We start from the raw sequence: 56,256 nt of genomic DNA on the forward strand, positions 1-56,256 counted from the left end.
CCCCACAATCGCATCCACGATGTGCTGCGGCGTCGCTCGCCCATGCACCCGCGCCGCGTGCGAGCGATCCGTAAGCCCTCCAGGCCCTTCCAGCTGATAACGATCCAACCATTTGTAACCGGTCTTGCGACTAATCTCGTAGCGTTCGCAAAGCTCCGTCATCGTCCACATTCCGCTTCGCTGATCCGCGATGAAGCTAACCCGTTGGTCCATTGCGCAGCTCTCTCGCCAAGGCATCGGCTGATCCTCCCAGCCGACAGAGAACTGTCACCCATCCATCCGGTCTACTTTGTTACCTATCTATCCGGTCTGGACAATTCTTCTTCCTTCTCCCCTTGCGGGAGAAGGTGGCGCGAAGCGCCGGATGAGGGGTCTCTATCCGCGCATTCAATGGTGAGAGGTTTGCTTCGCGGATAGAACCCCTTACCCGTCTCGCCGCTGCGCGGCGAGCCACCCTCTCCCACAAGGGGCGAGGGTGCACCGCTCGTGTCGCGCGAATCTACTACCTCCCCAGCTCGGTCGCCTTTGCCACGCGATCGAACCGCTCCAGCGTCATAATCGCGTCCGCGAATTTCTCCGCGCGCGCGTTCAGCACCGGGCGTGCCAGGGTCAAAAACTTCTGCTGCATCGCCTGCGCGTCGGGGAAGGAGGTCGGCTCTCCCGACGGATCGGCGTAGAGCCGCTCATGCACGCCGTCGTCCGTCGTGATACTCACGCGCGCGCCAAAGGGGTGGGTGCGGCCGATTTCGAGCCGGTCGTCCTGCACCACGTCGAACTTGTCGGCGAGCGCGTCGATGGCGGCGTCCCCAAGGCGGGTGTAGTCGTCCCAGCCAAACGAGCCCTGGTCGAGCGCGAGCGCGCCGGTGAAGAACATCGAGAACTGGCCGCCGACGATCGAGCTGGGATGGCGCTTGGTCGCGGCGTCGCCGGTCAGCGTGATGCCGTTGCGGTGCAGGCCGATCTCCACGCGCTTGACCTGATCGGGCGTCAGATTGTGCTCGCGCCGCATCGCGATCAGCGCGTCGATCGCAGCATGGGTGTAGCGGCAGCTCGGGTAAGGTTTTACGCCGATCTTCATCGTCTCATAGGTCTTGCCGAGCTCGGCGACCGCCTTGTCGGGATGCGCATCGTCGGTGTAGCCGGCGAGCAGGCCATGCTTGCCCTCGACCGATTCCGTCGCGCCGACGAAATCGTTGCGCGCCAGCGTTGCTGCGATCACGCCGTTCATCGCGGCGGCGCCGACCTGATAGCGCTTGTTCCAGGCGCCATTGACCAGAAATTGCAGCGAGCCCGCGGCCTGGCTGCCGGCGACGCCGAAAGCGGCGATGAGCTGTTGCTCGGAGAGGCCGAACAGCTTGCCGGCGGCCGCCGCTGCGCCATAGGTGCCGGCGGTGGCGGTGGGGTGAAAGCCGCGCGCATAATGCGAGGTCGGGTCGAGCGCGTTGCCGAGCCGGCAGCAGACTTCATAGCCCGCAACGATCGCGGTCAGCACGTCGCGCCCGGAGGCGCCGACCATCTCGCCGATGGCGAAGGCGGCCGGAACCACCGGCGCGCTCGGATGCAGCGAGGAATCGGCGTGGGTGTCGTCGAAGTCGAGGGAATGGCCGAGTGCGCCGTTGAGCAGCGCCGCGACCGCCGGCGTCCAGGTCTTGCTGTCGCCGAACACGGTGGAGCCGCCGTTGGTGTCGAGCGCGAGCGCCTCCAGCATCTTCAGGATCGAGGGGGTCGATTCCGCTTCGCTGCGGGCCCGGATCGCGCTGCCGAGGAAGTCCAGTATCAGCACTTTTGCCCGATCCAGCACTTCCGCCGGAATATCCCCGTATTTCAGGCTGGCGACATAGGCGGCGAGCGTTGCGGTTTCGTGGGCCATCGTGTTTCCTCGTTTTGGCGCGCAAGTTAAGCGGGCTGATTTGGCCTTTCAAGCGGCCTCGGGACCGCGGGCATCAGCTATGCTTTTGGCTGGCTTTATGAGAGTTGGACCGGGATACTCGACGATGGCATTCGCAGGAGAGCTGTTCGACCGGGTCTGGTCGCGAAAGACCCAATTGGGGCTGGCGGTCCGGGTCACGGTGGCGGCCACCGGCGCCTACGCGCTCGCCACCGCGCTGCATCTTTTGTTGCCGCTCTGGGCCGTCCTCACTTCCATCATCGTGACCCAGATGAGCGTCGGGCGCTCGCTGAAGGCGACACGCGACTACATGCTCGGCACCATCGGCGGCGCGATCTATGGCGGCGCCATCGCGATCCTGATCCCCTATTCCGGCGAACTGGGCCTGCTGGGTCTTCTGGTGCTGGCCGTGGCGCCGCTTGCCTTTGTCGCATCGATCTATCCGAATCTAAGCTCTGCAACGGTGACCGCCGTGATCGTGCTCGTGCTTCCGTCGATGCATCATGCCGATCCCATGGCCTCGGCGATTGATCGCGTCAGCGAAGTTTCGGTCGGTGCGGTGACGGGGCTGCTCGTCTCATTCCTGGTGCTGCCATCGCGCGCGGTGCGGCAAATCCGCGCTAGCGCGGCGAAGCTGCTCGAATTGATCGCAGAAGCCTTCAGCGAATTGCTCGCAGGCCTGACGCGCGGCCGGGACAATGACGCGCTGCATCGGATTCAAGACGGTATCGGCGCCGCAATGGTCGGCATGAATACCATTGGCGCCGAAGCTGAGCGCGAGCGCTCTGCGCGATTGTCGAGCGGGCCGGACACCGGCCCGTTGTTGCGCACGATCTTGCGGCTGCGCCATGACGTCGTGATGATCGGCCGCTCGACCGTGGTGCCGTTGCCGGTCGAGGTGCAGACACGGCTTGCCGCGCCGCTGACGGAAGTCTCGACCGTGATCGCACGCTTCCTGCGTTCGGCCGCCGCGGCCTTGCGCGAAGGCGCCGGCGCCCCGCCGATCCATCCCGTCCACGTCGCGCTTCAGCATTATGCCGAAGCGGTCGCCGCTGTGCGCCGGGACGGCCTGATCCGGGGCCAGCCGAGCGACACCGCGGAGCGCTTCTTCGCGCTGGGCTTTTCGCTGGAGCAGATGCACCAGAATCTCTGCGATCTCGATCGCGTCGTCGGCGAATGGTCGGAGGCGGCGGCCGACAAGCCCGCGCGTGCGGCGGAGTGAGCTACCGCCGCGTCAGGCCCTCGCCCTGCATGCACCAGAGCAGGAGGTCGATGCGAGTTTGACCGCGAGATCAAATTCCGCGACGAGCTTCAGCGTCGTCGGTAGCGCCAGATAGCTGAACGGACTGCGGAAAGAGTAGAAGAGATCGACGGACAGGGTCATCGCGCCGGCTCGGCGATGCGTCCCATCATGCTGCGGGCCACAAGCTTGTGGAACGGCGTGATCAGGGTGAGATAGGCACGGCCGAGCAGATTGTTGGTCCGCACCAGCGTGGTCAATGTCACCCCCTGGCCCGCGGCATCGCCGGCCACGTCGACGACGATGCGGAAGTCGAGATGAGAGTCGTCAAAACCCGCGACGAGCCGATCCGGGGTTTCGCTGAGGACCGGAAACAGGCCGATCAGGCCGCCTGGCGCCGGCGCGCCTTCGCCTGATGTCTTGAGTCCGAACGGAGCCACCAGGACGTTGCGCAGGCGCACGAGGGCATCGATCCAGCGCGGTCCGTGCAGCACCATCCTGGTGCAGGCCTCGCGGGCGTCGAGCTGTTGTTTGCCGGTCGCGACGCGAAAGGCGTCGATGAACTGCGCGCCGGCCAGCAGCCGGCCGGCATCGACATTGGGGGTGACTTCGCGGACAGTCCCGATCATTCCGCCAATTTGCGCGTCAACATCCGAAAGCGCAAGATCAGAAGCCCGGCATAGACGAACGATCCGATCGACAGTCCGATCCAGACACCGACGGCGCCGAAATCGGCGTGGAAGGCGAGCCACCAGGCGATCGGAAAGCCGACGCACCAATATCCGATCGCGGCGAATACCAGCGTCATCCTGGTGTCATTGATGCCGCGCAGCGCGCCGCCCATGATGGTCTGGATTGCATCGGCGATGAAGAAGGTCGCGCCGACCAGGAGCAGCGTCGCGGTCAGCTCGACGGTCGCCATGCTCGCCTCGCCGCTCCCGAAGAACAGCCGTGCGAGCTGATAGCGGCCGAGGATGATCGCGACGGTCAGGGCCGAGACGAACGCGATCCCGATCACCGCTGCGACGACTCCTGCGCGCTTCACCGCGAGCGGCTCACCGCGGCCGAAGGCGTGGCCCACCCTCACCGTGGCCGCCATGCCGATGCCGAGCGGGACCATGAACAGCACGGCGGTGACCTGGAGCGCGATCTGATGCGCCGCGAGCGCGGTCGTCGAGATCAATCCCATCAGCAGGGCCGCCGACGAAAACAGGCCATATTCCAGCAGCAGCGAGAACGAGATCGGGGCGCCGATCGCGATGAGCCGGCGCATCAGGGGCCAGTCGATCCGCCAGAGATGAGCGAGCAGACGATAGTCCGCGAACGGCTTGCGCAGCCCCGCAATGGCGAGCGTAGCGACGAAAGTGCCGAGATTGACCAGGGTGGTCGCAAGCCCCGCGCCGAACAGGCCGAGCTCCGGCAGGCCGAACAGGCCATGGATCAGGCAATAGACCAGCCCGGCATTGATGGGGATGGCCGCGAGCGTGATCCATAGCGGCGCCTGCGGCCGGTTCACCGCGCTCATCATGCTGCGCAGCGCGATGAAGCCCAGCGCCGGCGCGATGCCCCAGGCCAGCCCGTTCAGATAGCGCTGCGCGAGCGCGGCCGAGTGCGGCGCCTGTCCGAGCGCGATCAGGATGTGCTCGCCATAGAGCGGCGAGGCCATCATCGGCAGCGAGATCAGGAGCGCGACCCACAGGCCGACGCGCAGGGAGCGGCGGATGCGCCTGACATCGCCGGCGCCGAAGGCCTGCGCGACCAGCGGCGAAACCGCTGCCATCAAACCGAGCCCGAAGGTGAAGCTGACGAAATAGACCGTATGAGCCAGCGCCGCCGCGGCGACCGCGGCCTCGCCGAGCCGCCCGATCAGCGCGAGATCGGTGGTGATCATCGCGATCTGCCCGAGCTGTGTCAGCATCATCGGCACGGCCAGTCGCAGCGTCTCGACGAACTCGTCGGCGAGAGGATCTGGCGGCACGCCGGCTTGCGGCTGCGAACGGGGCTGGACGGTGTCGAGCATGGCTATCCAATAGCATCGCAGGGCGACGAAAACATGGCCTCACTCTCGTGTCCCGGACGCGCGGAGCGCGAGCCGGGACCCAGAATCACGAGCGCTGTCTTTGCGGTATGGGCCCCGGCTCAGCAGCGCATCACTCGCGTGCTGCGCTGCGTCCGGGGCACGAGACCATCTCAATCCAGAAGTGGAAGCCGCCTCAGTCCTTCCGCTCGGGCACGCGCTTGATCTTCGCGCCGAGCGCATTCAGCCGTTCGTCGATGCGCTCGTAGCCGCGCTCGATCTGGTCGGCGTTGTCGATCGTGGAGGTGCCCTCGGCGCAGACCGCCGCCAGCAGCATGGCCATGCCGGCGCGGATGTCGGGTGAGGTCATCGTCGCGCCGTGCAGCCGGCTGGGTCCTGCGATGATGGCGCGGTGCGGGTCGCACAATACGATGCGCGCGCCCATCGCGATCAGCTTGTCGACGAAGAACATCCGCGATTCGAACATCTTCTCGAACATCAGGATCACGCCCTCGCATTGCGTGGCGGTGACGATCGCGATTGACATCAGATCGGCCGGGAAAGCCGGCCAGGGCTGGTCCTCCAGCTTCGGCACGTGGCCGCCAAAATCGTCCTGGATCTTCAGCGTCTGGTTCGAGGGTACGATGAGATCGTCGCCTTCAATGCGGCAGACGATGCCGAGCCGTTCGAAGCCCATGCGGATCGAGCGCAGATGCTCGACGCCGGCGCGCACGATGCGAAGCGGTGAGCGCGTCACGGCGGCAAGCCCGATCAGCGAGCCGACCTCGATATGGTCCGGCTGGATCCGGTAGGTCGCACCGCCCAGCGTCGCCGGACCGTGCACGATCATGGTGTTGGTGCCGATGCCTTCGATCTTCGCGCCGAGCGCGACCAGGAAGTTGGCGAGGTCCTGCACATGCGGCTCGGACGCGGCGTTGCGCAAATAGGTGACGCCGTTGGCGGCGACCGCCGCGACCAGCGCATTCTCGGTCGCGGTGACGCTGGGCTCGTCCAAAAACACGTCCGCGCCGGCCAGCCTTGCCGCGCGGAATTCGAGCCGGTCGGTTGCGGTGACTTTGGCCCCCAACTGCTCCAGCGCCAGCACATGTGTGTCGAGCCGGCGGCGGCCGATGACGTCGCCGCCGGGCGGCGGCAGCATGACTTCGCCGCAGCGGGCGAGCAGCGGGCCCGCGAGCAGGATCGAGGCGCGGATGCGGACGCACAATTCGGGATCGAGATCGGCGGCGCGGATGCTCTTGGCGTGAATATGAAGCGTATTGCGGGCCGTCCATTCCGCGGCAGCGCCGACCGAGCGGATCAGCTCGACCAGCGTCTCGGTGTCGCGAATCCGCGGCACGTTTTCCAGCGTCACCGGATGCTCGGTGAGCAGGGCGGCCGCGATGATCGGCAGGGCCGCATTCTTGTTGCCGGACGGCTCGATCGAGCCCGAGAGCCGCTGACCGCCCTCGACGATGTACTGGATGGGCGCCACTGAGGTCTCACTGTTCTGTTGGGTGGGGCGAGTGGGTTTCGAGGCAGAAACTACAGAGAATTGAGCGGGGGAGCAATTCGGGCTCGATGGCTATCACGAACGAGGTGCGCTCCCTCTCCCGCTTGCGGGGGAGGGCTGGGGAGGGGGTGTCTCCGCGGTGGGATTGTCGAAATCTACGGAGAATATCCCTGCGAGGAGAAAGCCCTCACCCGCCGCGCTCGGGACGATGCTTCGCATCGCCCGTCGCGCGCCGACCTCTCCCGCAAGCGGGAGAGGTGCAGCGAGGTCGGGGCTAGATATCGATCGTCGCGCTCAGCGAATGTTCCTGGATGAAGTCGCGGCGCGGCTCGACCACGTCGCCCATCAGCTTGGTGAAGATGTCGTCGGCCTCGTCGACCTCCTTGACCTTCACCTGGAGCAGCGAGCGTGCATCGATGTTGAGCGTCGTCTCCCAGAGCTGCTCCGGGTTCATCTCGCCCAGACCTTTGTAGCGCTGCAGCGTGACGCCCTTGCGGCCGGCGTCGGTGACGGCTTCGAACAGATCGACCGGGCCGTAGACCATATGCTCCACGTCCTTGCGCCGCAGCTTGCCGGGGCGGACATAAACGTCCTCGAGCTTCACCGTGTACTCGTCCAGCTTTCGCGCTTCGACCGAGCCGAGGAAGGCGTCGTCGATGACGGCGGCTTCCTTGACGCCGCGCACCGTACGCTCGAATTGGAAACCATGGCCTTCCACGTATTGACCGACCCAGCCGCGTTCGACCTCGTCGGCGAGAGTGTCGAGGCGGGCGGCGATGTATTGCGCGGCCGCGGCGGCTTTCTCCGGATCGCCGTAGATCGCCTTGTTGAGCACGCCGGTGATGGCGGCCTGCTCGATCACCTTGCGATTGTAGCGGGTGTGCAGGCTGCGCAGGATGCCGCGGACGGCGCGGGCGTCGTCGACCAGCGAACGCAGGTCGCGGCCGGTACGATCGCCGCCGGTACCGGGAATATAGACGCAATCGTCCAGCCCGGTATCGATCAGATAATCTTCCAGCGCGCGCTCATCCTTCAGATACTGCTCGGACTTGCCGCGGTTGACCTTATAGAGCGGCGGCTGGGCGATATAGAGATAGCCGCCGTCGATGATGTCGCGCATCTGACGGTAGAAGAAAGTGAGCAGCAGCGTGCGGATGTGGGCGCCGTCGACGTCGGCGTCCGTCATCACGATGATCTTGTGATAGCGCAGCTTCTCGATCGAGAATTCGTCGCTGATGCCGGTGCCGAGCGCGGTGATGAGCGTGCCGATCTGCTCGCTGCCTAGCATCTTGTCGGGACGCACGCGTTCGACGTTGAGGATCTTGCCGCGCAGCGGCAGCACCGCCTGGAATTCGCGGTTGCGGCCCTGCTTGGCGCTGCCGCCGGCCGAGTCGCCCTCGACGATGAAGAGCTCGGACTTGGCCGGGTCCTTTTCCTGGCAGTCGGCGAGCTTGCCGGGCAGCGAGGAGACCGAGAGCGGGCTCTTGCGCGTCAGCTCGCGCGCCTTTCGCGCGGCTTCGCGGGCCGCGGCCGCCTGGATCACCTTGCCGACGATCATCTTGGCTTCGGAAGGGTGCTCCTCGAACCAGGCCTGGAGCGCCTCGTTGAGCACGTTCTCGACCACGGGGCGCACTTCCGAGGACACCAGCTTGTCCTTGGTCTGCGACGAAAATTTCGGGTCCGGCACCTTCACGGAGAGAACGGCGGTGAGGCCTTCGCGGCAGTCGTCGCCGGTGAGCGCGATCTTTTCCTTTTTCGCGTTGGCATCGGCATAGCCGTTGACCTGGCGCGTCAGCGCGCCGCGGAAGCCGGCGAGATGGGTGCCGCCGTCGCGCTGCGGGATGTTGTTGGTGAAGCACAGCACGTTCTCGTGGTAGCTGTCGTTCCACCACAACGCGGCCTCGACGCCGATGCCGTTGGCTTCCGCGCGCACCATGATCGGCGCCGGCACGATCGCCTTCTTGTTGCGGTCGAGATATTTGACGAATTCCTCGACGCCGCCGGAATAGTGCATCTCCTCGCGCTTCTCGACCGCGTGACGCATGTCGGAGAGTGCGATGTTGACGCCGGAATTGAGGAAGGCGAGCTCGCGCAGCCGGTGCTCCAGCGTGGCGAAATCATATTCGATGTTCTTGAAGGTTTCGGTCGAGGCCTGGAACGTCACCTCGGTGCCGCGCCTGCCGGGCGCGTCGCCGACGGCCTTGAGCGGTGCAACGGCGTCGCCATGGGCGAACTCGATGTAGTGCTCCTTGTTGTCGCGCCAGATGCGCAAGCCGAGCTTGCTCGACAGCGCGTTGACGACGGAAACGCCGACGCCGTGCAGGCCGCCGGAAACCTTGTAGGAGTTCTGGTCGAACTTTCCGCCGGCATGCAGCTGGGTCATGATGACCTCGGCCGCCGAGATGCCTTCGCCCTTGTGGATGTCGACGGGAATACCGCGACCGTCGTCGCGCACGGTGACGGAATTGTCGGCATTGAGCACGACATCGACGCGCGTGGCGTGGCCCGCGAGCGCCTCGTCGATCGCATTGTCGACGACCTCGTAGACCATGTGATGTAGGCCCGAGCCGTCATCGGTATCGCCGATATACATGCCCGGACGCTTGCGGACGGCATCGAGACCCTTGAGCACGCGGATCGATTCCGCCCCGTAATCGCTCGGATTTGAGGGTTCGTTTTCGGCAGGCGTCTGCCGAGCAGGTTCTGTCATGAGAGGCCTTCGAGATGTCGTCCGAATCAGCGGCGCAAAAGGCGCTGATATGCGGGCTATTTGTGCCACGAAAGACGGATTGCGCCTAGCGCAAAGTATCTCCCGGCAAGTCCTTGATCAGATAGGATTTTTTGGCCGGTTTTCAAGGCTTTCGAAGGCCGATTCCAGGCGCTGGAAAAAGCGCGATTCGAGAAGCAGTTTCGGGCCGTGGAAGACGTGGATTTTGCGGGGACGAGGGGCGTTCCGAGGCGCTTGGAACGCCCCGGAACGGCCTTGCAGGCTCAATACATCTGAAGCGGCAGCACGTCTCCGCTTGGCCCCACCAGGAGGCCCCAGGCATCGCCGGCGGCCACGGTGAGGGTCTCGGTCCGGGCAGGGCGTCCCGCCAGACGCAGCGCGTACTGGTACTTGCCGGGCGGCAGATCGAGCATCGGGCCTTTCGGCGACTGCGGGCCGCCGGCGCCGGCCGCGATCTTCACGGTTTGATTGTTGATCGTCAGCGATGCCTCCGTCGGCCCCATATTGCCGAGCATCAGCCTGGCCTGTCCGGCTTTCGGCATGATGTCGGCCTTGGCCGCGGCCTGTGGATTCCGCTGCACCAGGCTGACAATTGTCTCGTCCCTGGCGCGGCCAAGCTTCAGCACGGCCGGCCCCTCCGGCGAGGTGAACGCGAGCTCCGCCCGCTCGGCGGTCACGGTCGCACCGTCGGCCTTTTCCTGCCAGCCGCGCTTGGCCAGCTCCGTGCGATAGAACGCGAGGACGTCGCCAAGCGCGGCGGGGATGCTGGCTTCGAGCTCGGTCCGGAACGACTGATCGCTGCCGGAGAATTTCGTGGAGCTAACGCCGGTGGAGCTGTGCTGCGTGGGTACCGGCAGGGCGGAATCGGGATCGAGCGTGAGCGGCTCGGTCGGCTTGGCTTGCACCGACGCGACCTGTCCCGGCTTGGCCTGGGCGGGCTTCGCTGCAGCCATCACCAGGCCCGATCCGTTGGCGCTGACATTCACCTTCGGCCCCATCTGCATCACGGTCATCGAGATCGATTTGCCACCCTTTGCGAACTCCAATACCGCCATGTTCGGCTGGTTGATGACGGACGGCTGCTCCTTCCAGCCTGCTGATTTCAGCAGCGCCCGGTAAAACGTGGCGAGCGCCTTCACGCTCGACGTGGAAGAGAATTCGAGCCGGCCGGCGTCGCCTTCGAACGTCACGCCCTCGGCGGTTTCAGGCAGCGGCACCGGCGTCTTGCTGTCAGCCAGTGCATTCAGCGGCGCGTCTGACAGCGCGGCCGCCTGCAACTTGCGTCTTGCGTCGTCGGCGGTGATGAGCTGCTTGGCCGCACCTAACGCATCCCCAAGGAACTTCTCGTCGGCCTTCTTCTTCGCCTGGGCACGGGCGGCAAGTGCGGATTCCTTCACCTGCGCGGTCAGGCTGACCATGGTGAAATCGTATTTGCGGCCAAGCCGCAGCAGGCCGGTTTCCTCAGCCGAAGAGATCCTGATCGCGACCTCGTCGCCGGGCGCGCGCGGCGCGCTGCCGTCCTCCTGCCAGCCGCGCGCGGCGAGTTCGCGATGATAGAAAGCGAGCACGGCGGGCAGCTCGGCCATCGCGGCGGCTGACATTTCGCGCTTGTCGGAGCTTGCGCTGCCGAGGCCCTTGGCCGTCTTGGTCGGGCTCGGTCGCGGCAGGCCGGCCAGATCGCTATCCGCTTTGAGCTCGCTGGGTAGCGCAAAGGGCGCGAGCCGGATATCGACATTGGTGCGGCCATCGTCGCGGCGCGTCAGCGTCAGCATCACGGGCTTCTGCTGATAAAAGCCGGTCTCCTTGCTATCGGCGTGCGCGTAGAACGCGCGCAGGCCGTTGGGAGCGGTTTCATCCAGGCTGGTCGTCCAGCGCGCAGCGGTTTCCGGCGTGAGCTTCCACCAACCGATCGCAGCCATCTGGCTGCTGTAGAAGTCCGACGTTGCATCGAGCGGCGTCGGCGCGATGCAGTCGAGATAGGGCCGCGTCCCGTCAAACACGATGTCGCTTGCGCCTTCCGGAAATGGCACGTTCCCGTAGATCCGGTCGGTCGTGTAGTAAACCACGGACTGGTCGGGCCGGCCGAGCGCCTGCGTGAAATGAACGAAAAGGCCCTGCCGACCCTTCTTGAACTTCAGCAGGCTGCTTTTCTCCTCCAGCGGCATCACATAGGGCACCCAGCCGTTGGCGCTCAGGAGTTTTTGGACCGCGGGCAGCGTCGCCGCCTGCGGCGTCGGCATGCGATACTCGACGCGATAGGGATCGGGGCGCGAGGTGTCTTCCACCGCGCCCTCGAGCTGCGGCAGCGCGTGGACGTCGATGATGCCCTCGTCGGCGCCGGCCGCGATCGAGCAACTCGCCATCAGGAAGAGACCGCATGCAAGCAGCTGCCATCGTGCCGGGACTTGCGTCCCGCGCGGGATCATCGACATGGTTACGTCTCCAGGATGCCGCGCGGCGCTTTGGCGCGTGCGATTGCAACGGCTGCGCCACCGTCGGCGCGGTCTCAGACCAGAAGTCGCGTCGGGAAGCGGGCAGGTTCAAAGATCTCGGAGGTCTCAATAGAGCTGGAGCGGCGACCATGCCTCGCCGTCGCGCCCGACGGTGAGCTCCCAGGCGTCGCCGGCCGCGACGGTCGGTGCGGGCAGCTTGGCACCGGGATCCGGCGTGAGGTCGGCCGAGAACAGCGGCGACAGATGCGGCATCCAGGCGCCGGCGCTTGCCGCGAGCATGCACGTCGCGAGCAAGACGAGGCCGCACGCAAACGCCCGCCATCGTGCCGGGGCTTGCACCCCGGACCTTACCGTCCGCATCTCATTCTCCAGGAATGCCGCGCGCATCAGTGTCATCGCGCGATGGCAGCGCTGCGACACTATCGGCGCGGCCTCAGACAGCTAGTCGTTGACGGGACCACGCGGGTTCAATGCGGCGGCTCACCGGCGCGCGCTGACTTGTCCGCTCTCGACGTCAAAGATCTCGCCCCCGGTGCCGATCTCGGCGAAGGCGGCCGGATCTGCGCCGGTCAGCCACACCTGCGCGCCGAGCTTGCGCAGCTCGTCGAACAGCGCCGCGCGCCTGCTGGGATCGAGATGCGCGACGACCTCGTCGAGCAGCAGCAGCGGCACGATGCCGGTCATCTCGGCGACTAGGCTCGCATGCGCCAGCACCAATCCGATCAGCAACGCCTTCTGCTCGCCGGTCGAGGCATCGCGCGCCGGCATGCTTTTCGGCGCGTAGATCACCTGGAGATCGGTGAGATGCGGACCGTCCGTGGTGCGGCCGGCGATGGCGTCACGCGGACGGTTGTCGCGCAGGATCTGGCGGTAGCGGTCCTCGACCGACGTCGCCGTCTCGTTCAGCAGCGCGTTCTCCATCCAGCCGTCGAGCCCGATTTGCGCCGAGGGGAAGGCGGAGGTCTGCGCGCGTGCATTCAGCATGCCGGTGAGACGTGCCGCAGTCTGGCCGCGGGTTGCGGCGACGGCGACCGCAAGCTCCGCGGTCTCGCGCTCGATCGCGTCACACCAATGGTCGTCGTAATTGCGCGTCTCGAGCAGGCGGTTGCGCGAGCGCAGCGAGCGGTCCAGCGCCGAGATGCGGCTGGAATGGTCGCTGTCGATGGCAAGCACGAGGCGGTCGAAGAAGCGCCGGCGCTCGGACGCCGCACCCATGAACAGCCCGTCCATCGCCGGCGTCAGCCACACCATACGGATATGGTCGCCGAAGGACGCCGCCGAATTGACCGGTTCGCGGTCGATGCGGCAGCGCCGGCTGACCGGGCTGTCGGCGCGCGGCGGATCGATGCCGGTGCCGAGCGTGGCGAGGCCCAGCGCGCCCTCGACCTGTGCAGATACCGCCCAGGAACCGTCGCCCTGGTTGTCGGCAACGTCGTCCAGGGTCGCACGCCGCAAGCCGCGTCCCGGCGACAGGAACGAGATCGCCTCGATGCAATTGGTCTTGCCCGCCCCGTTCGGCCCGACCAGCGCCACCATGTCAGCCGTCGCCTCGAGCCCCGCCGCCCGGTAATTGCGAAAATGCGTCAGCGTCAGGCGATGAATGCGGGAGGGGGTCATGATTTGCGGGCACACTCTGATCCCTCCCCCCTTGTGGGGGAGGGTGGCGCCTCACGAAGTGAGGCGACGGGTGAGGGCCGCCCGGCGAGCTTTGCAAGGATATCCTCCTGCACCGCCACAGGTCGCTGCAACACATCGTTGTTCCAGTAGCGCGCCGTCTGAAATCCTTCGGCCGCAAGCATGGCCTCACGGGCAGCGTCGCCTTGTGATTCTACGTGCTGGCTGCCGTCGATCTCGATCACAAGGCATTTCTCGAAGCAGACAAAGTCGAGAATGTAGTTTTTGAACGGGACTTGCCGACGAAACTTGAAGGCGGACAGCCGGCGTTCTCTGAGCAGCCGCCACATCGCAGCTTCCGCATCAGTCGGCTCATGCCGCATGTTCTTCGCAAAATGGCGGAGATGTTTGGGGACTGGCCGATGGGACGGCTCTTGCGGCACTAACCCCTCACCCTATCGAGCTTGCGTCGACCAGCGGAGTAGCCCTCTCCCACAAGGGGAGAGGGCGCAGCAATGCGCATCGCGCTTGCTTCCAAAAGCAGGGTGCGCGTGGCGTAGAGCCACGTCCCTCACACCCGCATCGGCATCAGCACATACAGCGCGCTCTTGTCGTCGCGGTCCTGCACCAGCGTCGGCGAGCCGGGGTCCGCGAGCCGGAGCGTTGCGACGTCGCCTTCGATCTGGGCTGCGATGTCGAGCAGATAGCGGGAGTTGAAGCCGATATCGAGAGCGTCGGAGGCGTATTCGACTTCGAGCTCTTCGGTCGCGCTGCCGGAATCCGGGTTGGTCACCGACAGCACCAGCTTGCCCGGCGACAGCGACAGTTTCACGGCCCGCCCGCGCTCGCTGGAGATGGTGGAAACGCGGTCGACCGCGTTCTCAAAATCCTTCTTGTCGACGACGAGTTCCTTGTCGTTACCCTGCGGGATGACGCGGCTGTAGTCGGGGAAGGTGCCGTCGATCAGCTTCGAGGTCAGCACCACATTGCCGATGGTAAAGCGGATCTTTGCCTGCGACAGCTCGATCGTGACCTCGGCCTCGTTGTCCTCGATCAGGCGCTGCACCTCGCTGACCGTCTTGCGCGGAACGATCACGCCGGGCATGCCGTCGGCGCCCTTGGGCTGGACCAGGTCGAGCTGGGCGAGGCGGTGGCCGTCGGTGGCGACGCCGCGCAGGGTCGCGGCATTGGCGGAGCCTGCGGCATGCAGATAGATGCCGTTGAGGTAGTAGCGCGTCTCCTCGGTGGAGATCGCGAACTGGGTACGGTCGATCAGCCGCTTGACGTCCTTGGCGGCGAGCGAGAACGAATGCGACATGTCGCCGGCGGCCAGATCCGGAAAATCATTCTCCGGCAGCGTCTGCAGCGTGAAACGGGAGCGGCCGGCGCGGATCGCCAGCACGGCGCGGTCGCCGTCGGCTTCGAGCACGATCTGCGAACCATCGGGCAGCTTGCGCACGATGTCGTAGAACATGTGCGCTGGCACGGTGGTGGACCCTGCGGTCGCGGTTTCCGCCGCGAGCGTTTCCGTCACCTCGAGGTCGAGGTCGGTCGCCTTCAGCGACAATTTCGCGTTCTCGGCCCGGACCAGCACGTTGCCGAGGATTGGAATCGTGTTGCGGCGCTCGACCACGCGGTGGACATGGCCCAGCGACTTCAGGAGTTGCGCGCGTTCGACCGTAACCTTCATTGCACTACTCGCCCGATCCCCAAGGAAACACAAATTTGGAAAAGCCGGGCGGCGGGACGCGCGCCACGGTACCGAAGACCCCCAAAGCCGGATCATCCAGTCGATATGACCAAAGCCTTCAGGGTCGCGCAAGGTGGCGCGTAAAGTCATCCGTTTCAAGGGATCGCGGGATGGTTCCCCACGATTTACCGGCAAAAACACACCCGCCGCCCAGGCATGGCCGGGGCGGCGGGGGAAAGGGGAAAAACCTGGGCGTTTATTCCTGAAGCTGACGCTTCAGCGATTCGACCTCGTCCGACAGCGCCGTGTCCTTGGAAACCAGGGCTTCGATCTTGCGAACGGCGTGCAGCACCGTGGTGTGGTCGCGCCCACCGAAGCGGCGGCCGATTTCCGGCAGCGAGCGCAGGGTCAGCGTCTTGGCGAGGTACATCGCCACCTGGCGCGGACGGACCACGTTGGCGGTCCGGCGCGAGGACAGCAGGTCGGAGCGGCTGACATTATACTGCCGCGCCACCACACGCTGGATGTCCTCGATCTTGATGCGCTTCGGCTCCTGCGGCCGGATCAGGTCGCGTACCTCGTGCTCGGCCATTTCCAGCGTCACCGGCCGGTTGTTGAGCTTCGAGTGCGCGAGCAGGCGGTTGATCGCGCCTTCGAGATCCCTGCCGTTATGGGTGATGGCGCGGGCCAGATAGGTCAGAACCTCCTCCGGCACCTCGAACGTCGCGTGATGGGCGCGGGCCGCCGCGACGCGCGACTTGAGAATGCCATGCCGCAGCTCCTCGCCGAGCGAGGCCATCTCGACCACGAGGCCGCCGGCTAGCCGCGAGCGCACGCGATCGTCGAGGCTTTCGAGATCGGACGGCGGACGGTCGGCCGCGATCACGACCTGGCGGCCGGCATCGATCAGCGCGTTCAGGGTGTGACAGAACTCGGCCTGGGTCGACTTGCCCTGCAGGAACTGGAGATCGTCGATCACGAGCACGTCGATGCCGCGCAGCGCTTCCTTGAAGGCGAGTGCCGTCTGCGTCTTCAGCGCGGCGACGAAGCCGTACATGAATTTTTCCGCGGTCAGGTAAAGCACCTTGCGCTCGTTGCCGGAATTTCCGGCCCAGGTCACCGCCTGCAAGAGATGCGTCTTGCCGAGTCCAACACCCGCATGGATGTAGAGCGGATTGAACATGACGGGATCGCCGCGGCGACCCTCCGCGACTTGACGCGCAGCGGCATGCGCCAGCGTGTTGGAGCGGCCGACGACGAAGCTTGCGAAGGTCAGGCGCGGATCGAGCGGCGAGCCGCCGAGCGCATCGTGATTGGCCGAGACCGGCGCGGTCGCGGTCGAGCGCAGCTCCGGCGCAGGCGAGCGGCGCGCTTCGACGGGCGCGGGCACTTCCTTCTGCTGAACGACCGGACGCACGGCCGAACGCACGGTGAGATCGATACGATGCACTTCCGGCATCTCGGCCTGCCAACACGACAGCACGCGCTCGGCGTAATGCGCCTGAATCCAGCTCTTCAGGAAGCGCGTGGGGACCGAGAGCCGCACGCTCTCCTCCTGCACACCTTCCAGATCCATGCGAGCAAACCAGCTCGTATAGACGTCTTCGCCTACGTTCGTGCGCAGCCGGCTCTTCACGCGTGACCAGCGATCCTGTTCCGATGGGTTCATCGTTAAAAAACTTCTCTTGAGAGATAAGGTTGCGTTGTGAACGCCAAGCGGGGTTCCCCGTCATGGCGCGACCTCAAGCGATTCCATCGTCGGGCACAGCTCGACCGTTCGGCGCGAACGCCGCGAGGTCAGATCAGCGATGTCGGAGATGGAGAGTTCGCGAGGTCAGCGCGTACTCGGCGCGCCCTCACACGAGGGGGGCTGAACGCAGGACGGATCGGAGACGGCATCGTCGAGCGATGGAATCTGTGTCAACACCGCGTTGAATCCGTAGGACATGATACCTCCCCGTCCTGCCGCGATCGCTCACGGCAAGGTCCTGCCTGAAAAACAACCGCATCTGAATTGCTCCAGCCGCGGATGCGCCCGTCTGTACTCGTCGTCCGCTCGGCTTCGCCATCCTGCGTGTCGGAGTAGCCTCGAGATGTCTCTCATTTTGCGCTGGGCGCGAGCGGGAAGATCCCGCTTGGAGACATTCAGACAAAGAACTACCTTTCCCATATTGCTATGGGTTTCGAACCGACAATCGCTGGGTTAAGCGTCGCTTACGTGCACATCGCCGCCGATTTGCACGCTCGCCCCGTTTCCGATACCGCGCTGGTCTCAAGATCGTGGGCGCCGCTGACGCCTTAAGGAATACACTATGCCGAAGGACTCGCAACGAAATTGATTCACACTTGAGGCGCCAAAAAACTTGATCTGCGTTAACGCCGCGCGCGACTTGTGCACAGGCTTCAGACCAAGGTTTTGGATTCGTGCACAGAATCGAAAGAGCCGCGCCTTGTGTGACAATTCTCCGCCACTGCCAAAAATTCTTTACAAAAGCGTCACGCGGCGAGACGCGCGGGCGATTTTTCCAAATGCTTGGCGTCACTATGTCGATAAGTGATTAGCGAGACACCGTTTTTTGAGTCTCGTTTCACAGGGTAACTCCATCGCCTGGCGCGATCCGGTGAAACTACGGTGTGAAGAACGCGCAGGCGCAGGAATTCAACTTGAGCCCGCCTCGCAAGGGCTTTTTGCACCGCGGTGAAAAGTTTCCCCTGTTGCAAAATCACCCGCAGGTAGAACTAATGGTGTGGACGCCGCGATCCTTCGATCGAAGGTCGGTCGCGCCCGACTGCTTGCGTGACTATGGCTGGCAACAAAAAAGCCCGGCGTGATGCCGGGCTGTTTGACGCGTGCGATGTGCGACCGGATCGTCCGATCGAACGAAGGCTTGCTAGGTCACTCGCCAGATTACTCGCCGGCTTACTTGGCGAGCTTGGCGATCTGCGCGGTGAGCCGCGAGACTTTGCGGCTGGCGTTGTTCTTGTGAATGATGTTGCGCTGGGCGGCGCGCATCAAAGCGGGCTCGGCATTCGCCAGCGCCGTCACGGCGGCGGCGCGGTCGCCGGTCTTGATGGCTTCTTCGACGTTACGCACGGCACCGCGCATCTGGGTGCGGCGCGACTTGTTGACGGCGGTGCGGCGGGCGATCTTGCGCGTCGCTTTCTTGGCGGAAGTGGTATTGGCCATGTTCTCAATGTCCTTTGCGGGTACCGGTCGCGTCTTGGTCGGTAGCGCCGGCTTGCTTGACCGCGTAATCGACGCTCGGAATTAGGGTGTTCGGTTGCTAGGCTGTTCCCGGAACATGAGCGACAGCCTTGCGGCTGTCTCTGAGGCCCAAAGAGCCTCTAAGCCCAAAGAGCCTGCAACTGCTCAAAGAACAGCGGCGGCAGGATTGCGCCCGCCGCCAGTTGGCGCCCTTATAGAGAGGGTCTTTGGCACCGTCAACGCTTTCCCGGGCTGGAAAACCAGCCCCTAGGGCCTGGATGAGTGCCGTAACGCCCTGAAGAGGTTGAATTTCTGCCGTCTCCCTTGTATTGGCTGGCAGCGTTACGAGGATCGTCCGATCGGACGACCATATAAGGTGAAGCATGATCCGCGGCTTTTTCCGACTGATTGGGCTGTTGCTGCTCGCCGGCGGATTCATCTTCATGGTCTATGACGGCGCCCGCTGGGTGGCTGACCAGACCCTGCGGTTCACCCGCTTCGGCCAGTTCTGGAACGACATCAATCAGGGCAGCCAGACGGCGTTCCGGACCTGGGTCGAGGCCAAGGCGCCATGGCTCTGGACCTCGGTGATCCGCCTGGTGCTGGATCAACCGGTTTTCGCCGTCCTCGGCATTCTGGGGATCCTCCTGATGATCCTGTTTCGCCCGCGCAAGCCGCTGATCGGTTATTCCCGGGATTGAGCTTTCAATTCCGCGACTGAGCCGGGGCGCGCGCGGCGTAACAGGGCTGCCCCTTGCGGCGTAGATCCCTATATTCCCACCTGATCGCGAGCACGCCGCCTGAGCACCTGTCTCAAGCGACCGACAGCTCGTTGCGGAGATTCAATCATGCTTTTCATGCGCAAGACCACCGCATTGCCGAGCGCCACGGAAGCGCTGCCCGGCCGTGCGCAAGCTATTCCGACCGCGACCAGCCATTTCGTCAACGGCGCGAAGTTGCAGCCGCCTTATCCCGCAGGCCTCGAGCAGGCGGTGTTCGGGCTCGGCTGCTTCTGGGGCGCGGAGCGCAAGTTCTGGGAGCTCGGCGACGGCGTTTACGCCACCGCCGTCGGGTATGCCGGCGGCCACACGCCGAATCCGACCTATGAAGAGACCTGCTCAGGCCGCACCGGCCACACCGAAGTGGTGCTGGTCGCGTTCGATCCGAAAAAGATCTCCTACGAGAAGTTGCTGAAGATTTTTTGGGAGAGCCACAACCCGACCCAGGGCATGCGTCAGGGCAATGACGTCGGCACGCAGTACCGAAGCGCGATCTACACTTATTCGGACGCGCAGAAGAAAGCGGCCGATCAATCGAAGGCGCTCTATCAGAAGGCGCTTGCCGCAAAAGGTCTCGGCGCTATCACCACCGAGATCGCACCCGCCGGCGAATTCTATTTTGCCGAGGACTATCATCAGCAATATCTGGCGAAGAATCCCGCCGGCTATTGCGGTCTGGGCGGCACCGGCGTGTCCTGCCCGATCGGCGTCGGTGTGAGCGCGTAAGCTGGCGACGAACTCGCCGTACCTCTCCTGCAAGAGCAGGGCAGCGGCATTTGAGAGCAGTTTCCTGCGGCCCATCCTTCGAGACGCCCGCTTTAGGCGGGCTCCTCAGGATGAGGATGGAGTGTACGGCAACAGTTTCAACAGGCACCGATGCCGATTAGCCTCATCCTGAGGAGACCGCAAAGCGGTCGTCTCGAAGGACGAGGCGCGCGTTCAGGCTGGCCCAAAAAGCCATATGCGATAGCAGTGCCCGCAAGCGGGAGAGGGAGCGCAGCGCGGCATCGTCGCGCCGCCTCAACGCTTTATTAACCATAACCGGTGCAACACTGGATCTGTCTCGTTTCGAGGGATAGGTCCGGTGCCGGTTGCACGCGCGTTTCGATGGTCGATCTTGGCAACGTCCTTGGCAGCGTCCGCCGCGCTTGCGCTTGGCGGCTGCATGCAGACCGCCGGCCCCGTCGCGGTGATGCAGCCGCGCGCCGATCTCGACTCCATGGCCTATGGCCAGCCCTATTACGCGCCACAGCCGGTCGTCGTCGGCGACGGTGGCGGCGCCATCGGGGCTCTGCGCAATTCCTTTGCCTCTTCGCCTGCGCCCATGCCGGTCGGTTATGCCGCACCGATGGCGGCGCCGGTCCGCTACGATTCCTCCTACCATCTCGATGCTGGCGACAGGCTGCGCGTCGTGGTCTATGGCCAGGAAGGTCTCACCAACAGCTACGCCATCGACGCTGGCGGCTCCATCACCATGCCGCTGATCGGCGGCGTGCCGGCACGCGGTCGCACCCCGGCCGGCCTCGCCGGCGACATCGCCGCACGCTTGCGCAACGGCTTCATCCGCGAGCCTTCGGTGGCCGTGGAGATCGAGGCCTATCGCCCGTTCTTCATCCTCGGCGAAGTCTCCGCGCCCGGACAATATCCTTACGTACCGAACATGACGGTCGAAAGCGCCGTCGCGATCGCGGGCGGCTTCTCGCCGCGCGCCAAGCGCGACGTTGTCACCGTCACGCACACCGAAGCCGGTGGCTCCATGCGCGCTATCGTCCCGCTCGGCACGCCTCTGGCCCCCGGGGACACCGTGTTCATCGGCGAGCGCTGGTTCTAGCTCACCGCCTGAAATCCAGCCGTCCGTTCGGAAAACATCCGTCGATCCTGTTGGCGTCGACCACGAGCCCGATCCATGGCCGCGTGATCGCCGGTGTGGTCAGGTTGATGTATTTTCCGACCAGGCGACCCGCGCCGTCGCGCGCGGCATCGATCAGCCCGTGCCGACGACCGTCGTCCCAGTCGAAGCGCAGATAGATCCGCTCGCCTTTGACCTGAACCTCGGCGCACCCCTGCTTCCATTTCTCCGCCGTATCGCCGGTGATGGTCGGATCGGCGCCGCCATTCCAGCGGCTCGCCCAGAGGCCCTCGATCGGATCGGACATTGTCGCGATGGAGGCCCATGCCGCCGCGTTGCCGTCGGTTGCATCGCCGGCCAGCGTGGCGGTCGCGGCATAGTCCGTCACGTCGGAATCATCGGGCGAGGGGACGTCCATGGTTCCGAACGGATTGCGGATGACGAGGTGCGTGATGGCCTGCTGCATGGCGGTCTCCTGGCGTGAGTTTGGCTTGATCCGCCTGCTCTATCGCCGCGCGCCGTGCTGCAGCCACCCGATTCCTGCTCCTCCTCATTCCGGGGCTGCGTCTTTCGGTGCATCCCGGAATGACAGCAGTGCGTGCGGCCCTATTTCAAATGCTTCACGAAAAATTCCATGCTGCGCGGCCAGGCGATGTCGGAGCTGGTTTTGTCGTAGCTCGCCCGCTCGTCGCAATGGAAGCCGTGCTGGGCGCCCGGATAGACGAAGACCTCGACATCCGGCCGCTTGGTCTTGACGGTCTCGACGTCGGTCAGGGGGATGCCGGTATCCTTCTCGCCGAAATGCAGCTGCGTTGGCACTTTCGGTGTCTCGTCGGCAAAGCGCACGACCGCGCCGCCGTAATAACCGATCGCGGCCTTCAGGCCCGACAGCCGCGTTGCCGCGACGAAGGCGATGCTGCCGCCGAGACAGAAACCGATAATGCCGACCGGGCCGACGCTCTTCACCGCATCGATCGCCGCCTGCGTGTCGCGCAGCATCGCCTCCCAATCAGGGCTCGCGACGAACTTGCGCGCTTCCGCGATCTCATCAGGAGTGTAGCCCGACTGGAAGCCCGGCGACGTTCGGTCGAAGATCGACGGCGCGATCGCGACATAGCCCTCCCCGGCGAGGCGATCGCAGACCGAGCGGATGTGATGATTGACCCCAAAGATCTCCTGGATCACCACCACTGCGCCTTTCGCCGTGCCCGAGGGCTCAGCGCGATAGGCACCGAGCTGGAAATTGTCGGAGGCCGTCAGCTTGATGTCTTGTCCCACGCGGGTTGTCCTTTTTGGTTGTCACGAATTCTAATCCCTCCCCTCATCCTGAGGAGCGCGCCCCTTGCGCGCGTCTAAGGATAGAGGCCCGTGACGCTTCAGCCGGGCCTTCATCCTTCGAGACGCTTGCTTTGCAAGCTCCTCAGGATGAGGGGAGGCAGGCCGTGCCTGCATGGTTCTCGCGGTGATGCGCAATATCGTCCGCCAGACGCGCGCAAGGGGCGCGCTCCTCGCCATGAGGAGAACCACCTACTCCCACATCCAGTTTTCGCCGTAGTCTTCCTTCCATCCTGCCAATCGTCCGTGACGGAATTGCAGGAACAGGCGATGGCGAGAGGGTATCAATCCGCTGCCGCCGATGTTGCGCAAAGCGAGGTAGATCTCGCTGCCGGGACGCCCGCGGACGTATCGCAGCGGCTGCCCCAGGGCGCGCGCGGTCTGCTCGGCGTCCATGCCGAAAGCGAGCGGCGTATTGTTCGACAAGGTCGCGACAAAAGGGAGGCGCGGCGGCATGGTGCCGAGCGGCTCGGCCTGCGCAGATACCGATAGCAACACCGCGCCCGCCGCCAACATCGCTCGCTTCATTGCCAGTGTTCCTGTCCGACCGTCCTATCCCGGCAAGTTCTTCAGGAAAGGCACCACCGCGTCAACAAAAGCCTGCGGCTGATCCATATTGACGGCATGCCCGGCGGCGGGGATCACGACCTTTTGCGCGCCGGGAATTTTTGCGGCCATGTAGTCCGACGCTGCGAGGAACGGCGTGTCGTCGGCACCGACCACGATCAGCGACGGCACCTGGATCTCCGGGAGCAGCTCGATCACCTTCGCATCGCGCTGGGTCAGCATGCCGCGTGCGGCAAGCGCCAATCCCCTGGCATTGCGATGGCTGGCCGTGGCGCGCTCGCGCGTCGCTGCCTTCAGCATGTCGAGGCCTTCGCGATCGAGCCTGTCGGCAGTGGCGAGCGCTCGCGCGTTCCAGGCCTCGCGCGCGTCGTCCTTCTTGAAGCCCGGGCCGGTGTCGATGATCAGCAGCGCGCGGGCGCGCATCGGATGCGCGCGAGTGAAAGCGAGTGTCATGTAGCCGCCGAGCGACAGCCCGCCGATGATGGCGCGCTCAGCGCCGGCTGCATCGAGGATCGCGGCCATGTCGCCGACGGTCAGCGCCTCGCTGTAGGCGGCGGGATCGTCGGGGTAGTCGGACTGGCCGTGACCGCGCATGTCCCACAAGATCAGCTTGTGATCCCTGCCAAGCGCATCGACCTGCCCATGCCACATTGCCGAGGTCGAGGAGTAGCCATGGGTCAGCAGCAGCGGCGGCCCCTCGCCATGAACCTCGTAATAGATTCCGACGCCGTCCCGATCGATCCTTGGCATTGCTTCCACCTTGTTATCTTGTTTCTTGGCCCATCCTAACGCGCCGGGTTACTCGGAGGAAACCGCCTGATTGCGATGGCTCGCATGCCTGGCGCCGCACTCGGTTGCGTTCAGTGGCTGCAACATCGCCCTTGTCGCGACGCACAACGAGCAGGCGGCGCGTTTGTTTCGATCGATTCCAAATTGCATTTGCCTCCGCCGCTGAACCCGATCATTCTTGCGGGCAAGGCTGGCGCCGGCCCGGTGGGCGTCCGCGACACAAGTTGCCGCCGTAAGCGGCTTCATGCACCGGCAGGGGAAGACGCCTATGCCAACTCTCACCATCAACGGGCGGAGTATGTCCGTGGATGCGGCGAACGACACGCCGCTCCTCTGGGCGATCCGCGAGCAATTGCAGATGACCGGCACCAAGTTCGGCTGCGGTGCCGGCCTGTGCGGTGCCTGCACCGTGCACGTCAACGGCGAAGCCGTGCGTTCGTGCCAGACCATGGTCGGCGATGTCGCCGGCAAGAAGATCACCACCATCGAAGGCCTCGCCGCCAAGGGCGATCATCCCTTGCAGAAGGCGTGGATCGCCGAGCAGGTGCCGCAATGCGGCTACTGCCAGTCCGGGCAGATCATGCAGGCGGCTTCGCTGCTCGCGAAGAATCCCAATCCGACCAAGGAAGAGGTCGTGGCGCATATGGACGGCAATCTCTGCCGTTGCATGACCTATTCGCGGATCCAGAAGGCAATCATGCGCGCCGCAACCGAGATGCGCACCGCATCCGCCTCCGGCAACGAACGGAGGCCCACATGAACCGGCACGTGAAGAACGTCACATCAGAGACATCAGATCTTAGCCGCCGCTCCTTCCTGGTCGGCACCGCCGCAACCGGCCTCGTGCTCGGTTATGCCGGTGTACCCGGCATCGGTGAGGCGCTTGCGGCGCCCTCCAACTTCGAGCCCAGCGTCTGGTACGCGATCGCGCCCGATGGTCTTGTCACCGTCACCTGCGGCAAGGCCGACATGGGCCAGCACATCGCCTCCACCATGGCGCAGATCGTGGCCGAAGAGTTAGGGGCCAAATGGAGCGACATGCGCGTTCAGCTTGCCTCCAACGATCCGAAGTTCAACGACCCCGTGCTCGGTGCGCAGATCACCGGCGGCAGCTGGTCGACCATGATGAACTTCGACGCCATGAGCCGCGCGGGTGCCGCGGGCCGCATGGCCTTGACGGAAGGCGCGGCCGCCGCGATGGGCGTGCCGGCCTCCGAACTCGTGGTGCGCGATTCCATGATCGCGCATCCGAAGTCGAAGAAGCAGATGTCGTTCGCAGATGTTGTCAAGAGCGGTAAGGCGACCAAGACCTTCACGCCGGACGAGCTGAAGGCGATCAAGCTGAAGACTCCGGATCAGTACACCATGATCGGCGTGTCGGTGCCGCAGCTCGACATCCCCTCCAAGACCAACGGCACGGCCAAATACGGCATCGACGTGATGCTTCCGGGCATGGCTTATGGCGCGGTGGTCACGCCACCGGTGCGCTTCGGCGCCACGGTGAAATCGGTCGACGACAGCGCCGCCAAGAAGGTGCCGGGCTTCATCAAGGCCGTCACCCTCGACGACAAGACGCAGACGACGTCGGGCTGGGTGGTGGCGGTGGCCAGCACCTACGCCAACGCCAAGAAGGCCGCTGCCGCGCTGAAGATCAGCTATGACGGCGGTCCCAACGCGAAGGTGTCGAGCGAGTCGCTGTATGCCGAGGCCAAGCGGCTGCAGGCTCTCGACGATTCCGGACAGTTCTTTGTCAAGGACGGCGATCCCGTGGCCGCGTTCGGCACGGCGGCCAAGGTGCTTGAGGCGGAGTACACCACCAGCATCAACATCCACGCACCGATGGAGCCGATGAACGCCACCGCGGAGTTCAAGGGCGACATCCTGCACATCTATTCCGGCAACCAGTTCGCGACGCGCTCCGGCGGGATCGCCGCGGGCGCAGCCGGGATCGATCCGAAATTTGTGGTCATGCACCAGATGTGGCTCGGCGGCGGCTTTGGCCGCAGGCTCGATGCCGACATGATGATTCCGGCGGTGCAGGCGGCGAAGGCGATCGGCAAGCCGGTGAAGGTGATCTACACGCGCGAAAACGACATGACGATGGACTTCTCGCGTCCGCTCACCTTGCAGAAGGTGAAGGCCGGCGTGGACGGCGACGGCAAGCTCATCGCGCTCAGCCACGACGTGGTCTCGGCCTGGCCGACCCAGCGCTGGGGAATCCCAGATTTCCTGACGCCGTCAGTCGACAAGAAGGGTCCACTCGACTCCTTCACGGTGAACGGAGCGGACTTCTTCTACACCGTACCCAACCACTATGTGCGCGCGATCAAGAACGAGATGGCGCACAACGCCACCCCGTCCGGTCAGCTCCGATCGGTGGCGCCCGGCTGGACGTTCTGGGCGGTCGAAAGCATGATCGACGAGATCGCGGCCGCGACCGGCAAGGACCCGGCGCAGTTCCGCATCTCGCTGCTCGACGGCGCCGGCAAGAACGACGGCGGCGCGCAGCGGCTCCGCAACACGCTGCTCGCCGCGATGGGTCTCGCCGGTTACGGCAGCAGGAAGCTGCCGAAGGGTGAGGGCATGGGTGTCGCCTGCGTGTCGTCGCAGGAACGCGCGACCGCAAGCTGGACGGCCTGCGTTGCCCATGTCGCCGTTGCGCCGTCGGGCGAGGTAACCGTGAAGAAGCTCACGGTCGCAACCGACGTCGGCACGCAAGTGCATCCCGACAACATCCGCGCCCAGGTCGAGGGCGCGGCGCTGTGGGGCCTGTCGCTGGCGATGTACGAGAAGGCGACGCTGAAGGATGGTGGCATCGAACAGACCAATTTCGATAGCTACACGCCCTTGCGCATGAGCCAGATGCCGGAGGTCGCGATCGCCGTGATCGCCAATGGCGAAAAGGCCACCGGCGTCGGCGAGCCTGCCGTGACGGTGATTGCACCCGCGATCGGCAACGCCATCTTCAACGCCTCGGGCGCCCGCGTCCGAGCCCTGCCGATCACGGCCGAAGCCGTAAAGGGCGCGATGAAGGCGTAAGCCGGCAGCGATTGACCTGACATGATCCGCCGGAGGGCAGCCTCCGGCGGATTTGTCTTTGGAAAACCCTTTTACTTACAAGCACATCCCTACTGTGCATGGGGTTGTTTTCGCTCTTTTGAGTGGAACCGCTCGGGGAGGCGATCTCCGTAAGATTGTCCCTGATTCCGCAGGGTTCCATTGAGCACGCCTCTTAAGGGCCAGAGAACCTGATCCGGCTTAGGCTGACGCCAAATCCAGTCCCGTGTGCTCTTGGGGAAGCCATGAACGCCTCAGCCAAAACCGCCGCCAAACGCCGGCTTCTGCTCGCCTCCGACCGGAGCGACGAAAGCACCGAGCTCGCCAGCATCCTCAAGGCGGTCGGCGACGTCGCGACGGTGACGACCCAGGAGCTCCCCGAGCAGCCTTCACGCGAGCTCTCCGGCCTCGTGGTCGACATCAATTTGCGCTCGCCCGAGAGCGTGCAGCGGGTGCGCAACAAGCTGCGCGGCGACGCCTATCGCGCGATGCCGCGGCTGTTCGTGCTTGCGGACGCCCTGCATCACGGCACCATGCAGGCTTGGGCGCTGGGCGCCACCGACACCATCTCGCGGCCGCTTCAGCCCGAGGCTATCCTGCAGCGCATCCGTGCGGCCTTCCCTGACACCGCCGTCTATGACGCGACCGATCGCGGCAAGACGCTCAATCGCGGCGTCGAGGCGGCGCATGCGATTCTGAAGAAGATGTTCGAGAAGCTGCCGCTCGGCGTGCCGCTGACCTTCGACGACGTCATCGCCGCCGAGAGCAAGATCCTGAAGGCGATCAAGCACTCCTCGCTGCGCGAATGGCTCACCACGGTGGGCTGCCATCATGTCGGCAGCTACCGCCACTGCCTGTTCGTCACCGGATTTGCGGTCTCCTTCGCCCAGCACCTCGGCATGCGCGAGGACGATCAGCGCCGGCTGACCCGCGCCGCGCTGCTGCACGACGTCGGCAAGGCCTTCGTTCCCTCCGCGCTGCTCGACAAGCCCGGCAAGCTCACAGACGAGGAGATGGCCGAAGTCCGCCAGCATCCGCGCCGCGGCTATGACGCGCTCGCAGCCCAGGGCGGCTTTCCGCCGGAGATGCTCGACGTCGTGCTGCACCATCACGAATTTCTCGACGGCAGCGGCTATCCCAACGGCCTGTCGTCGAACCAGATCAGCGACATCGTGCGGGTCACGACGATCGTCGACATCTACGCAGCACTCGTGGAGAAGCGCGCCTACCGCATGCCCTTCACCCATTCGCGCGCGTTTGCGATGATGGAAGGCATGGGCGCCAAGCTGGACCAGCAGCTGTTGCAGGCGTTCCGCCCGGTGGCGCTGGGATCGTTCTGAAGCATCATCCTACGAGCTACCCCACCATCTTCCTCAGCTCCGCCTTCGCCACCTTCTCCAGCGTGGAGCGGGGCATGTCGTCGACGAAACGAATTTCGCGCGGCACCTTGAAGTCGGCGAGGCCGGCGCGGCAGGCGGTCATGACGGCTTCGTGCAGATCGGGCCGCGCACCGGCGACGCCACCCTGCGGGATGATGAAGACGACCGGCACCTCGTCCAGCATCGGATGCGTCTTCGCCACCACGGCGGCCTCGCGCACGCCGGGGACGAGTGCGACCACCTGCTCGATCTCGGACGCGGCGACGTTCTCGCCGCCGACCTTGAGCATGTCCTTGCTGCGGTCCCCGAAGCGGATAGTGCCGTTCTCCAGCCGCACCACGCGATCACCGGTGAGAAAGAAGCCGTGCTCGTCGAAGCTCTCGCGCGTCGCCTTCTCGTTGTGCAGATATTCGGCGAACAGCGACAGGCCGACGATGCCCTTGATCGAGAGATTGCCGGTGTCGCCGACCTCCGTCGGCCTTCCGTCATCGCCGGTGATGCGGATCTGGTATTCGCTCGCGGCGCGGCCGATCGACATCGGGACGTTGGGTTGGTCGACCTCGCCGACGATGCCGTGGGTGATGGTCTCGGTCATGCCCCACCAGCCGATGATCTTGACGCCGAAAGCGGCGAAGGCCGGCGGCTCGTTGATCGCGGTGCCCCATAAGCGAAATTTGTGATCGCGCGGGACTTCCTGCTCGAGCAGCGCCTTCATGCAAAACGGTATCGTCGAGGTCCAGGTCGAGCCGTGCTCGCGCGCGACGCCCCAGAATCGGCTGGCGGAAAAGCGCTGCTGGATCACGCAGGTGGCGCCGACCCATAGCGCCGCCAGCATCGAATAGGCCAGCGCATTGGTGTGGAACAGCGGCAGATAGGTCTGATGCACGTCGCTTGCGTGCAGGTCCTCGTGCGCGGCGTTGATCTTGGCGCCCCACAGCGCATTGGCGTGGGTCCACAGCACCGCCTTCGGACGCGATGTCGTGCCCGAGGTATATTGCACGCTGCACGGCGCGAGCGGATCTGCCGCACGCCTGGGACGATTGGCGCTGTCGGCGAACAGCGCTTCGAAACTATCGCCGCGTGAGACCGCTTGCGCAGGCGCCGCGCCCGAATCATGCGAGGTCACTGCCATCCAGCGGACGTTGCGGCAGTTCTGCGCGACGATCTCGGCATAGGCCGGCTGCGTGATCGCGGCGACCGCGCCGCAATGATCGGCGAAATAGTCGAGCTCGGCCGGTGCCGAGCGCGTGTTGGTGGTCACCGCGATGGCGCCGAGTTCGACACAGGCAAACCAGGCCAGCAGCGCCTCGATGCAATTGTCGAGATGAATGAGCACATATTCGCCCGGCTTCACGCCGCGCTTCGCCAGTCCCGCCGCGAGCGCGCCGACCCGCTCGTGAAACTCGCGATAGCTCCAGTGCCGTGCGGGCGCGTCGAACGGCGCCCAGATCAGGAACGGATGTGAGCTGCGCATTTCGGCGCGCATCTTCAGCAGCGAGGGCACGTCGAGCCCATCGAATGGGCTCACGATTCCGGCGGCCGTGTCGTTCGGCATGTTTGCTCCCGTGCAGCCTGCTTCTGGTTGGCGGCTGTCTTCAGATTATCGTCGGGAGCTCTTTTGCCATTGGATGGCGCAGGGAGCAAATGCGCCGGTCAATCCGCGTACGACGAAATCTCGATCAAACTCCCATCCGGATCCCGGCAATAGACCGAGCGCAGCGTGCCGCGGGCACCCTGCTCGGGAACCGGGCCTTGCTCGATCGCGACGCCATGTGCCTTCAAATGCGCCACCACCTCGCCGGGCGCGGCCGAGGTGAGAAAGCACAGATCTTCGCTGCCGGGGGTCTGGTGATCCGCGGTGAACCACTCCACCTTGTCGGCATCGCGCGGCCGGACGTTGATCTTCTGGTTACCGAATTGTAGCGAAGTCCGCGGCGCTTTGCCGCCGCCGGGGTCGAACACCTTGACTTCCATGCCGAGAATCCTGCCGTACCACTCGGCGGTCACTGCGACGTCCGCGACGTTGATCACGAGATGATCGAGGGCTTCGACCTTGACCGGCATGCGTTATCCTTTCGTCGTGATGCGCCCCGTGCACTTTCCGCCTGCGGCAAGCTTTGTTACAACCGCATCGACGCCACTTTCAAGCTGTCTGGCTTCAAGAACAACACGTTGGGAGAACCCTTGAGATGATCACTCGCCGTACCGCGCTGAGCCTGCTCGCCGCCAGTCCGCTTGCAGCCAGCCCGCTGTCGAAGGCCCTTGCCGCCGATTATCCGGCCCACCCGGTGAAATGGGTGGTCGGCTTTCCGCCGGGCGGGGCCACCGACATCCTGGCGCGGCTGATCGGCCAGCGGCTGTCGGAGAAGATCGGCCAGCAATTCGTGATCGAGAACAAGCCGGGTGCCGGCAACAATATCGCCACCGAATCGGTCGTCAACGCCGAGCCCGACGGCTACACGCTGCAACTGGTCAATCCGGCCAACTTCATCAACGCCTCGCTCTACACCAATCTGAAGTTCAACTTCGTGCGGGACATCGCGCCGATCGCCTCGTTCCAGCGCGTGCCGAACGTGATGACCGTCAACAAGGACGTGCCGGCCAAGACCGTCGCCGAGTTCATCGAATACGTGAAGGCCAATCCCGGCAAGGTCAACATGGCCTCCTCGGGCAACGGCACCTCGGTGCATCTGTCCGGCGAGATGTTCATGGCGCTGACGGGCTGCAAGATGCAGCACGTGCCCTATCGCGGCGCCGCGCCCGCGATCACCGACATGCTCGGCGGCCAGGTGCAGGTGATCTTCGACAACATGCCCTCGATCATCCAGCACATCCGTTCCGGTTCGCTCCGCGCTATCGGCGTCACCACGGCGGAGCGCTCGCCGCAATTGCCCGACGTGCCGGCGATCGGTGAGACCGTGAAGGGCTACGAGGCGAGCGCGCTGTTCGGCATGGGTGCGCCGAAGAACACGCCCAAGGAGATCATCGCCAAGCTCAACGGCGAGATCAACACGCTGATGAAGGAGCCGGACATGACCAAGCGCCTGGTCGAGCTCGGCGGCGAGCCGCGGGTGCAGACGCCCGAGGCGTTCGGCGAAGAGATCAAGGCCGAGACCGAGAAGTGGAAGAAGGTCGTCGAGTTCGCCGGCCTGAAGATCGAGTAGCGATCTTGTGATGTCCGTGATTGGAGCCCTGCCGTTCGGCAGGGCTTTTTTCTTGGGTGCCAAGACCCGTCGATCTGGAATAAAACGGCGTGGCGAAACCTGATGCTATATGGCGCGTATCTCGCGCTGTGAGGAGAGGAGTTGGGATCATGCGCAAGACACAATTGGCGCTTCTGGGCCTTGGCGCGACAGTCCTTGCCGGCTTCGCCACTGTCACGCCCGCGGCGGCACGCGACTACCCATGGTGCGCCCAGGGCGGGGAATATGATTATCCCGGTGAGTGTGCTTACAGCACCTATGAGCAGTGCCAGGCCAGCGTGTCTGGACGGCTGCTGTATTGCGGGCCCAATCCGCGTGTCGCCTACGGTCAGGCGCCTCTGCCGCAATCGCGATCGTCCCGGCGCGTGCGGCCCGTCGCGCCGTATTGAGGAGCTCGCGGTTTGACCTGGGCGCCCGGATGGCGCGGAAGCGGAATCCGGGCTACGCAGACGCAGCCCGCGTTGTCGCTACCGTTTGGCGTCGGCCTGCTCGGTCCCGTTGCACGAGATCAGCATCGTGTACGGCCGCGCGTTGCCGGCGATGTCGGTGGTCTTGAGCTCTCCCTTGAGCTCTCCCTTGAGCTCTCCCTTGGGCTCGGAGGTCTGGTAGGGCACCACGCTGTTGTCGAGGAAGTCGCGCAACGCGCCGGTCTTGATGGCGAAGTTGATGTTCTCGGGAATGTTGCCGGTCGCGGCGGCGATGCGCAATACGGGGATCTTTGCGGTGACAACGCCCACGATCTGACCGGTGGTGTCGAACAGCGGGCCGCCGCTATTGCCGGGCTGCACCGGCGCGCTGATTTGCAGGAAACGCGTGTCGTTGCGCATGCCGCTGAGCGAGCTCGCGATACCGGTCGTCACGGTGAAGTCCGACGTGAGCAGGCCATGGAAGGGAAAGCCGATTACGATGACGGAATCGCCGGAGCGGATCGAGCGGTCGCGAATCCGCGCAAATTCCTTGAATGTCATGGTCGATGGCGCCTGCAAGAGCGCGAGATCGTTGTTCGCGTCGCTCGACACGACGCGCAGCGCCATCGAGGCCTCGCCGGTGAGATTGCCTTTGATGTCGCCGACACAGCCGTCGATCACATGGTTGTTGGTGACGACGTGGCCGTTCGCGCTGACCACAAAGCCGGTGCCGCTCCTGGCCCTGGTAGCTTTGCTGCCGGCCGGCGGCGCCTGCTTGTCCGGCGCGGCCTGCGGCTTGGCGGCGATCTTGGTGAAATCGCCGGCCTTGCTGAGCCCATCGGCCTTCACCTTGGTCGCGCAGTTGGCCAGGGCCGCGATCACGGGCCCGGTCGAGGTCAGGTCGAAATTCAGGACCGCGCGGCCGGCCGTCGCGACCATCAGGCTCGCTTTCTGGAACGTTCGCACGACGTTGGCAGGCATGACGGCCGTGAGCATGTTCGGCTGATTGGCCGTAGCAAACAGCCTAGCCTGCTCCTGTCCATCGAAGATGACGTCAATCGCGGCGTTCTCGCCCTTGTTGAAGCGGTAGCTGGGACTCGCAAAGGCCAGCGACCATGTGCCGGCCGCATTGTAACCCACGACAAGGATGACGCCGTTCGCGTAAGGTGTCGTCGCGGCGCAATGCGAGAAAGCTCCCGTTTCATCATTGCTGAACGCGCCGCCGATCCAGTTACCGACCTTGACGCTGCCGAACGGCCCGGCCGCATGCGCTGCGCTGAAGATGCTCACCTGCAATAAAGACGCAACGATTAATGACTTAAGCCACATACCTTCCCCCGGGAACGCTTTTGCGCTCATCTTATCTGCGGGAGGAGGTGCTGCGCAACCGACAGTTGTCGGGCCGTGCAGGCGGTCTCGGAGCGACCTTCCGGCTTGCCTTTACTTTGCAATCCCATATACTTTGCAATACAAAGTAACGGGACCAGCATTCCCGGCAAGCATGGGCGGAACGAGGTTTTGGCGTTGCCAATGCGCGATCTCGACAAGGCACTGGCCGACATCGTGGCGATCCGCAGCCAGATCGCGGCCGGCACGGCATTCCGCGGTTACGGCTCGGCGACGATGGCCGCGACCGGCGCGGTCGCGCTTCTCACCGCAATCCTGCAATTCTGGCTGCTCGGGGATCCCACCAGCGAGCCGCTCGGCTTCTTCTTCGGCTGGTTCATTGCCGCCGCGCTCTCCGGCCTGATCATCGGCGTCGAGATGCGCGCACGTTCGCGCCGCCATCACTCGGGTCTCGCCGACGCCATGATTCACCAGGCAGTCGAGCAGTTCCTGCCCGCAGGCGTGGCCGGTGTGCTGCTTGCGGTGGTGATGTGGAAGTTCGCGGGCGAAACGCTGTGGTTGCTGCCGGGCCTGTGGCAGATCCTGGTGTCGCTCGGCATTTTCGCCTCCGTCCGCTCGTTGCCGCGCGCCGTCGCACTCGCCGGCGCCTGGTATTTCATGTCCGGCTTTGCGGTGGTGGTGCTGGCGAGCCAAACCCACACGCTGTCGCCATGGACCATGGGCCTGCCCTTCGTAATCGGGCAGTCGGTGATGGCGGGCATTCTGTATTTCGCGTCCGGAGACCATGATGTCGAAGACTGACAGCGCGCCCTTCTCTTATGAAGGACTGGACCGCGTGATCCACGAGAAGGCGAGGCTCGGGCTTCTGACCTCGCTGATGGCGCATCCGAAGGGTCTGGCGTTCGCCGATCTCAAGCAACTCTGCGGCCTCACCGACGGCAATCTCAGCCGGCATCTCGCCGTGCTCCAGGAAGCCGGCCTCGTCGAGGTGACCAAGGGCTATGAGGGCAATCGCCCGCACACGACCTGCCGCCTGACCAAGGCCGGCCGCCGCCGCTTCCTCGACTATCTCACCGTGCTCGAACGCCTGGTGCGCGACGCGGCCAAGGCCGCCGGCCGGGAGGCGACGCCGCTCGGCCGTCTCGGTATCGTCTCGACTTGATCTTCCCTTTTTTGACCGGAGACTTTGCAATGCAAAGCGACCTTATATCCCGCAACGAGAAGCTTCACGTCGGCGTCATCATGGACGGCAACGGCAGATGGGCGACGCGGCGCGGCCTGTCGCGCATGCGCGGCCACGAGGCCGGCGTCGAGGCGATCCGCCGCATCGTCGAGGTCGCACCCAAGCAGGGCATCGGCACGCTGACGCTCTACGCATTCTCCACCGACAATTGGCGAAGGCCGAAGGCCGAAGTCGCCGCGCTGATGACGCTTCTGCGCTTCTATCTCGCCAATGAGGTGCAGAGCCTGGTGAAAAACGGCGTCCGCCTCACCGTGATCGGCCGCCGCGACCGCCTGCCTGACGGCATCGCCAACGCGATCGCGCGCGCCGAGGCGGCCACCGCGCACGGCAGCACGCTTCATCTGCGCATCGCCGTCGACTATTCCGCCCGCGATGCCATCCTCAACGCGGCGGCGAAGGCGGCGGCGCTGACGAGTCTCACCCGCGAAGCGTTCTCGCAGCTCGTCACCGGCGAAGCCGGTTTGCGCGACGTCGATCTCATCATCCGCACCTCGGGTGAGAAGCGGCTGTCGGACTTCCTGCTCTGGGAAGGCGCCTACGCCGAGTTGCACTTCACCGAGCGGATGTGGCCTGAATTCGACGCGGGCGATCTCGCCGCGGCCCTGGTCTCCTTCCACGGTCGCGAGCGTCGCTTCGGCGGCCTCCAGGCGATCGTGCCGGAGGAGGTGCCTTCACTCTCTCGCGTGTGACGCAGAAGGCGGGGCAACGGTGCCTGCGGCTGTCATGTGCGATGTCTTCGGGTTCAGTCGGGGGATTGGGCTTCTTTCAGGAAGTGGGACGGACGATCACGCCAACCAACCGCGGGACAGCGAGGAACAGTCGATGACGGCGGCGCGGCCTGAACGGCGCGTCGGAAAGCGCGAGACCGCCTGAACGCGGTCGTGTGTGACGTACGGCCTGGGAGACTGGTAGTCGATCCACCTCGCCAAGCGCCTGTCGCGATAGCCGGGCTTGCCGTGAACTTGAGCGCTGCTGCTCGCGCGCACGCCGGCGCAGCGGCTCAACGTCGCCAACACCTATCTCGCCGACCTCAAGCAGCAATATGCCGGCCATGGCACCCGTCTGATCATGGTCGGCGAAGTGCTCCAGAGCATAATCAACCTGCCGCCGCTCGAGGTCTCGCCAGGCTCGGATCGGCAATCCGATCCAAGGATGTGAGCCAGTCGGGCGCCACCTCGATGGGAGCTGCGGGCCGCTTCAGGAGCGCTTCGTCGGCTGGGACGGCTTTGTCACCCTCAAAGACGTCGTGGCTTGCCTGCGCGATGCCAGCCTCGACATCGCCGGCGAGGTCAAGTCCAAAGGTGATCTCGCAAAAGTGCAGGCGCCGTTCAACGCATGGGCGGCTCACGATTTGCTCGGCGACGGCGCGGACCGGGACATCCGGATCGTCGAAGCCGCCGAGTAGCATTGTCGATCGCCGGATCGTGGACATCCTGTGGCGATCTCGTGCCGCGAGCGCGGCGAATGAAACTCGCGATCACGAAATGAATTCTGTCGGAACATTTGTGCGCAGCACCCGTTCGGGAGATTGAGCCAGGCGAACATCGACGCAGGGAACCTGCTCTGGCTCAGCTCAATGAAACCGACGTGACAGAAACGGAGCAGCTCATGAAGCTCACATCCGAACAGGTGAAGCAGACCGTCAACCAGCTCGGCGCTCAGGTGCTGCCCGACGAGCATCCCGCCATGCCGCAGCTCAACAGCATGTTCGGCGAGCACACTTTCTTTGTCGACGATATGGGGCTGAAGGTCGTCGAGCCCACGGCGCCGCCCGGCACCGAGCGCCAGAGCGGCGAAGTCGTCAGCCTCGCCAACTGGGGCGATCCCGAACTGACCCGCCTGATGGCGCATGAGCCCGAGCCGACCGGCGTGATCGTGGTGTTCGAGCACGTGAGGCATTGATAGATCTGAGCCGATCGAATTTGATCGGTGGCGGTTCTGAATCCCGCCACCGATCAGGACGGGTTTAGAACCGCCAGGATCAAATGCCGAAAGTCAGCTGCGGCTCTGCGTCCCCCATCTGGAGGGCAGACAGCGATACCCCCAGCAGCCTGACACGCTTGGGTAGCGGCATTTCGAATTCGAGCAGGCCGCAAGCCAACCGCTCCAGATCGTCCCGGCCCGCAACCGGCGCCACGACGGATTTGCTGCGCGTGATGATCTCGAAGTCGGCAAATTTGATCTTCAAGGTGACGGTGCGGCCTCGGTTGCCGGTGGCCTCGCAATGGCGCCATACCTTGTCGACGAGCGGCTTGAGCTCGGCGACCAAGGCGTCGAATTCGGTGAGGTCGCTTGAGAACGTGGTCTCCGCGCCGATTGACTTGCGGATCCGGTCGGCCCGGACCGGCCGTTCGTCGACACCGCGCGAGATCCAATAGTAGTAGGCGCCCGACTTGCCGAAATTCGCATTCATAAACTCCAGCGTCTGACGACGAATATCGAGGCCGGTGAACATGCCGAGCGCGTTCATCTTCGCGCCGGTCGCCGGGCCTATGCCATGGAATTTTCCGACGGGCAACGCCTCGACGAAGGCGGGTCCCATCTCCGGCGAGATCACGAACTGACCGTTGGGCTTGCGATGGTCGGAGGCGAGTTTGGCCAGAAATTTGTTATAGGAGATGCCGGCCGATGCGTTGAGGCCCGTCTCGGCCTTGATCCTCTCGCGGATCCGCAGTGCGATGTCCCGCGCCAGCGGAATGCATTGCAGGTTTTCCGTCACGTCGAGATAGGCCTCGTCGAGCGACAACGGCTCGATGATGGGAGTGTGCTCGGCGAAGATGTCGCGGATCTGCCTGCTGATCGCCTTGTAGACCTCGAAGCGCGGCTTGACGAAGATCAGATCGGGACATTGTCGCTTCGCAGTCACGGACGGCATGGCAGAGCGAACGCCGAACGTGCGGGCCTCATAGCTGGCGGCCGCGACGACGCCGCGTTCCGCCGAGCCTCCCACGGCAACCGGCTTTCCGCGCAGGTCCGGATTATCGCGTTGTTCCACGGACGCATAGAAAGCATCCATGTCGATATGGATGATCTTGCGGACGGGCGAGGCATCGCCGGTCACGGTGTCGGATTCGCTCATGGACAGATGATACAATTGCGCGACGAGAAGCGCGAGGTGACGTGTGATTCACAGAGCAATCTCAGGCTTGTGAGTAGCAAGCATGACCACGCGATCTAATATGAGCTCGCGGAGGGACAGCCAATGCAATACAGTTCCGAACTCATTGTGACGATGCGTCAGGCGCTGGAGGCCGTGATGGCGAGCGTGCCGGCCGACCAGTCGGTGTTCGGCCTGAAAGCGGCCGTAGCCGAATGCATCCTGAAGGCGGCCGCACACGGTCAGACGTCGTACGACGGACTGGTAACGTCGGCTTCCGACCAGATCCAGGCGATCATCTCGATGCTGACGTGAGCGGGGGGCCCGGTTGGGCATGTGCCGTGCGTTCGAGCGTGTAAAATATCGACCATTGGCAGTCGCGTAGCAGGCGAGGTGTCAACTGGAAAACCGCGCTACAAACTGGCGCGGCCGGCCCGCCAGACCAAGTACGCTCCAGGCCTTCGCCGTCCTGCCGTCTCCTTCGATCAAGCCTGTGCTAACCACGGTGAGCTAAGCTCGGCTTTATGTAGTCCGGCCTTCAGTGCAAGACGGCGCTAGGAGAGGCAGCCTGCCGAAACAAATCCCGCCCCACGGCATCGAGTACCAGCCTAGCCCCGCCCGGTGACAGATGTATCGTATCAGTCACGATCACCTCGCCGGCCGGCGTGCGCACGAGGCATTGTTGCCGCTCATCGCATAGCACCTTCCGCAACGACACATAATCGACGCCGGCGGATTTGCTGAAAGCGGCCATCAGATCATCCTCTGCAGGCCCGGATACCCCGGCGCCGAGCCGGTCAGGAAGCTCGTGCGCGAAGCGATAGTGGTTGATGATCGCGTGCGGCAGCGTGCGCTTCCACACCGGCGGCGGCCCGACGATGACCACGCGCGCTACCCCGGTGCTCCGAAGCGCGGCGATGGTGCTGCCGAGCTTGTTCAGGTCGGTATCGAAACCCCACATCGCATGCAGCACGACGATATCGGGATGAGATCCCTTGATGACGGCAATGGCCCTGCCGTTGCTCTCGACGCAGGATGCATTCGGTCCCGCATCGAGGATCGGCGCACAGCCCGGCGCATTGAAACGCCCCACGCGGAACGAGGCTTCCCTTGCCGCATCCGCCGCGGCCGGATAGAGGGCCGCGGCGGATGAATCGCCCCAAAGCAGGAGCAGCGGCTTGTCGCCCTGCTCGATGCAGTTCGCATCAAAGCTACTCCCCGGTGCCTCCAGGAAACAGTGGTCCCTGAATGCGGGATTGTCATCGGTGCTGACCGTCGCGATTGCCTGTAGCGCCAGCGGAAATCGCGAGACAAAGCCGGCGGAGAGGATCGTGGCGATTCCGATCACGCCGACCAAGGCCAGCGCGATCGACAAAGCCGGCGCGGCATTGCGCCGATGACGGAACGGCGATTCGATGTAGCGATAGGTCAGGATTGACAACACGGTCGCGGCGAGAACTACGGCCCATATCTCGATGAAATTCGGAACCCCGTGCCGTACAATTCCGAGATAGGCCAGCAGCGGCCAGTGCCAGAGATAGAGTGGGTAGCTGATGAGACCGAGCAGCACGGCGGGCCGGCTCGACAATAGCACGCGGTTGACCGCGGCATTTGGCGACGCGATCACCAGTGCAGCGCCGATAACGGGGAGCAATGCCAGCGCCCCCGGAAAGGCCATCGCGCGATCGAACAGCAGAGCGGAAGATGCGATGGCACCAAGGCCAATCGCGCCGAGAAGGTTGCTCCTGCTTTTTCGAACGAGGTTGGCCTCGGCCACGAGCCCGCCGATCAGCAGTTCCCATGCCCGCGGCAAGGGGGCGTAGAAGCCCCACTCCAAGTTCGTCCTGGCCAGAGCCACGCCCGCCACCAGCGACAGCGCGATGGCGCCGAGGATGTATTGACGCCGGTGCGGCGAGCGCGCCAGCAGGCCGAGCGCCAGCGGCCAAAAGATGTAGAACTGTTCCTCGACACCGAGCGACCAAAGGTGGAGAAGCGCGTTCTCTCCGGCGAGTGGCGCAAAGTAGCTGGCCTGCCCGAGCTGGAACAGGTTTGAGGCGAAGAGAACGCTGGCGACGATGTTCTCTCCGAGCAGCCGGAACTGTGGAGGCAGCAGGATGGCGTATCCGAGCGCATAGGTGGCCAGCAGCACGGCGATCAGGGCCGGAAAGATGCGCTTGATGCGGCGGCCGTAGAATGCCGCGAGCGAGATGCCACCAGGCGTCAGCAGTATCCGCGTGATCAGAAAGCCAGAGATGACGAAGAAGACGTCAACGCCGACGAAGCCGCCGGGCAGCATCCAAGGGTGCGCGTGATAGCCGACGACCAGCAGGATTGAGACGGCACGCAGCCCGTCAATGTCTGGCCGATAGTTTTCCGACGGCTTCATCGACTTCGCAATAGCGAAATTCTTGTCGAGACACAATCCGACACGAAGTGGCAACTCATGGACATGATCGTGATCGGCAAGTTCCAGGCGGTGCCGTGCCAACTTCGGAGGTTGCGTCCTTGGGCCAACCTTCAATCGCGTTGAAGGCGACAATGCGCAGGGTAGGCATCGGGTAGCGACCGGTGCAGCGCCGTCTTCGTCCCAAGCGCGCACATCCAGACCTCGCGCTCCTCATCTTGTGGTGCGGATGACCGGCATGGCCTTGAGGACGGATCGGCTCGACGGGGTGTGTTCGGGGCCGTCGTAAGGAAACCGTAGGTAGACATGGTGCGGTGCCAGGATGGGCTTCGACTTGGTCCCCGCAATCGATCCATGCTTTCTTGCTTCGCCGGTGAACACGGAATTGAGCGAGAGCTTTGGGATCAGTCGGTTAGGCAGCGGTCCTAACAGCTGTCGGTCTCCTCATCTGACCTGCGATAATGCGTTTGTGGACAGATTGAAACACGACCGTGCAAAACGCTACGGCGAGCAAATTGGCGAGCGTTCAGGAACATCTCGCGTTGCGCACGGCAGGATCCGAAAGTAGAGCGGAAAGACGGCACAGCCCTCCGTGTTCTCGCGAACGTCAGACAGTCCCGTCGATCTTTACTCGACGGGTGTCGGGGCGCTCTTCCCGATCGCCAAAGACAGTGAGTTTCTCAGGTCGACGGGATCGCTGACGCGCACGGTTCCCGTCCATCCGCCCGTTCCGTCCGCGCGCCGAAGGCGATTGGGATTACCTGGTCGGTTCGGCGTCGGTCGAGCTGATGAAGTTGCCAATGTGTCGTGCGAACGGGCGCGGATCGTGCGCACTGCTATTGCATGAATTACGGTTGCGCGGCTCCCGGTGCTTCGGGCCTCAAATAGACGATCAGACAGCAACAACACAAGCCCAGCCCGACCAGCGGGAATTTCAACGCCACGGCCGCGGCCACCGCGAAAACACCTAACGTCACGATGGAGCGGATGCGCATGGTCCGGCGCTCGCCGGCCGAAACCTTGTTAAGCGGAATTCGCGCCATCAGCTCCCAGATCAAGGCGACGTAGGTCGCGTTCACCAGGAAGAAAACCGCCGCATAGAACGCGACCGGTTGCGGCGCGAGCTTGCTCACTGCCATCCAGGCGGTGGAGAGCGGCAGCAGCGACACTGAAAACAGATGCGCGAAATTAGACCAGATCAGGCGCGGCGTCGCGTCGGTGGCGTAGTGCATGAGATGGTGGTGATTGGCCCACACGATCGCAATGAAGAGGTAGCTCACAGCATAGCTGAGCCCTGTCGGCCACAGCGACAGCAGGGCATCGAACGTCGGAAGCTCCGGCGGGCGCAGTTCCAGAACCAGCACCGTGATCAGAACGGCGAACACGCCGTCGGAGAACGCGCTCAGTCGCTCCGGGGTCCGTCTCGCATGTGCCATGGCAGTCACCCCGCCGGTTTCGTGTCGTGTCGAACTCAGAGCGCCGGTCAGATCGACTTGACCTCGCCGCCATCCATCCTCAGCGTCGATCCCGTCATCCAGCGGGCACCCGGCGATACCAAAAAAGCCATCAGTTCTGCAATCTCTTCCGGCTCGCCATAGCGTGCGATGCCGGCATCCTGCGGGAATCTGGCGGTGGCCTCCTCCACGGCCATGTTGTGCAGCGGCGCCCAATGCGCGAGGTAGGAGCGGCGTCGGCCGGTCATGACCGGGCCGGGCAGAACGCTGTTGACCTGGATGCCGTCGGCGATGCCGCGATCCGAAAACGCTTTCGCCAGCGCCACGATCGCCGCGTTGATGGTCCCGACAGCGGCGTAGGGCGCCTTGGGAAATTGCGCCGAATTCCCCGACATCAGTACGACAGCGCCTTTGCTTTCTTTCAACGCCGGCCATGCCGCCATCGTCAGCCGGCGGGCGCCGTGGAATTTCAAGGCAAGGCCGCCGTCCCATTGCGCGTCGGTCATCTCGAACAGGTCGATCTGCGGCACCGCGCCTGCAATATTGAGAAGGGCATCGATCCGGCCGAAGGCTTTGAGCGTCCGGTCGACCACGCTGTTTGCCGCCGTCACCTCGGCAAGGTCGATGTCGATGACGAGCGGTTCGGCACCGGCCGCCTTCACGGCGTCCGCCGTCTTCTCGAGATTGGGACGGTCGCGCGCGGCGAGCACGACCGACGAAAAGTCCCGCGCGAGACGGATCGCGGTGGCGCGGCCGATGCCCTGGCTGGCGCCAGTGACGATGGCGACTGATTTCGGCATGTGATTTCTCGTGCTGTTAGACGTGGTGGATGAGGAATTCGCGCATCGCCGCCGCGATCTCGGCGGCATGCGTTTCCAGCGCGAAATGGCCGGTGTCGAAGAAACGGACCACCGCATCGGGAATGTCGCGTTTGAAAGCCTCGGCGCCGGGGGGCAGGAAGAACGGATCGTTCTTGCCCCACGCCGCCAGGAACGGCGGCTTGTGGGTGCGGAAGTAATTCTGGAATGCCGGGTAGAGCGCGATGTTGCTCTTGTAGTCGCCGAACAGGTCGAGCTGGATCTCGTCGGCGCCGGGACGCGCCAGATAGAAATTGTCCAGCGACAGGCCGTCGGGCGAGACGCTCGCCTCGTCAGTCACGCCGTGGGTGTATTGCCAGCGCGTCGTTTCCGGTGCGAGGAAGGCGCGAAGCGCGTCGCGGTTGGCCTGCGACGGCTCTTGCCAATAAGCCTTGATCGGAGTCCAGCCCTCGCTCAGCCCTTCTTCGTAGGCGTTGCCATTCTGCGAGATGATCGCGGTGATACGATCGGGGTGTTTGGCGGCAATCCGGAAACCGGTCGGCGCACCGTAGTCGAAGACGTAGATCGCGAAGCGCTTGAGGCCGATCACTTCGGTAAAGCGGTCGATGACATCAGCGATATGGTCGAACGTGTAGGTGAAGTTACTCCGCGCCGCCATGTCCGATTGGCCGAAGCCGGGCAGGTCGGGCGCGACGATATGGAAGCGATCGGCGAGCAGCGGGATCAGATCGCGGAACATGTGGCCCGCGCTCGGAAACCCGTGAAGCAACAGCAGTGTCGGAGCATCGGCCGCCCCGGCCTCGCGGTAGAAAATCTTGAAGCCATCGATATCGGCGGAGCGGTATTTGATCCCGGTCATCGGAATTCTCCTGAATTTTTGTAATCATTTTGACGAGTGGGGGAGATTATTGGCTCTGGTCAGCCGGTTGCGGCGTGCGGGCCGCCGCTGCGGCGCGGATGGCCTCGCGGATGATGTCGATGACGATCCCGGGTGCGGTGACGCCGGGCGTATGATCGACGGCGTGTGAATGCAGCTTTGCCTTCATCCGTTCCGCCATGAACCGCTGCGTGGCGGGGTTGATCATGCGATCCTGCTCGGCCACGAGAAACCAGCTCGGGCGGTCCTTCCAGAGCGGCCGGCCCACCGCGACGCCGATGCAGGCGGCCGCGATCGGCCGCTGCACTGCGGCCAGCAATGCCTGCTCTTCGTTGGAAGCGTGCTGCGCGAACGCTTCGGCAAAGGCGTGTTCGGGAAGCCAGACCACGCCGTCCTTGTCCGGTGCCAGCAAGGGCGCCTGCGGATGCGGCGTGGCGCGATAGAAAACGTCGGCGACCGTCTCGCCTTCGTCGGGAGCGAGTGCCGCGACATAGACCAGCGACCTGACTTTCTCACTTTGGGTCGCGGCGATTACCGCGCCGGCATAGGCGTGGCCCACCAGCACCACCGGGCCATCGATCCGCCCGAGGGTTCGATCGAGCGCCGCCACGTCATCGGCCAGCGAGGTCAGCGGCAGCGGCGCCGCAACCACCCTGATGCCTTCCGCCCGCAGCGGCCCAATCACTTTGGTCCAGCTCGATCCATCGGCCCAAGCGCCGTGGACCAGCACCACGCTCACATCATTGAGGGACATTTTCGCTCCTTGCCGGTTTGCATATGGAGTAACCTGGTTTATACACTTAAACAGGTTACTTTCCGGGCAAGTAACTTGTCAATAGCCATCAGACAGGTTATTTTGCGATCGAAAGTCGACGGGGGCTATAGATGACCAAGGTTCCGCGCCAAAAGATCGCTCAAACCGCTTCACGGCCGTCTGCGATGTTCCTTGCCGACGCGCTCGGCCTCGATTTCCTCAATTCGGTTGCGACCCCGGTCGACACTCCGGTTGACTGGCTCGACGACGGCGATGGCCTGCTGGCCTGGCTCGAGCAGGCGCAGCTCGCGCCCCGCGAGGCGCTCGAAACGCTGCGGTCGCAGGCGATGCCTCGCGAACTCGACAGCGTCGCAGCCCAAGCGCGAAGCCTGCGCGAATGGTTCAGAGGTTTCGTCCGGCAACACAAAGGGCGGCCGCTCACCTCGAAAGCGCTGGACGAGTTGGCGCCGTTGAACCGGCTGCTTGAACGGGATGAAGGGTTTGGACGCATTGGGGTCGATGACCACAGCGCGGCCTCCGGGCTGGCGTTTCGAAAGATCCGCCGCTGGCGGTCGCCGGAAGCGCTGCTGCTGCCGATCGGCGAGGCGCTGGCGACATTCGTCTGCGAGGAAGATTTTTCGAACGTGAAGGCCTGTGAGGGACCCGCCTGCACGCTGCTGTTCGCCGACCACACCCGGGGCCGCGCGCGCCGCTGGTGCAGCATGGCGATCTGCGGCAACCGCGCCAAACAGGCGGCGCATCGAAACCGGCTCAAGCTGCAGCAATAAAATTGACAAATCACCGGCAAGCTTTGCGCTTGCCGGTGATTTGCGCGGCCCTATGCGGATCCGTCTCTCGATTACCGGATCAGGCGAACCAGATCCTGCTTCAGCAGATAAAACGAGACGGCGAGCAGAACCGCATCCTTCATCAGGAACGGCATGTTGCCGGTCATCGCCGGGAACCCTCCGGCCGAGGCGTCCCATGCGTCAGGCAGGAACGGAATGATCGTGACCGTCGCGATGAAGGTGCTGGTCGAGCCGAGGGCGCCGAGAACGCCGAGCCGCTTGTCCCAGAAGCCGGCGAGCAACAGGGTGCCGAAAGTCCATTCGGAGGCGCCGAGGAAATAGCTGGCGCCGGCATGGCCGAACACCGGATACAGCCACCAGATCAGCGGCCCGTTGCTGATGAAGGGCACCAGCCGTTCGAACTCGTAGGGAAACCACTTCTGGTAACCGAAGAACATAAACATGATCACCATCGCGGCGCGAATGAGGTGATAGTCGAGATCCTCCGCAAGCAAGCCGGATGCGCGCAGCGCGCGGACGAGCGGATTTTGCGTCGTGTTGGCAAGGGTCGTCATGGTCGTTATCCTTTCATGCAGGATCCGGCGCGGTCGCTTTACGCGACGGCGGGAAAATCGATCTCGGTGTCGTTGATGCGGTTGAAGACGTTGGTGAAGACGGTGGTCGCGAAGGCGAGGCTGATCTCGACCAGTTGCGCGTCGCTGTAGCCGGCCGCCTTGATCGCGGCGAAATCCGCGTCGCTGACGGTGCCGCTGGACTGCGCGAGCTTGCGGACGAATCCAACAAGCGCGTCGCGCTTGTCGTCGCCGCTGGGCTGACCGTTGCGGATCTGCTTCAGCACATCGGGCTTGAGCCCGGCGAGTCGTGCGAGATGATTGTGCGCGGCGACGCAGTAATCACAGCCGGCGACGCCGCTGATGACGAGCTTGATGACTTCCTGATCGCGCTTGCTCAGGCTGCCCGAAGCCAGCGTGGCGTCGGCGAACAGGATCGACTTGAGCGCGGCGGGGCCGTGGGCGGCGATCGCCGCAAAGGTGTTCGGCACGCTGCCGATCGCCTTCTTGATCTGGGCATAGACCTGGCCCGAGGGACCGTTATCGGATTCGACATTGGGGACTGAAAGACGGGACATGGTGGCACTCCGCGGTTGGGGTTCGTGAATGATTGCGTAGTGACAGTACGGTTATGATTTGATACTTTGAATGTCGCAAAATCTCGATAATATGCTCCATCGTCTCAATTTGTCTGCTTCGGAAGGTCAGCATGGATTGGCTCAGCCGGCTGTTCGAGTTGATGCCGGTGCGCGGGCGGCTCGACCTGCGCTGTTCCTACGGCGCGCCGTGGCGTATCGACCAAGGGCCCGGCGCGGCGAATGCAATCCCGTATCATGCGGTGCTCGCCGGCTCCGCGACCCTGGAGGACTCCGCGAAGGGCAGGCCGCTTCAGTTGAAAGCCGGCGACATCCTTCTGCTTCCCGGCAATGTCAGCCACGTCATGCACGACGGCAGCGGCGCCGCAGCGCTGCCGGCCCGCAACCGCGCGGCGCTCAACTTCACGATTAGCGAAAACCCGGGTTCGGGCGAACGGCTCGATCTGCTGTGCGGACACTTTGCGATCTCGGCCCCGCACGACCGGCTGTTGCGCAGCTATCTGCCGCCGCGCTTTGTCGTGCACGCCGGCGCTCACGCCGAACAGCAGGAGACGGCGGCGCAACTCGCCGGCCTCGTCGCGCTGATGCGGCGCGAGTCCGCCGACGATCACCTCGGCGGCCGCGCCATGCTGAACGCGCTGTCGACGGCGATGTTCGCGCTGGTGCTGAGACTGGCCAGCGAGACCGAAGACGCGCCGAGCGGTCTGCTGGCGCTCGCCGGTGATCCCCGCCTTGCACCGGCGGTGGCAGCCCTCTTCAACGAGCCGGCGCGGGCTTGGTCGCTGCCCGAGTTGGCGCGATTGTGCAACATGTCGCGCGCCACGCTCGCCCGCCACTTTCAGGACAAGCTCGGCAGATCAGCCAGCGAGCTTCTGACCGAGATCCGGATGATGCACGCTGCCAACGAACTGAGGCAATCGCAGCTTTCCACCGGCGCCGTGGCGGAGCAGGTCGGCTACCAATCCGAAGCGGCATTCCAGCGCGCCTTCAAAACTCACATGGGCGTCACGCCGGCGCAGTGGCGCAAAATGTAGGAGCCGCCCGGCGGCGGCATCGTCGCAACGTTGTGAGTGACCGGCAACATTCGGCTATGCAAAATCATTTCATCTCGCAGCAACTCCCGCGCGTCACCCAACAAGTCCCGAATCCGCTCGCGCTCTGTGATGACTTCCGCGTTGAACCGGGGGACGTGCCTGAGCGCATTCCGGTTTCCCTTGGGCGCGCCGGATTCGCGTGCACCGCCGTGCATGCGGCAGCGCCGTTTGCTTTGCACCACGGGCGAGCGGCACGATCCGCCGGCGCGGGTCTTGGCGCTGCAAAGCGGCCTCGCGAGCATCGGGAGGGTAATGCGGACGAGTTGAAGTTGCCTTGTGGCACTTCTCGACATGCCCCAACCTCCGAGTTGGGTCTGCTTTCGGGTAGAAGCGCAACTTGCATCTTGAGATGCCGACGGGCCGCTTCTGGCCCGAAGCGGTCGTCGTGGATGTTGGATTTCGCTAGCTCCTGCAAACTCGGCCTAGTCTCCGAACAACTTCCTCTCGATGGACTGGACCGACCTACATTGCGAGCGCCAATTCAAGAGCGCGCAGAAATTTTCTTCCAATTGCTTACTCACGCGAATGAAACAGAACTGAAGACTCAGGCTGAGTCTTCAGTTCGCGTTGTAAAACAAAGAAAAGCTGGCGCACCCGACACGATTCGAACGTGTGACCTTTGCCTTCGGAGGGCAACGCTCTATCCAGCTGAGCTACGGGTGCAGTGGGGTTCATTTAGCCGATTGGCCGGGAGCGGGCAACCGCTTCCGCCGTCTCCAGCTAGGCTGATTTGCGGGGCGATGCGGCCAGGAACCGGCAGGATGTCCCGGCCGAGGCCGGCGAATTCGACGAGCAGCCGTTCGGCGCAGATGATGCGGTTGCGGCCGAGCCGTTTGGCCGCATAGAGCGCCTCGTCGGCCGCGCCCAGCAGCCGGTCGGGGCTGCCGTCGGTTTCGCCCGGAATGTGGCTGGCGACGCCGACGCTGAGGGTGACGTGGTCGCCGGCCCCGTCGGCGCCATGGGCGATCCGCAAGGCCATGACGGCGCAGCGGATCTCGTCGGCGATGACGCAGGCGGCGTCGCAATCCAGGTCCGGCAGGATCAGCGCGAATTCCTCGCCGCCATAGCGGCTGGCAAGATCGAGCGGGCGCACGGCATGGCGGCTGACGACGGCAGCGACCGCGCGCAAGCATTCGTCGCCGCTCTGGTGGCCGTGGCGGTCGTTGAACAGCTTGAAATGATCGACGTCGACGAACAGCAGCGCCATCGGCTTCTGCGTCCGCTGGGCGCGGGCCCATTCGCTCAACAGCATCTGATCGAACGAGCGGCGGTTCGACAGGCCGGTCAGCCCGTCCTTGGTGGCAAGCTCCTTCAGCGCCATCTCGGCGCGCTTCTGGTCGGTGAGATCGCGCAGCGTCTCCACCACCGCGATCAGATGGCCGGCCTCGTCGTGAATCGGGCCGGCGTCGATGGCGAGATAGAGCTGGCTGCCGAGCTTCGGCATCACGCACCAGTTCTCGGCGGAATGGCATAGGAATCCGCAACGTCGACGGTCTTGGGTGGAATTTTGGCTGGCTTCGCCATCAGGCCACCGCCGCCACCGGCAAGGCTTGGACCGGCAAGGCCTGCACCGGCACGGCTTGCACCGGTAAGGCTTGGGGCAAGCCATCGCCCTGGCCGAACAGCTTTCGCACCTCGCTGGCCGGCTTCGGTTTGCTGAAAAGATAGCCCTGCATCTGCGTGCAGCCGAGCGCGCGCAGCATCTCGCGCTGCGCCTCGGTCTCGACGCCCTCGGCGACCGTGGTCATGTTGCTGGCGGCGGCGATGTTCACCACCGCCTGCACGATCACGGGCGCGCCGCTCGTCTCCGCGATATCAGCGACGAAGCAGCGGTCGATCTTGATCTTGTCGAACGGGAAGCGCTTGAGATAGCTGAGCGATGAGTAGCCGGTGCCGAAATCGTCGAGCGCGATGCGCACGCCGATCGCGCGGAGCTGATGCAGGATCGAGAGCGCCGCCTCGTCGTCGCGGATCAGCACGGCCTCGGTGATCTCGAGCTCGAGCCGCGACGGGGCGAGCCCGGAAGCGGCGAGCGCACCGGCGATCCGCAGCGCCAGCGTGTCGCATTTGAGCTGCACCGGCGAGACGTTGACCGCGACACGCACATGCGCCGGCCAGGTCGCGGCCTCGTTGCAGGCCATGCGCAGCACCCAGTCGCCGAGCTCGTTGATCAGGCCGGTGTCTTCGGCGATCGGAATGAACTCCGCCGGCGACACCATGCCACGCTCGGGATGCCGCCAGCGCAGCAGCGCCTCGCAGCCGGCGACCTCGTTGCTGCGCAGATCAACCAGCGGCTGATAATGAATATCGAAACCGCCGCTCACCAGGGCCTGGCGCAGATCCTGCTCCAGGCTCAGGCGCGCCTTGGCGCTCGCATCCATCTCCGGCTCGAAGAAGCGGTGGGTGCGGCGTCCTTCGGCCTTGGCGCCGTACATCGCGAGATCGGCATTCTTGATGAGCTGGTCGAGATCGGTGCCGTCCTGCGGCGCCAGCGCGATGCCGATGCTGGCGTCGGTGGAGAGCTGATGACCGAAGCAGTGATAGGGCCGTCGGATCGCCTCGAAGATCCGCGTCACGAATGACACCACGTCGGCAGACGACTCGATCCCGGTCTGGATCACCGCGAATTCGTCACCGCCAAGCCGCGCGATCAGGTCGCCTTGTCCGAGGCAGCCGCGGATCCGGCCCGCAATCGCCTTCAACAACTCGTCGCCGACGTGATGGCCGAGCGAATCGTTGATGCCCTTGAATTCGTCGATGTCGATATAGAGCAACGCGAACTGACCGCCGCCGGCGACCTTCTCCAGCTCGTGTTCGATCTGGTCACGGAACAGCACCCGGTTCGGCAGGTCGGTGAGCGCGTCGTAATGCGCCATATGCGCGATCTTCTCGTCGGCGCGCCGCCGTTCGGTGACATCCTCGACGACATTGATGAGGTAGCGCGGCTCGCCGGATTTATCGCGAATGCCGATCCGGGTTGAGGTGATGTAGCGGAGTCCCCTGGTCTGGCTTTGCCAGGGGTGCTCGCCCTTGAGCAATCCCTTGGTCTCCCGCAACGCCTTGCTGTCGTCGTCGGTAACGACCATGGCCGTGGCGTCCGGATACAAGTCGAAGGGAGTTTTGCCGACGATCTCTTCACCCGATTGGTTGAATTGCTCCTCGGCGGTCCGGTTGATCAGCAGATATTGCCGGGTCTGGGCATCCTTCACCGTGATCTGCGAGGGAATATGGTCGATGATCTCGCGCAGGAACATGTAGTTGCGGTCGCGTTCCTGCTCCAGATTGCGCCGCTCGGTGATCTCCTCGATCGTGGCCACCCATCCGCCCTGCGCGAGCGGCGTGTTGATGACCTGGAAAGCGCGGCCGTTGGGCAGCTCATGGATCCTGGTGGAAACCGTGCCTTCGGCCACGACCCTCATGACGTCGGCGCAAAACGCCTCGACGTCGCCGTCGAACGCACCGCGCTCCTTGCGATGGTGCATCGCCTGATGGATGTGGCAGCCGGGTTTGATGACGTCCGAAGACAGGCCGAACATGTCGGCGTAGCGGCGGTTGCAGGTGACGATGTATCCGGCAGCGTCGTACAGGATCAGCCCTTGCGACATGTTGTTCAGGGCCGTGTCGAGCCGCCCGCGCTCCGCTTCCAGCCGTTGCTGCGCCTCGCGGTTTTCTTGGTTGATCTGTCGAACGATCAGGAACAGGATCAGCGCGATCACCGCGGCCGAAAGCCCGGCCGTGGTGACCATGAAGCCGGTCTGCTGCCGCCAATCGGCCAGCGCGGCGCTCGTGGTGTTGGTCGCGACGATGATCAGTGGGAAATGCGAGAGCGACGCCCCCGAGCCGAGGCGGTCCTCGCCGTTGATCGGACCTTTGACGCGCAGGGTGTGCCGGCCGCCTTCGGTCAGCATTTTGCGCATCAATGGCGCATCCTTGAAGTTCTTGCCGATCAGGTCTTCGACGTGCGGGTAGCGCGCCAGCATCTTGCCTTCGCGGTCGAACAGCGAAATGGCCGCGCCTTCGCCGAGCGCCACGGAAGCAAAATAGCGATGATAATTGTCGGGATCGATCCGGCGCACCAGGACGCCGAGGAAAGTGCCGTCCGGCATGTTCAGACTTCGCGCGACGACCGTGGTCCATTTGCCGATGACGTAGCTGCGCACGGATTCCAGCAGCACCGGCTCGGATCGCGGGTCCGACTTGAAGGTCTGGAAATAGGCGCGGGCAGCGATGTTGATCGTGGGCAGCGGCTGGGCGCGCGACCAATTGACGATCTCACCCTCCGCATCGTAGATGACGATGTCGCCGAGGTAGGACACCGCGCTGATCTTGCTGCGCAGCATCTGGTTGGCGGCAGGCCCCGACATCCGCTCGCGGAACATCGCGGGTGAGGTGATCTCCGGCAGGTTCATCTGCCCGATCACATCGGCGGCGACGACGTCGGAATCTTCGAATTGCTGATCAAAGTGCCGCGCGATCAGCTGCACCGTGTTTTCCAGCTCGCGCTCGCGATTGGCCAGGGTTCGTTCGCGAAATTCGCCGACCGCCATGGCGGTCACGGCGAAGATCCCAGCGACCAGCAACACGCCGCACAGGGTCAGCCACAGCACTGGTCCGCGGCGAATCGCTGCCTCCCAGCCGTTCTTCACGGCTAGGGACATTCCTGCTGCGACCCCTGATAAGACCTGGCGCATTCCCCCTCCCTGGAGGGACAGGAATACGCCGCACAAATGGCGCAAAGCTTAGGAAAACCAGTTACCTAAGCATTAATCTCGTTGCGCGATCCCAGTCGTGTTCAGCAAGCCGCTGCGCTGCATCACTAACCGCGCGTTAATGCGAGGTACCAGCGCTCTTGTCGCCACCGCCATTGCGCAGCCGCCCGACCACGCCGGTCGGAAAAAAGTAGACGCTGGCGATGAAGAGCAGCCCGAGCCACAGCAGCCAGCGGTCGGGATGCAACAGCCCCGGCAGCAGCGGCAGGCCGGCTTCCGACGCCGCCTTGGAAGCGACGCCCATCAGCGACTGCAGATAGTTCTGGGCAAGGATGAAAATGGTGGCGCCGATGATCGCGCCGTAGATCGTGCCCATGCCGCCGATCACCACCATCAGGAGGATGTCCAGCATGATCGAGAAGCTGAGCGAGGTATCGGGGCCGGCATAGCGCAGCCACAGTGCATTGAGGATGCCGGCGCCGGCGGCCACCAGTGCGGCGAGGCAGTTGGCGTAGGTCAGGTGGAAGACGGTGCGGAAGCCGAGCGCCTCGGCGCGGAAACGGTTTTCGCGGATCGCCTGCAACACGCGCCCGAACGGCGAGTTCACCACCCGCAGCAAAGCGAGGATCATCACCGCCGAGACGGCGAACAGCAGATAATAGGTCAGGATGCGGCCGTTGACCTCGAAGCCGAGCACGTTCCTGGAGATCAGCACCGTGCCGGGGCGCAGCAGCTCCGGCAACTGAAAGCTGCGGCCGTCCTCGCCGCCGGTCAGCCAGGACAGCTGCGAGGCCAGCACCTGGAAGGCGGACGCGACCGCGAGCGTGATCATGGCAAAGAAGATCGCGGCGACCCGCAGCGAGAACAGTCCGATCGCAAGCGCAAGCAGCGCAGACAGCGGCAGGCCGACGACGATGCCGGTTGCAACCGCGGCCCAATTCGGGCCCATTCCATACAGTGCGATCGCGATCGCGTAGCTGCCGATCCCGTAGAACATGGTGTGTGCGAACGACACCGAGCCGGTATAGCCGAGCAGCAAATCATAGGAGGCGACCAGCGCGGCGAAGACGCAGATCTTGGCCGCGACGTTCAACGCCTTCGCCCCGGGGAACAGGAACGGCGTCGCCACCAGCGCCAGGATGATGAGGACGAGAACGAGCGTGAGCACGCGGCTACGCGGCGGGTCGCCCGAGAGGATCATCATCGGCTGGTCACCGCATAGAGGCCGCGCGGCCGCCACATCAGAATGGCGACCATCAGCAGGATGTTGGAGACGAGAGCGAGTTTTGGCAGCAGGAAGCCGCCGTAATTGGCGACCATCGCCACCAGGATCGCGCCAATGAAGCAGCCGCCGATCGAGCCGAGGCCGCCGATGATGACGACGATGAAGATCAAGACGGTGAGGTCGTCGCTCATGGAGGCGTGCACCTGCTCGCGATACAGCGCCCACATCACGCCGCCGAGGCCGGCCAGCGCCGATCCCGTCATGAACACGCCGAGGAACAGGCGGCGGATGCGATAGCCGAGCGCCTCGACCATCTCGCGGTTCTCGACGCCGGCACGGATCAGAAGCCCGAGCTTGGTTCGGTTGAGCACGAGCTGGATCGCGATGAAGACGGCGAGGCCGATCAGCATCGCCAGCACGCGGTATTTGGCGATCGCGACGTCGCCGAAAATGAAGGAGCCGCGCAGCGAGGTCGGCAGCGGCGTCGGGATGATCTGCGGCCCCCACACCGCATAGAGCGTCTGCTCGGCGACGATCAGGCCGCCCGTCGTCATCAGGATCTGCTTCAGATGCTGGCCGTAGACGGGCAGGATCAGCACCCGCTCGACGATCAGGCCGAGCGCGCCGGTGACCGCCATCGACAGCAATGCCGCCGGCGCCAGCACCGCGAGGTTCATCCACAGCGAATCCGCCTGAAGGGAGGCCGCGAACGGCGCCAGCACCAGGGTCGCGACATAGGCGCCGACCGCGATGAAGGCGCCATGGCCGAAATTGAGCACGTCCATCAGGCCGAACACGAGCGTGAGGCCGGAGGCCATGATGAAGATCATCATGCCCATGGCGAGGCTCGCGGCCGTCAGCGTCAGCCAGGTGCTGGGGGAGCCGATCAGCGGGATCATCACGAGGGCGACCGCGATCGGCAGCAGGATCGGCGCGATGTCGCGCTTCGGCTTCGGCAGCGGATCGGTTGCCGCGAGTTCAGTCACTGATGCGCCTCCAAGCTCAGGCCGAGCAGTCGTTCCTGGAGCGGCACGTCGGAGGCCAAGGCCGCCATCTCGCCGCGATGAACGATGGTGCCGTTGTCCATCACCAGCACGTTGTCGCCGAGCTCGCGGGCGGCAAAGAAATTCTGCTCGACCATCAGGATGGTGGCGCCCTTGCGCTTGATCTCCTTCAGGCACTCGATCAGCGCCATCACGATCGCGGGTGCCAGCCCCTTGGTCGGCTCGTCGATCAGCAAGAGCTTGCGCGGTTCGACGATGGCGCGGGCAATCGACAACATCTGCTTCTGTCCACCCGAGAGACTCCCCGCGCGCGACAGCCAGAACCGGCGCAGCGCCGGGAAGAAACCAAAAATCCAGTCGAGCTGGGTGTCGTCGAGCGGTCCGTCGCGCGCCGCCAGCATCAGATTTTCCTTCACCGTGAGGTCGGAAAACACCGCCATGCTCTCCGGCACGTAGCCGATGCCGAGCCGCGCGATGTCGGGCGTCGCACGGCTCTCGATGCGTTCGCCGGCGAGGCTGATCTCGCCGGAAGAGGCCTGCCAGAGGCCCATGATGGTGCGCAGCGTCGTGGTCTTGCCGGCGCCGTTGCGGCCGAGCAGCATCGTGGTCTGCCCCTGCGCGACGGCGAGATCGATGCCCTGGAGAATATGATAGCGGCCGATATGGGTGTGTACGCCGGAGAGCTGGAGCAGGTCGGTCATGCCGCGCTCCCCGCAGCTTTCTCCCCTGCAGCTTTCCTGGGTGCGACGCCCAGATAAGCCTCCTGCACGATCGGTGAGGCGATCACCTCGGCCGGTGGCCCGTCGGCAACAAGTTGCCCGTTATGCAACACGATGATGCGGTCGGCGAGCGAGCGGACGACGTCCATCTTGTGCTCGACGAGGAGAATGATCTTGCTTTTATCCTGCTTGAGCTGCGCGATCAGGTTCAACACCACCGGCACCTCGTCGATGCTCATGCCTGCGGTTGGCTCGTCGAACATGAACACCTTCGGCTCCAGCGCAATCATCAGCGCAACCTCGAGCTTGCGCTGATCGCCATGCGACAGTGCGGTCGCGGCCACGCCGCGGCGGCCGCCGAGCGCGACCTGATCCAGAATCGCATCAGCGCGGGCGATCAGCTCACGGCGGACCGTCCAGGGCCGCAGCATGTCGTAATGCGTGCCGTCGGCGGCCTGCACGGCGAGGCGGACGTTTTCCTCCACCGAGAGGTTCGGAAACAGATTGGTGAGCTGGAAGGCGCGCCCCAGGCCTGCGCGCGTCCGCATCGGCGCCGAGTGCCGGGTGATGTCGGTACCGTCGAACAGGATGCTGCCGGTTGATGCGCGAAGCTGTCCGGAGATCAGGTTGAAATAGGTGGTCTTGCCGGCGCCATTCGGGCCGACGATCGCGGTGAGTTCGCCGGGGCGGAAGCTGCAGGTGACGCTGTTGACTGCGACATGACCGCCGAAGCGGATGGTCAGGTCGCGGGTTTCGAGGGTCAGCGTCATTGGTCTGGCAAATGATGAGAGGAGGAAACGATCCGCGGTCGCGGTGCGCTCCCTCCCCCGCTTGCGGGGGAGGGCTGGGGAGAGGGTGCCTCCGCAGGCGAGAACCCACAAGAGGACAGAGCCCTCTCCCGGCCTCTCCCGCAAGCGGGAGAGGTGAAGCAAGACAGCTCAGCGCTTGTTGCGGACCGGAACGTCCATGTCCTCGATCTTCAGCTCGCGCACCGGCTCGAGCACGGCCCAGGCGACGTTCGGATCGACCTTGACCTTGAAGTGATACATGCTCTGGAGCGCTTGATGGTCTTCCTTGCGGAACATCATCTTGCCCTTCGGCGTGTCGAACTCCAGCCCTTCCATGGCCGTGATCAGCTTCTCGGTGTCGGTCGACTTCGCCTTGGTCACGGCGGCGACGACGGACATCGCGGCGGCGAAGCCACCCGCGGTGAAGAAGTCCGGCGGCGAGTTGAAACGCTTCTGGTGCTCGGCGACGAACCAGTCGTTCACCGGGTTCTTCGGAATCTCATAGAAATAATACGTGGCGCCTTCCATGCCGGGCAGGCCCTTGTAGGCCGCGAGCGCCGGCAGGATGTTGCCGCCGGTGGACAGTTCGATGCCGTAGCGCTTCGGGTCCATGTCCTGGAGCTTTGCCAGAGGATTGCCGGCGCCGGCCCAGATCACCCAGATCACCTTGCGGCCCGGCTTGTCCTTCAGCGCGTCGAACAGGCGCTGGCCAACCGCGGTGAAGTCGGTGGTCGAGGTCGGGGCATATTCTTCGGCGGCCAGCGTCGCGCCGGTCCTGGCGAGCGCCTCCTTGAAGGCGGCGACGCCGTCGCGGCCGAACGCGTAGTCCTGCGCCAGCGTCGCCACGGTGACGCCCTGCTTGCCGATCGCGACCGCGTTGGAGATCGCGTCCTGCGACGAGTTACGCGCGGTGCGGAAGATGTAGCGATTCCACTTCTCGCCGGTAATCTGATCCGCGACCGCGGGCTCGACGATCAGGATCTTCTTGTTCTCCTCGGCGACAGGCAGGATCGCGAGTGCCGCGGCCGACGAGGTCGTGCCGATCGCGATGTCCACC

General features: G+C 64.4%; 50 protein-coding genes, 1 tRNA gene and 5 pseudogenes (1 of these 56 only partly in view). 18 read left to right on the forward strand and 38 right to left on the reverse strand.

Going from position 1 to position 56,256, the window contains the following annotated elements; genetic code table 11:
• Both IVB27_RS05440 and IVB27_RS05445 read right to left on the reverse strand, forming a co-directional pair.
• A partial coding sequence (locus tag IVB27_RS05440; RefSeq protein ID WP_247441987.1) for a helix-turn-helix domain-containing protein occupies positions 1-213 on the reverse strand: 213 nt, incomplete at its 3' end.
• A gap of 289 nt (positions 214-502) precedes the next feature.
• On the reverse strand, positions 503-1,870 hold the full coding sequence (locus IVB27_RS05445) for an MmgE/PrpD family protein (protein WP_247441989.1): 1,368 nt from the start codon (positions 1,868-1,870) through the stop codon (positions 503-505).
• Between the two features lie 124 nt (positions 1,871-1,994).
• On the opposite strand from IVB27_RS05445, the gene IVB27_RS05450 reads away from it, so the two are divergent.
• Positions 1,995-3,110 carry an FUSC family protein gene (locus tag IVB27_RS05450; protein ID WP_247441991.1) on the forward strand — a complete coding sequence of 372 codons (1,116 nt, stop codon included), beginning with the start codon at positions 1,995-1,997 and terminating at the stop codon, positions 3,108-3,110.
• Between the two features lie 54 nt (positions 3,111-3,164).
• Here the strand turns inward: IVB27_RS05450 and IVB27_RS05455 are convergent.
• From IVB27_RS05455 to rpsT, 12 genes and pseudogenes are all read right to left on the reverse strand, one after another.
• A pseudogene (locus IVB27_RS05455) lies at positions 3,165-3,272 on the reverse strand (2-hydroxychromene-2-carboxylate isomerase); the annotation flags it as partial.
• Positions 3,269-3,757 carry a DUF2867 domain-containing protein gene (locus tag IVB27_RS05460; RefSeq protein WP_247441992.1) on the reverse strand — a complete coding sequence of 163 codons (489 nt, stop codon included), beginning with the start codon at positions 3,755-3,757 and terminating at the stop codon, positions 3,269-3,271. The gene IVB27_RS05460 and the pseudogene IVB27_RS05455, both read right to left, overlap by 4 nt.
• Positions 3,754-5,148: an MATE family efflux transporter gene (locus tag IVB27_RS05465; protein ID WP_247441994.1), complete on the reverse strand. Its 1,395-nt coding sequence runs from the start codon at positions 5,146-5,148 to the stop codon at positions 3,754-3,756. The genes IVB27_RS05460 and IVB27_RS05465 overlap by 4 nt, the downstream gene beginning before the upstream one ends.
• A 193-nt stretch (positions 5,149-5,341) precedes the next feature.
• Positions 5,342-6,637, reverse strand: a complete 1,296-nt coding sequence (murA, locus tag IVB27_RS05470; RefSeq protein WP_247441996.1) for a UDP-N-acetylglucosamine 1-carboxyvinyltransferase — start codon at positions 6,635-6,637, stop codon at positions 5,342-5,344.
• Between the two features lie 292 nt (positions 6,638-6,929).
• On the reverse strand, positions 6,930-9,365 hold the full coding sequence (gyrB, locus tag IVB27_RS05475) for a DNA topoisomerase (ATP-hydrolyzing) subunit B (protein ID WP_247441998.1): 2,436 nt from the start codon (positions 9,363-9,365) through the stop codon (positions 6,930-6,932).
• 281 nt (positions 9,366-9,646) lie between these two features.
• The gene (locus tag IVB27_RS05480; RefSeq protein WP_247442000.1) at positions 9,647-11,815 is read right to left on the reverse strand and encodes a hypothetical protein; all 2,169 of its coding nucleotides are present in this window, start codon (positions 11,813-11,815) and stop codon (positions 9,647-9,649) included.
• Between the two features lie 201 nt (positions 11,816-12,016).
• Positions 12,017-12,196: pseudogene (locus IVB27_RS05485) on the reverse strand (hypothetical protein); the annotation flags it as partial.
• A gap of 120 nt (positions 12,197-12,316) precedes the next feature.
• The gene (gene recF / locus IVB27_RS05490) at positions 12,317-13,453 is read right to left on the reverse strand and encodes a DNA replication/repair protein RecF (protein WP_247442198.1); all 1,137 of its coding nucleotides are present in this window, start codon (positions 13,451-13,453) and stop codon (positions 12,317-12,319) included.
• A 77-nt stretch (positions 13,454-13,530) separates the two neighbouring features.
• Positions 13,531-13,893: pseudogene (locus IVB27_RS05495) on the reverse strand (endonuclease domain-containing protein); the annotation flags it as partial.
• A 128-nt stretch (positions 13,894-14,021) separates the two neighbouring features.
• Positions 14,022-15,140, reverse strand: a complete 1,119-nt coding sequence (gene dnaN, locus IVB27_RS05500; RefSeq protein ID WP_247351542.1) for a DNA polymerase III subunit beta — start codon at positions 15,138-15,140, stop codon at positions 14,022-14,024.
• 256 nt (positions 15,141-15,396) lie between these two features.
• Positions 15,397-16,809 carry a chromosomal replication initiator protein DnaA gene (dnaA, locus tag IVB27_RS05505; protein ID WP_247442002.1) on the reverse strand — a complete coding sequence of 471 codons (1,413 nt, stop codon included), beginning with the start codon at positions 16,807-16,809 and terminating at the stop codon, positions 15,397-15,399.
• A 1,251-nt stretch (positions 16,810-18,060) separates the two neighbouring features.
• The gene (rpsT, locus tag IVB27_RS05510) at positions 18,061-18,327 is read right to left on the reverse strand and encodes a 30S ribosomal protein S20 (protein ID WP_007598259.1); all 267 of its coding nucleotides are present in this window, start codon (positions 18,325-18,327) and stop codon (positions 18,061-18,063) included.
• 401 nt (positions 18,328-18,728) lie between these two features.
• On the opposite strand from rpsT, the gene IVB27_RS05515 reads away from it, so the two are divergent.
• The 3 genes from IVB27_RS05515 to IVB27_RS05525 all read left to right on the forward strand — a co-directional run bounded on the left by IVB27_RS05515 (position 18,729) and on the right by IVB27_RS05525 (position 20,955).
• A complete protein-coding gene (locus tag IVB27_RS05515; RefSeq protein ID WP_247351545.1) occupies positions 18,729-19,046 on the forward strand; it encodes a hypothetical protein in 318 nt (105 codons plus the stop codon).
• 147 nt (positions 19,047-19,193) lie between these two features.
• Entirely contained in the window at positions 19,194-19,850 is a 657-nt protein-coding gene (msrA, locus tag IVB27_RS05520) for a peptide-methionine (S)-S-oxide reductase MsrA (protein WP_247442004.1), read from the forward strand.
• A gap of 358 nt (positions 19,851-20,208) precedes the next feature.
• Positions 20,209-20,955, forward strand: a complete 747-nt coding sequence (locus tag IVB27_RS05525; protein ID WP_247442006.1) for a polysaccharide biosynthesis/export family protein — start codon at positions 20,209-20,211, stop codon at positions 20,953-20,955.
• A 1-nt stretch (position 20,956) separates the two neighbouring features.
• Here the strand turns inward: IVB27_RS05525 and IVB27_RS05530 are convergent, their stop codons facing one another.
• The 4 genes from IVB27_RS05530 to IVB27_RS05545 form a co-directional block, all read right to left on the reverse strand.
• Complete coding sequence (locus IVB27_RS05530; RefSeq protein WP_247442008.1) at positions 20,957-21,439, reverse strand: hypothetical protein; 483 nt, start codon at positions 21,437-21,439, stop codon at positions 20,957-20,959.
• A 140-nt stretch (positions 21,440-21,579) separates the two neighbouring features.
• Positions 21,580-22,251: a dienelactone hydrolase family protein gene (locus tag IVB27_RS05535; protein ID WP_247442009.1), complete on the reverse strand. Its 672-nt coding sequence runs from the start codon at positions 22,249-22,251 to the stop codon at positions 21,580-21,582.
• Between the two features lie 249 nt (positions 22,252-22,500).
• On the reverse strand, positions 22,501-22,836 hold the full coding sequence (locus tag IVB27_RS05540; protein ID WP_247442011.1) for a hypothetical protein: 336 nt from the start codon (positions 22,834-22,836) through the stop codon (positions 22,501-22,503).
• A 24-nt stretch (positions 22,837-22,860) separates the two neighbouring features.
• The gene (locus IVB27_RS05545) at positions 22,861-23,625 is read right to left on the reverse strand and encodes an alpha/beta fold hydrolase (RefSeq protein ID WP_247442013.1); all 765 of its coding nucleotides are present in this window, start codon (positions 23,623-23,625) and stop codon (positions 22,861-22,863) included.
• Positions 23,626-23,932: 307 nt separating this feature from the next.
• Here IVB27_RS05545 and IVB27_RS05550 point away from each other — a divergent pair, with 307 nt between their 5' ends.
• The 3 genes from IVB27_RS05550 (at position 23,933) to IVB27_RS05560 (ending at position 28,061) form a co-directional block, all read left to right on the forward strand.
• Positions 23,933-24,424: a (2Fe-2S)-binding protein gene (locus IVB27_RS05550; RefSeq protein ID WP_027514647.1), complete on the forward strand. Its 492-nt coding sequence runs from the start codon at positions 23,933-23,935 to the stop codon at positions 24,422-24,424.
• Positions 24,421-26,703 carry a xanthine dehydrogenase family protein molybdopterin-binding subunit gene (locus IVB27_RS05555; protein WP_247442015.1) on the forward strand — a complete coding sequence of 761 codons (2,283 nt, stop codon included), beginning with the start codon at positions 24,421-24,423 and terminating at the stop codon, positions 26,701-26,703. The genes IVB27_RS05550 and IVB27_RS05555 overlap by 4 nt, the downstream gene beginning before the upstream one ends.
• A gap of 263 nt (positions 26,704-26,966) precedes the next feature.
• Positions 26,967-28,061, forward strand: a complete 1,095-nt coding sequence (locus IVB27_RS05560) for an HD-GYP domain-containing protein (RefSeq protein WP_247442017.1) — start codon at positions 26,967-26,969, stop codon at positions 28,059-28,061.
• 16 nt (positions 28,062-28,077) lie between these two features.
• On the opposite strand, the gene IVB27_RS05565 is transcribed toward IVB27_RS05560, so the two are convergent.
• Together IVB27_RS05565 and IVB27_RS05570 are read right to left on the reverse strand one after the other, a co-directional pair.
• The gene (locus tag IVB27_RS05565; RefSeq protein WP_247442019.1) at positions 28,078-29,655 is read right to left on the reverse strand and encodes an AMP-binding protein; all 1,578 of its coding nucleotides are present in this window, start codon (positions 29,653-29,655) and stop codon (positions 28,078-28,080) included.
• 98 nt (positions 29,656-29,753) lie between these two features.
• Positions 29,754-30,164, reverse strand: coding sequence for a VOC family protein (locus IVB27_RS05570; protein WP_247442021.1), 411 nt, complete (start codon positions 30,162-30,164; stop codon positions 29,754-29,756).
• A gap of 125 nt (positions 30,165-30,289) precedes the next feature.
• Here IVB27_RS05570 and IVB27_RS05575 point away from each other — a divergent pair, with 125 nt between their 5' ends.
• Entirely contained in the window at positions 30,290-31,264 is a 975-nt protein-coding gene (locus IVB27_RS05575) for a Bug family tripartite tricarboxylate transporter substrate binding protein (RefSeq protein WP_247442022.1), read from the forward strand.
• Between the two features lie 149 nt (positions 31,265-31,413).
• A complete protein-coding gene (locus tag IVB27_RS05580) occupies positions 31,414-31,692 on the forward strand; it encodes a DUF3551 domain-containing protein (protein WP_247351570.1) in 279 nt (92 codons plus the stop codon).
• A gap of 78 nt (positions 31,693-31,770) precedes the next feature.
• Here the strand turns inward: IVB27_RS05580 and IVB27_RS05585 are convergent, their stop codons facing one another.
• Complete coding sequence (locus IVB27_RS05585; RefSeq protein ID WP_247442024.1) at positions 31,771-33,039, reverse strand: S1C family serine protease; 1,269 nt, start codon at positions 33,037-33,039, stop codon at positions 31,771-31,773.
• Between the two features lie 201 nt (positions 33,040-33,240).
• Between IVB27_RS05585 and IVB27_RS05590 the strand changes: the two genes are divergently transcribed.
• The 6 genes and pseudogenes from IVB27_RS05590 (at position 33,241) to IVB27_RS05615 (ending at position 36,202) form a co-directional block, all read left to right on the forward strand.
• Entirely contained in the window at positions 33,241-33,858 is a 618-nt protein-coding gene (locus IVB27_RS05590; RefSeq protein WP_247442027.1) for a hypothetical protein, read from the forward strand.
• On the forward strand, positions 33,845-34,219 hold the full coding sequence (locus IVB27_RS05595) for a transcriptional regulator (protein WP_247351578.1): 375 nt from the start codon (positions 33,845-33,847) through the stop codon (positions 34,217-34,219). The genes IVB27_RS05590 and IVB27_RS05595 overlap by 14 nt, the downstream gene beginning before the upstream one ends.
• 29 nt (positions 34,220-34,248) lie before the next feature.
• Positions 34,249-34,989, forward strand: a complete 741-nt coding sequence (locus IVB27_RS05600) for a di-trans,poly-cis-decaprenylcistransferase (protein ID WP_247442028.1) — start codon at positions 34,249-34,251, stop codon at positions 34,987-34,989.
• A gap of 277 nt (positions 34,990-35,266) precedes the next feature.
• Positions 35,267-35,458 (forward strand): annotated as a pseudogene (locus IVB27_RS05605) (cyclic nucleotide-binding domain-containing protein); the annotation flags it as partial.
• Between the two features lie 40 nt (positions 35,459-35,498).
• Positions 35,499-35,642, forward strand: a pseudogene (locus tag IVB27_RS05610) (DNA-3-methyladenine glycosylase I); the annotation flags it as partial.
• A gap of 266 nt (positions 35,643-35,908) precedes the next feature.
• Positions 35,909-36,202: a hypothetical protein gene (locus IVB27_RS05615; RefSeq protein ID WP_247351582.1), complete on the forward strand. Its 294-nt coding sequence runs from the start codon at positions 35,909-35,911 to the stop codon at positions 36,200-36,202.
• A gap of 79 nt (positions 36,203-36,281) precedes the next feature.
• Here the strand turns inward: IVB27_RS05615 and dinB are convergent, their stop codons facing one another.
• Positions 36,282-37,379, reverse strand: a complete 1,098-nt coding sequence (gene dinB, locus IVB27_RS05620) for a DNA polymerase IV (RefSeq protein ID WP_247442030.1) — start codon at positions 37,377-37,379, stop codon at positions 36,282-36,284.
• Between the two features lie 123 nt (positions 37,380-37,502).
• Here dinB and IVB27_RS05625 point away from each other — a divergent pair, with 123 nt between their 5' ends.
• Positions 37,503-37,712 carry a hypothetical protein gene (locus tag IVB27_RS05625; RefSeq protein ID WP_247351587.1) on the forward strand — a complete coding sequence of 70 codons (210 nt, stop codon included), beginning with the start codon at positions 37,503-37,505 and terminating at the stop codon, positions 37,710-37,712.
• A 223-nt stretch (positions 37,713-37,935) separates the two neighbouring features.
• Here IVB27_RS05625 and IVB27_RS05630 read toward each other — a convergent pair whose 3' ends face one another.
• From IVB27_RS05630 to IVB27_RS05650, 5 genes are all read right to left on the reverse strand, one after another.
• A complete protein-coding gene (locus IVB27_RS05630; RefSeq protein ID WP_247442033.1) occupies positions 37,936-39,783 on the reverse strand; it encodes an acyltransferase family protein in 1,848 nt (615 codons plus the stop codon).
• Positions 39,784-40,649: 866 nt separating this feature from the next.
• The gene (locus IVB27_RS05635; protein WP_247442035.1) at positions 40,650-41,237 is read right to left on the reverse strand and encodes a TMEM175 family protein; all 588 of its coding nucleotides are present in this window, start codon (positions 41,235-41,237) and stop codon (positions 40,650-40,652) included.
• Between the two features lie 47 nt (positions 41,238-41,284).
• Positions 41,285-42,055: an SDR family oxidoreductase gene (locus IVB27_RS05640; RefSeq protein ID WP_247442036.1), complete on the reverse strand. Its 771-nt coding sequence runs from the start codon at positions 42,053-42,055 to the stop codon at positions 41,285-41,287.
• A 16-nt stretch (positions 42,056-42,071) separates the two neighbouring features.
• Positions 42,072-42,932, reverse strand: coding sequence for an alpha/beta fold hydrolase (locus tag IVB27_RS05645; RefSeq protein WP_247442038.1), 861 nt, complete (start codon positions 42,930-42,932; stop codon positions 42,072-42,074).
• A 46-nt stretch (positions 42,933-42,978) separates the two neighbouring features.
• Complete coding sequence (locus IVB27_RS05650) at positions 42,979-43,704, reverse strand: alpha/beta fold hydrolase (protein WP_247442040.1); 726 nt, start codon at positions 43,702-43,704, stop codon at positions 42,979-42,981.
• Positions 43,705-43,889: 185 nt separating this feature from the next.
• Between IVB27_RS05650 and IVB27_RS05655 the strand changes: the two genes are divergently transcribed.
• Positions 43,890-44,492: a CGNR zinc finger domain-containing protein gene (locus IVB27_RS05655; protein WP_247351597.1), complete on the forward strand. Its 603-nt coding sequence runs from the start codon at positions 43,890-43,892 to the stop codon at positions 44,490-44,492.
• A gap of 71 nt (positions 44,493-44,563) precedes the next feature.
• Here IVB27_RS05655 and IVB27_RS05660 read toward each other — a convergent pair whose 3' ends face one another.
• Both IVB27_RS05660 and IVB27_RS05665 read right to left on the reverse strand, forming a co-directional pair.
• The gene (locus IVB27_RS05660) at positions 44,564-45,067 is read right to left on the reverse strand and encodes a YkgB family protein (RefSeq protein ID WP_247351599.1); all 504 of its coding nucleotides are present in this window, start codon (positions 45,065-45,067) and stop codon (positions 44,564-44,566) included.
• 38 nt (positions 45,068-45,105) lie between these two features.
• Positions 45,106-45,642, reverse strand: a complete 537-nt coding sequence (locus IVB27_RS05665; RefSeq protein ID WP_247442042.1) for a carboxymuconolactone decarboxylase family protein — start codon at positions 45,640-45,642, stop codon at positions 45,106-45,108.
• 131 nt (positions 45,643-45,773) lie between these two features.
• Here IVB27_RS05665 and IVB27_RS05670 point away from each other — a divergent pair, with 131 nt between their 5' ends.
• Positions 45,774-46,694 (forward strand): AraC family transcriptional regulator, encoded by a 921-nt coding sequence (locus tag IVB27_RS05670; protein ID WP_247442043.1) that lies wholly within the window; start codon positions 45,774-45,776, stop codon positions 46,692-46,694.
• Here IVB27_RS05670 and IVB27_RS43110 read toward each other — a convergent pair.
• The 9 genes from IVB27_RS43110 to IVB27_RS05710 all read right to left on the reverse strand — a co-directional run.
• Complete coding sequence (locus IVB27_RS43110; protein WP_345946834.1) at positions 46,655-47,047, reverse strand: HGGxSTG domain-containing protein; 393 nt, start codon at positions 47,045-47,047, stop codon at positions 46,655-46,657. The genes IVB27_RS05670 and IVB27_RS43110 overlap by 40 nt on opposite strands.
• Positions 47,048-47,340: 293 nt before the next feature.
• Positions 47,341-47,417 (reverse strand) — tRNA-Arg (locus IVB27_RS05675).
• Positions 47,395-48,198 carry a GGDEF domain-containing protein gene (locus IVB27_RS05680; RefSeq protein WP_247442044.1) on the reverse strand — a complete coding sequence of 268 codons (804 nt, stop codon included), beginning with the start codon at positions 48,196-48,198 and terminating at the stop codon, positions 47,395-47,397. The genes IVB27_RS05675 and IVB27_RS05680 overlap by 23 nt, the downstream gene beginning before the upstream one ends.
• A 79-nt stretch (positions 48,199-48,277) precedes the next feature.
• Positions 48,278-51,445 carry a bifunctional diguanylate cyclase/phosphodiesterase gene (locus tag IVB27_RS05685; RefSeq protein WP_247442045.1) on the reverse strand — a complete coding sequence of 1,056 codons (3,168 nt, stop codon included), beginning with the start codon at positions 51,443-51,445 and terminating at the stop codon, positions 48,278-48,280.
• A 136-nt stretch (positions 51,446-51,581) separates the two neighbouring features.
• On the reverse strand, positions 51,582-52,667 hold the full coding sequence (locus tag IVB27_RS05690) for a branched-chain amino acid ABC transporter permease (protein ID WP_247442046.1): 1,086 nt from the start codon (positions 52,665-52,667) through the stop codon (positions 51,582-51,584).
• Entirely contained in the window at positions 52,664-53,674 is a 1,011-nt protein-coding gene (locus tag IVB27_RS05695) for a branched-chain amino acid ABC transporter permease (RefSeq protein ID WP_247442047.1), read from the reverse strand. Before IVB27_RS05695 ends, IVB27_RS05690 begins: the two co-directional genes overlap by 4 nt.
• Positions 53,671-54,393, reverse strand: coding sequence for an ABC transporter ATP-binding protein (locus IVB27_RS05700; RefSeq protein ID WP_247442048.1), 723 nt, complete (start codon positions 54,391-54,393; stop codon positions 53,671-53,673). Before IVB27_RS05700 ends, IVB27_RS05695 begins: the two co-directional genes overlap by 4 nt.
• The gene (locus IVB27_RS05705) at positions 54,390-55,181 is read right to left on the reverse strand and encodes an ABC transporter ATP-binding protein (protein ID WP_247442049.1); all 792 of its coding nucleotides are present in this window, start codon (positions 55,179-55,181) and stop codon (positions 54,390-54,392) included. Before IVB27_RS05705 ends, IVB27_RS05700 begins: the two co-directional genes overlap by 4 nt.
• 168 nt (positions 55,182-55,349) lie before the next feature.
• On the reverse strand, positions 55,350-56,256 hold the 3' portion of the coding sequence (locus IVB27_RS05710) for a substrate-binding domain-containing protein (protein WP_247351613.1). Its footprint extends 278 nt past the window's final position; only the last 907 of its 1,185 coding nucleotides appear in the window; the start codon falls outside the window, past its right edge; it ends in the stop codon at positions 55,350-55,352.

Source organism: Bradyrhizobium sp. 197, assembly GCF_023073375.1.
GTDB lineage: Bacteria > Pseudomonadota > Alphaproteobacteria > Rhizobiales > Xanthobacteraceae > Bradyrhizobium.

What these genes read in the sequence shown, in the direction of transcription:
- IVB27_RS05445 (WP_247441989.1), bottom strand. Translation starts at nt 1,870, where the DNA reads ATGGCCCACGAAACCGCAACGCTCGCCGCCTATGTCGCCAGCCTGAAA.
- IVB27_RS05450 (WP_247441991.1), top strand. Translation starts at nt 1,995, where the DNA reads ATGGCATTCGCAGGAGAGCTGTTCGACCGGGTCTGGTCGCGAAAGACC.
- IVB27_RS05460 (WP_247441992.1), bottom strand. Translation starts at nt 3,757, where the DNA reads ATGATCGGGACTGTCCGCGAAGTCACCCCCAATGTCGATGCCGGCCGG.
- IVB27_RS05465 (WP_247441994.1), bottom strand. Translation starts at nt 5,148, where the DNA reads ATGCTCGACACCGTCCAGCCCCGTTCGCAGCCGCAAGCCGGCGTGCCG.
- gyrB (WP_247441998.1), bottom strand. Translation starts at nt 9,365, where the DNA reads ATGACAGAACCTGCTCGGCAGACGCCTGCCGAAAACGAACCCTCAAAT.
- IVB27_RS05480 (WP_247442000.1), bottom strand. Translation starts at nt 11,815, where the DNA reads ATGTCGATGATCCCGCGCGGGACGCAAGTCCCGGCACGATGGCAGCTG.
- recF (WP_247442198.1), bottom strand. Translation starts at nt 13,453, where the DNA reads ATGACCCCCTCCCGCATTCATCGCCTGACGCTGACGCATTTTCGCAAT.
- dnaN (WP_247351542.1), bottom strand. Translation starts at nt 15,140, where the DNA reads ATGAAGGTTACGGTCGAACGCGCGCAACTCCTGAAGTCGCTGGGCCAT.
- dnaA (WP_247442002.1), bottom strand. Translation starts at nt 16,809, where the DNA reads ATGAACCCATCGGAACAGGATCGCTGGTCACGCGTGAAGAGCCGGCTG.
- rpsT (WP_007598259.1), bottom strand. Translation starts at nt 18,327, where the DNA reads ATGGCCAATACCACTTCCGCCAAGAAAGCGACGCGCAAGATCGCCCGC.
- IVB27_RS05515 (WP_247351545.1), top strand. Translation starts at nt 18,729, where the DNA reads ATGATCCGCGGCTTTTTCCGACTGATTGGGCTGTTGCTGCTCGCCGGC.
- msrA (WP_247442004.1), top strand. Translation starts at nt 19,194, where the DNA reads ATGCTTTTCATGCGCAAGACCACCGCATTGCCGAGCGCCACGGAAGCG.
- IVB27_RS05530 (WP_247442008.1), bottom strand. Translation starts at nt 21,439, where the DNA reads ATGCAGCAGGCCATCACGCACCTCGTCATCCGCAATCCGTTCGGAACC.
- IVB27_RS05540 (WP_247442011.1), bottom strand. Translation starts at nt 22,836, where the DNA reads ATGAAGCGAGCGATGTTGGCGGCGGGCGCGGTGTTGCTATCGGTATCT.
- IVB27_RS05545 (WP_247442013.1), bottom strand. Translation starts at nt 23,625, where the DNA reads ATGCCAAGGATCGATCGGGACGGCGTCGGAATCTATTACGAGGTTCAT.
- IVB27_RS05550 (WP_027514647.1), top strand. Translation starts at nt 23,933, where the DNA reads ATGCCAACTCTCACCATCAACGGGCGGAGTATGTCCGTGGATGCGGCG.
- IVB27_RS05555 (WP_247442015.1), top strand. Translation starts at nt 24,421, where the DNA reads ATGAACCGGCACGTGAAGAACGTCACATCAGAGACATCAGATCTTAGC.
- IVB27_RS05560 (WP_247442017.1), top strand. Translation starts at nt 26,967, where the DNA reads ATGAACGCCTCAGCCAAAACCGCCGCCAAACGCCGGCTTCTGCTCGCC.
- IVB27_RS05565 (WP_247442019.1), bottom strand. Translation starts at nt 29,655, where the DNA reads ATGCCGAACGACACGGCCGCCGGAATCGTGAGCCCATTCGATGGGCTC.
- IVB27_RS05570 (WP_247442021.1), bottom strand. Translation starts at nt 30,164, where the DNA reads ATGCCGGTCAAGGTCGAAGCCCTCGATCATCTCGTGATCAACGTCGCG.
- IVB27_RS05575 (WP_247442022.1), top strand. Translation starts at nt 30,290, where the DNA reads ATGATCACTCGCCGTACCGCGCTGAGCCTGCTCGCCGCCAGTCCGCTT.
- IVB27_RS05580 (WP_247351570.1), top strand. Translation starts at nt 31,414, where the DNA reads ATGCGCAAGACACAATTGGCGCTTCTGGGCCTTGGCGCGACAGTCCTT.
- IVB27_RS05585 (WP_247442024.1), bottom strand. Translation starts at nt 33,039, where the DNA reads ATGTGGCTTAAGTCATTAATCGTTGCGTCTTTATTGCAGGTGAGCATC.
- IVB27_RS05590 (WP_247442027.1), top strand. Translation starts at nt 33,241, where the DNA reads ATGCGCGATCTCGACAAGGCACTGGCCGACATCGTGGCGATCCGCAGC.
- IVB27_RS05595 (WP_247351578.1), top strand. Translation starts at nt 33,845, where the DNA reads ATGTCGAAGACTGACAGCGCGCCCTTCTCTTATGAAGGACTGGACCGC.
- IVB27_RS05600 (WP_247442028.1), top strand. Translation starts at nt 34,249, where the DNA reads ATGCAAAGCGACCTTATATCCCGCAACGAGAAGCTTCACGTCGGCGTC.
- IVB27_RS05615 (WP_247351582.1), top strand. Translation starts at nt 35,909, where the DNA reads ATGAAGCTCACATCCGAACAGGTGAAGCAGACCGTCAACCAGCTCGGC.
- dinB (WP_247442030.1), bottom strand. Translation starts at nt 37,379, where the DNA reads ATGAGCGAATCCGACACCGTGACCGGCGATGCCTCGCCCGTCCGCAAG.
- IVB27_RS05625 (WP_247351587.1), top strand. Translation starts at nt 37,503, where the DNA reads ATGCAATACAGTTCCGAACTCATTGTGACGATGCGTCAGGCGCTGGAG.
- IVB27_RS05630 (WP_247442033.1), bottom strand. Translation starts at nt 39,783, where the DNA reads ATGAAGCCGTCGGAAAACTATCGGCCAGACATTGACGGGCTGCGTGCC.
- IVB27_RS05635 (WP_247442035.1), bottom strand. Translation starts at nt 41,237, where the DNA reads ATGGCACATGCGAGACGGACCCCGGAGCGACTGAGCGCGTTCTCCGAC.
- IVB27_RS05640 (WP_247442036.1), bottom strand. Translation starts at nt 42,055, where the DNA reads ATGCCGAAATCAGTCGCCATCGTCACTGGCGCCAGCCAGGGCATCGGC.
- IVB27_RS05645 (WP_247442038.1), bottom strand. Translation starts at nt 42,932, where the DNA reads ATGACCGGGATCAAATACCGCTCCGCCGATATCGATGGCTTCAAGATT.
- IVB27_RS05650 (WP_247442040.1), bottom strand. Translation starts at nt 43,704, where the DNA reads ATGTCCCTCAATGATGTGAGCGTGGTGCTGGTCCACGGCGCTTGGGCC.
- IVB27_RS05655 (WP_247351597.1), top strand. Translation starts at nt 43,890, where the DNA reads ATGTTCCTTGCCGACGCGCTCGGCCTCGATTTCCTCAATTCGGTTGCG.
- IVB27_RS05660 (WP_247351599.1), bottom strand. Translation starts at nt 45,067, where the DNA reads ATGACGACCCTTGCCAACACGACGCAAAATCCGCTCGTCCGCGCGCTG.
- IVB27_RS05665 (WP_247442042.1), bottom strand. Translation starts at nt 45,642, where the DNA reads ATGTCCCGTCTTTCAGTCCCCAATGTCGAATCCGATAACGGTCCCTCG.
- IVB27_RS05670 (WP_247442043.1), top strand. Translation starts at nt 45,774, where the DNA reads ATGGATTGGCTCAGCCGGCTGTTCGAGTTGATGCCGGTGCGCGGGCGG.
- IVB27_RS43110 (WP_345946834.1), bottom strand. Translation starts at nt 47,047, where the DNA reads ATGTCGAGAAGTGCCACAAGGCAACTTCAACTCGTCCGCATTACCCTC.
- IVB27_RS05680 (WP_247442044.1), bottom strand. Translation starts at nt 48,198, where the DNA reads ATGCCGAAGCTCGGCAGCCAGCTCTATCTCGCCATCGACGCCGGCCCG.
- IVB27_RS05685 (WP_247442045.1), bottom strand. Translation starts at nt 51,445, where the DNA reads ATGCGCCAGGTCTTATCAGGGGTCGCAGCAGGAATGTCCCTAGCCGTG.
- IVB27_RS05690 (WP_247442046.1), bottom strand. Translation starts at nt 52,667, where the DNA reads ATGATGATCCTCTCGGGCGACCCGCCGCGTAGCCGCGTGCTCACGCTC.
- IVB27_RS05700 (WP_247442048.1), bottom strand. Translation starts at nt 54,393, where the DNA reads ATGACCGACCTGCTCCAGCTCTCCGGCGTACACACCCATATCGGCCGC.
- IVB27_RS05705 (WP_247442049.1), bottom strand. Translation starts at nt 55,181, where the DNA reads ATGACGCTGACCCTCGAAACCCGCGACCTGACCATCCGCTTCGGCGGT.